Raw genomic sequence first — 57671 nt, 5'->3', positions numbered from 1 at the left:
CGAGGATTTCAACGAGACGCTGATCGACCTCGCCAAACCGCGCATCGATCCGCAAGGCGCGTTGGCCAAGGTCGATCCCGTGCTGCTGCGCGAACTGCTTCGCGTCGCGGCCGAAAGCTGTCGTCGCGCACTGAGCGAGGCCGAGGAAGCGCCGTTCACCGTCACGGCGCTGGGGCAGGATTTCACCACGACGATCACCAGCAGCGAGTTCGAGGCGCAGGCCGCACCGTTGCTCACCCGCTTGCGCGAGCCGGTGCTGCGCTCGCTGCGTGACAGCGACATCCGCGTCGATACGCTGAGCGAAGTGATCCTCGTCGGCGGATCCACGCGCATGCCGATCGTGCGGCGCACGATCACACGGATGTTCGGCCGGTTTCCCAATGCCGCGGTGCATCCCGATCACGCCGTTGCGCTGGGTGCCGCGGTGCAGGCGGGGCTGAAGTCGCGCGACGCCGCGCTGGATGAAATCCGCATGACCGATGTTTGCCCGTTCACGCTCGGCATCGATCACAGCGTGGCGGACGGGCGCGGCGGCTTCCGCCACGGCATCTTCTCGCCGATCATCGAACGAAACACCCCGATCCCTGCAAGCCGCGTGAGCTATTACCAGACGATCAGCGACAATCAGCGCTCGATCGATATCCACATCTATCAGGGGGAAGCCCGCGAGGTGCTGGGCAACGTGAAGCTGGGATCGCTGCGCGTGCCGCTGCCGTCGGGCAAAGCGGGCGATGTCGGGGTCGAGGTGCGGTTCAGCTATGACACCAGCGGCTTGCTGGAAGTCGACGTCAACGTGCCGCGCGCCGGCACACAGCGCAACCTGGTGATCGTCGACGACGATGACGCGCCCGACCAAGCCGATGTCGCGGCGCGGCGCGCCGTGCTTGCCGCGATCAAACGTCATCCGCGTGACGACAGCCACAATCAGGCGATCCTCGCGCGTGCCGCACGCTGCTACGAGGGGTTCATTGGTGACCGGCGCGACATGGTCGGCACCTGGATCGCGCAATTCGAAGCCGCGCTGGCGACCCAGGATCCGCGCATCATCGATCCCGCGCGGGCGCAGTTCGACGCTGCACTGAACGAACTCGAAGGCGATCGCTACCTGTGAGCGCGCTGCACGGCATCTGGCGTACGCTGGATCTGGCGCCGACCGGCGATACGGCGGCGATCCGCAAGGCCTATGCCCGTGCGCTGAAGACGTTCGACATGGACGAAGAGCCCGCGCGCTACATCGCGCTACGCGAGGCACGCGACGCGGCAATCGCTCAGGCGCCGTATTTCGATGCCGATACGCCCCTGGAGGAAGAGGAGGAGGAGGAGGAAGACTGGGTAACGGCCGATGCTCTTCCTGCCGCCGACGCGGTCGACCTTCCCGACTGGGAGGAGCGCTGGTCCGAAGAGGATCTGGCGGAGGATCCGCGTTGGCAACCTGAGACGCCCGGTACGCCGCCTGTCGACCCTGGCGAGGAGCATGACGCCGCGGCGCAGGATCATGTGGCGGCGATGCAGGAGCATTACGACGCGGTGCTCGCGATGCTGTTCCCAGGGGACGAGCGAGGGAACCAGTCGCTCGACCGGATCGCCGCTTCCGTGCTGGCCGAGCACGTCACCATATTGCTCACCGATCCCCGGCTGGAGGAACTGGTCTTCCATGCCGAGGCGGAGCGCTGGTTCGCGCATGTGATTGCCTCGTCGCCGCTCCGATCCGACCCGATCCTGACGCAGGTGATCGGCCATTTCGGCTGGCTGGCGAGCCGCGGGCGGATCGATCAGTCGCCCGCCGTCGCCGCCGTGGTCGCGCGCTATGATGCGTTGGTGTTCGTCACCGAGTTGCAGAACCGCAAACACCCGCTGCACAACGCTTGGCTGGAATTGCGCAAGCCCGCCTTCGAGAACAGCCGCAAGAGCTTCGGCGTCCGCGGATCGAAGGTGCGGGAGTTGCTCGGCCTGATCCGCACGCACCATCCGACACTGGAGCCTCAGCTAGACACCTGGCGCGTTGCCTTGTGGGAGAAACCATCCGGTATTTCGTTGGGTTGGGGCAATATCGGGATCGGACTCTGGTTGATCTTCATGGTCGTTCGGCTGATCAGCTACGGTGCCGACCCCGCACCGCCGGCCATTGCGCCGCCCCCCGTCGCCGCGCAATATCTCAGCCCCGAGATCATGCTCGATCCGATGCTCACCGATCTTGGCGGCAGCGCGCTGACGTTGGACACGATGCGCGACAAGAACCCCAAGCTGCACCAGCAACTCCGCACCAACTGGACGCTCGCCATCGAGAACGGCAAAGCACCCAGCGCGTTCGTCAACGACATGCGGGATCTGTTGATCGAGCGCTATTCGGCGGGCGTACGCCGCGCGCCGCACGATATACTGGTCGATTTGGCCCGCTTGCGGCTCGACAAGGCCCGATTGCTGCGCGTGCGCGGGTGGGAGGCATGCGACGATTTCTTCCAACGCGGGATCGAGCCGCCTGCCTGGCTGAACGCCGACATGCCCGGCCGCCGCAAGGCGCTGATCGCGCGTGTGCTGCTGGAGGTGGACGGCGATGCCTTTGCCGCGCCGCCAAGCAACACCTTCAAGGTCGATGGCGCGATCGTCGATGCAGCATCGAAGCGCGCCGGCATTCCACGCGCCGACTTCGTCAAGGCAATGGTGGCGAAAGGAACGGCGGAAAACCGCTGCAAGACCGCCACCGCGCTGCTGGAGACGGCGCTGATGCTGCCGGGTAAGCAAGGCGACCTGATTTTGCGGAACCTGTAGCCTGCTGAGGACGCTGACGGGATAGTTGCAAGGTATAGCAAAATCGCCGATCCTGCGGTTAAACCAGGGAGAGGCCGGACATGACGATCGAAGACCCGCGCGCGCTGATCGACCGCGCGCCGATGTCGCGCTTTCAATGGGGCGTGGTCGCGGTGATGGTCGGGCTGAACGCGCTCGACGGCTTCGATGTGCTGTCGATCAGCTTCGCGTCGCCCGGTATTGCCAAGGCATGGGGGATCGATCGCGCGGCCTTGGGGCTGGTGCTGTCGATGGAATTGATCGGCATGGCGATCGGCTCGCTGATCCTGGGCGGCGTGGCGGATCGGGTCGGGCGGCGTGCGACGATCCTCGGCTGCCTCGTGCTGATGGCGATCGGCATGCTGGGTGCGGCGAGCGCGCATGATGTCGTCACCCTGTCGGCATGGCGAGTGGTGACGGGCTTCGGCATCGGCGGCATGCTCGCGGCCACCAATGCCGCGGTCGCGGAGGCGGCGAACGGCAAGCAGCGTGCGCTGGCGGTGGTGCTGATGGCGGCCGGCTATCCGATCGGCACAGTGATCGGTGGCTCGATTTCGGCGGTGTTGCTGAACAGCTATGGTTGGCAATCGGTGTTCGTCTTCGGCGCGATCGCGACGTCATGCTTCGTGCCGCTGGTGCTACTGTTCGCGCCCGAATCGATCAGCTTCCTGATGCACAAGCGCCCGGACAATGCGCTGGCACGGACCAACGCGGTGCTCGCGCGCATGGGGCGTCCGGCGGTCGCCGCCCTGCCCGCGCCGGAAATCAAAGCGCGGCGCGCTTCGATGACCGAGTTGTTCGCGCCCGGCATGGCGACCGCGACGTTGCTGCTGACGCTTGCCTATCTGATGCACATCATGACCTTCTACTTCATCCTCAAATGGGTCCCGAAGATCGTCGTCGACATGGGCTTTGCGCCCGCGGCGGCGGCCGGTGTGCTGGTCTGGGCAAGCGTCGGCGGTGCGTCGGGATCGTTGCTGCTCGGGCTGCTCACCGCGCGCGTGCGGCTGTTGCCGCTGACCATCGGGGCGATGGTGGCCTCGGTCGCATTGGTGATCGCCTTCGGGCGTGGGCAAAGCGACCTGCAGGGTTTGTCGCTGGTCGCGGCAGCGGCCGGGTTCGTCACCAATGCCGGCGTTGTAGGGCTATATGCCTTGCTGGCGAAGACCTTCCCGACCCGGCTGCGGGCGACTGCGACCGGGTTCGTCATCGGTATCGGGCGCGGCGGATCCGCGCTGGCGCCGGCGCTGGCCGGATTGCTGTTCGCGGCCGGCTATATGCTGGATAGCGTGGCCGTGCTGATGAGCCTGGGCTCGGCGGTCGCGGCGGTGGCGCTGATCGGCTTACGCCGGCAGCCGTCGGCAACCGAATAGCGGCGACGGCCTAGATCTTAGACTCTCTGGCGCTGTCACGCCGGATCAGCTGCTTGCGGCAGAAGGACAGTTTGTCACGACGATCCTGATCGGCCTCGCCTAGAATGATGCTTGCGGGCACCTGCAGATTAAGTTATTCGTCATAGCAATAATTGGAGAGGTGTCATGGCTACTTTGGTTGGCGAAAGCCCCACGCGAACGTTTGATCGCCACAACCCCGTCACTGGCACAGTTGCCACCACGACCCCGGCCGCCACGGTCGCCGATGTCGACGCAGCCTGCGCTGCCGCCGCTGCCGCGTTTCCGGCCTGGTCGGTGGTCGGGCCTACCGCGCGGCGCGCGCTGCTCAACAAGGCGGCCGATGCGCTGGAGGCGCGCAAGGACGCCTTCATTACCGCGATGGTCGATGAAATCGGCGCGACGCCGCCCTGGGCCGGGTTCAACCTGATGTTCGCCGCGAATGTGATCCGCGAAGCCGCGGCGATGACCACGCAGATCGGCGGCGAAGTGATCCCCTCCGACAAGCCGGGCTGCATCGCCATGGGGCTGCGCGAGCCGGTCGGGGTGATGGTCGGCATCGCGCCGTGGAACGCACCGATCATCCTCGGCGTGCGCGCGATCGCCATGCCGCTGGCGTGCGGCAATGCGGTGATCCTCAAGGCCAGCGAACAATGCCCGAAGACGCATGCCCTGATTGTCGAGGCGTTCCAGGAAGTACTGCCCGAAGGCACGGTTCATCTGATCAGCAATGCGCCGCAGGACGCCGGCGAGATTGTCGGTGCGTTGATCGACAACCCGCATGTGCGCCGGATCAACTTCACCGGATCGACGCATGTCGGCAAGATCATCGCCAAGCGCGCGGCCGAGCATCTCAAGCCGGTGTTGCTCGAACTGGGCGGCAAGGCGCCGTTCCTGGTGCTCGACGACGCCGATCTCGACGAAGCGGTGAAGGCCGCCGCATTCGGCGCGTTCATGAATTCGGGCCAGATCTGCATGTCGACCGAGCGGATCATCGTCGTCGACAGCGTCGCTGATACGTTTGCCGAGAAGTTCGCTGCCAAGGCCAAGACGCTGGCCGTCGGCAACCCTGCCGAGGGCAAGACGCAGCTGGGCGCGGTGGTCGATCAGAAGACCGTCGATACCGTCAGCGGGCTGGTCGAGGATGCGCTGGCCAAGGGCGCCGAGCGCATCGCTGGCGGCGATAGCCAAGGCGTGCTGATGCCGGCGACGGTGATCGACAAGGTCACCACCGACATGCGGCTGTTCCGCGACGAGAGCTTCGGCCCGGTCGTCGGCATCATCCGCGCACGCGACGAAGCGCATGCAATCGAGCTTGCCAATGACACGGCCTATGGCCTGTCGGCGGCGGTGTTCACCAAGGATACCGCACGGGGCTTGCGCGTGGCCAAGCAAATCCAGTCCGGTATCTGCCACATCAACGGACCCACGGTGCACGACGAGGCGCAGATGCCGTTCGGCGGCACCAAAGCCTCCGGCTACGGCCGCTTTGGCGGCAAGGCCGGGATCGACAGCTTCACCGAGCTACGCTGGATCACGATCGAGACCCAGACGGGCCATTATCCGATCTGATCTTCCCCCTCCCGCTTGCGGGAGGGGAGCCAAGAGGAACGACATGACCAACACCAGCAGCAACGGCACTGTCGCGTACGATGTCGAGAACGGCATCGCCTGGGTGCGCTTCAACCGCCCCGACAAGCGCAATGCGATGAGCCCGACGCTCAACCGCGACATGATGGAAGTGCTCGACCTGCTCGAACATGACGAGAATGTCGGTGTGCTCGTACTCGGCGGCGAAGGGCCGGCCTGGACCGCGGGCATGGATCTCAAGGAATATTTCCGCGAGACCGAAGTCGACGGGCTGCGCGGCACGCGCAAGGCGCAGCGCGAAAGCTATGGCTGGTGGCGGCGCCTGCGCTGGTACCAGAAGCCGACCATCGCGATGGTCAACGGCTGGTGCTTCGGCGGCGGCTATGGCCCGCTGTTCGCGTGTGATCTCGCTTTCGCAGCGGAAGAAGCCAAGTTCGGCTTGTCCGAGATCAATTGGGGCATCCTGCCCGGCGGCGGCGCGACCAAGGTGGCGACCGAGCTCCTGCCGTTCCGCAAGGCCATGTACCATGCGATGATGGGCGAGAATATCGACGGCAAGACCGCCGCCGACTGGGGTCTGGTCAACGAGGCTTTGCCGCTCGCCTCGCTCAAGGACCGCGTCACCGAAGTTGCCAAGGTTCTGCTCGCCAAGAACCCGGTAGCGCTCAAGGCCACCAAGGACGCCGTGCGCCGCGTTGGCGTCCTGAGCTACGACGATGCCGAGGATTACCTGATCCGCGCGCAGGAAGCCGCCAATTCCTACGATAACGAAGGCCGCAAGGAAGGCATCCGCCAGTTCATCGACGAGAAGAGCTACAAGCCTGGGCTTGGCGCCTACGACAAGGACAAGAGGGGCTGAGCCATTCGATCCTCCCCGGCACGGGGAGGGGGACCATGCGAAGCATGGTGGAGGGGCTCGCCGCAAGTACCGTGTGGCACGCCCCCTCCGTCAGCGCTTCGCACTGCCACCTCCCCGTCCCGGGGAGGAACTTGGGACACGATTCATGCCCGATCTCACTCGCCTGCTCAGCCCACGTTCGGTTGCGATCGTCGGCGCCTCGCCTACGCCCGGTGCGCTCGGGAATTCGGTGTTGCGCAATCTCGAGCGGCATGGCTTCACCGGCGAAATCCACCTTATCAACCCCAAGCGCGACACGATCAACGGGCGTCCGTGCCTGAACTCGATCGCCGAACTACCCGAGGGCGTGGATGCAGCAGTACTGGCGATCCCCGGGCCGGCGGTCCTCGGCGCCGTGCGCGAACTGGCGGCGCGCGGCGTCGGGGCGGCGGTGATCTTCTCGGCCGGGTTTGCCGAGGGCGGTGACGAGGGGCGAGCGGCGCAGGCCGAGGTCGCCCGGATCGCTGCCGACCACGGCATGGTGATCGAGGGGCCGAACTGCCTCGGCCTGGTCAACTATATCGACGGCGTCGCGCTGACCTTCGTCGAAACCCCGGCGCTTCGCCTGGGCGATGCGCGCGGTGCCGGCATCGTCTCGCAGTCGGGCGCGATGGCAGTGGTGCTGGGCACCACGCTGATGGCCAAGGACCTCGGCATCTCGATGTCGATCTCCACCGGCAACGAAGCGGCGAGCGGCGTCGAGGATTATGTCGAATATCTGGTCGATACGCCGCACACGCAGGTGATCGGCATGATCGTCGAACAGTTCCGCCAGCCGCAGCGCTTCCTGGCGGTGGCGCGGCGCGTCCGCGCGGCGGGCAAGACGATCGTACTATTGCATCCGGGCAAGTCCGCTGCGGCGCGGGAATCCGCCGCCACCCATACCGGCGCGATGGCCGGCGACTGGCAGTTAATGAAGACCAAGGTCGAGCGCGCTGGCGTGGTGCTGGTCGACAGCCTTGAGGAATTGGGCGACGTGATCGAAATCGCGCTCCGCGCCAAGCCCGTCGGCAAGGGCGGCACCGCAGTGTTGACTGAGTCCGGCGCGTTCAAGGCGCTGACGCTGGATCTGGCCGAAGCGATCGGGCTGGACTTGCCGCCGGTCGCTGCGAACACCGAAGCCGCGCTGCGGGCGGCCATTCCCGATTTCATTCCGGTCTCCAACCCGATGGACCTGACTGCGCAGGCGCTGGTCGATCCCGATCTCTATCGCCGGACACTTGAGCCAATCCTGGCCGATCGCGGGTTCGCCGCGGTCGTGCTCGGCATCATCCAGACCGACGATGCGACGGCGGCACGCAAGTTCCCATACATCATCGAGGCGGTGCAGAAGATCGCCCCCGACAAGCCGGTAATCTTTGCCGGGCTGGATGACGGTGCGGTCTTCCAGCCGGAATTTATTGCCGGGCTGCGCGCGATCGGTGTGCCGTATTTTCCCTCGCCCGATCGCGCCTTTCGCGCGCTGCGCCAATTGTCGAAGCTGGCCGAATGGGATTTCGACGCGAGCGATGCCGAGCCAATGACGCTCGACGACCTGCCGGTCGGCGTGGTGCCCGAATATCGTGCCAAGCAGTTGCTGGGGCCAGCCGGCATCCCCTTCCCCGCCGGCGGCTTCGCGGCCGATGTCGCATCGGCCAAGGCGGTGGCAGCGCGGATCGGCTACCCCGTGGTGCTCAAGGCACAGGCCGCCGCGCTGAGCCACAAGAGCGATGCCGGTGGCGTGCTGCTCAACATCGCGGACGATGCGGCGCTGGAGGTGGCCTGGACCAAGCTCTATGCCAATGTGGCGTCCTATTCCCCCGGTCTAGCGCTGGATGGTGCGCTGATCGAGGGGATGGGCGCGCGCGGCACGGAACTGATCATCGGCGCCAAGAACGATCCCGAATGGGGGCCGGTGATCCTGATCGGTTTTGGCGGTGTGCAGGCGGAATTGCTGAAGGATGTCCGGCTGCTGCCGCATGATCTCAGCCGCGAGGCGATCACGACAGAGTTGCGCAGCCTCAAGAGCGCGGCAATCCTGAATGGCTTCCGCGGCTCCCCGGCGCTCGACGTGGATGCGGTAGTGGATATTGTCGTTGCGCTTGGCCGGGTGCTGTCGGGCACGCCAGCGATCCAAGAGATCGATCTCAATCCGGTGGCGGTCTATCCTAAGGGGCATGGCGCCGTCGCTTTGGACGCGCTGATTCTTGCGGACGGCTGACAGTTGATTCGACCAGTTGGCACGTCTTGTTCCCCGGCGAAGGCCGGGGTCCAGTCGCGAAGGTCTCCGCTTGAGCCCAGAAGCCATCCCAACTGGGCCCCGGCCTACGCCGGGGGACGGATTAGGGTAAGTGGCCTGAACCACCGTATATCTTGAACCAGCCGCAGCCTAAGCCTTACGCGCCTCGATCCGCGCCAGCAGTTCCAGAAATGTCTGCCGTTCGTCCGCGCTGAGATCCGCCAGCATCCGCGCTTCGTGCGCCTCGATGCGGACCGTGCAATCCTTGAGCCGTTCGTGCCCCATGTCCGTCAGCGTCAGTGAAAAAGCGCGGCGATCGTCGGGGGCGGTGACGCGCGCCAGCAACCCGGCATCGACCAGTTCGTTGATCAACGCGACCATGTTGGCGCGCTTGATACCGAGCGCGATGCCGACCGTCCCCTGATTGACGCCAGGATTGGCCTCAACGATCGCGAGAATGCCGAGCAGCACCTGCCGCATCCCCGTCCCGCTCATCGCATCACTGAAATCGAGCGCGAAGGCACCGGAGGCGCGGCGCAGGTGATAGCCGATCAAGTGCGACAAGGTGCCGATGGCGAGCGGTTTGCGTGACATATCCGGTATGTGGAAGCCACGTTTGACGCTTGACGTCAACCAAGCGCGGCAGAGCTCAGCCGAACACCCTGCCCTCCATCAGCTTCCGTGCAGTCCGCAGCAGGGCCGCCGTCACGACTTGCCCGTCCGCGTCGAGCCCGAGCACGCAACTCATCTCTCCGGTCGGATGCTCGACCGACAGGGTCTTGCGATCGCCGGCCGACACCACCGCCACCGCCGCGGCGGGGGAGCCTTGGATCAGGCAGGCGGTAGCCACGCTGACCGCGCCGAGCACGCCGATCGTGGCATGCGCGCGGTGCGGGATGAAGCTGCGCACCGTCACCGCGCCGCCATGCTGCGGCGGCGCGACGAGCATCATCTTGGGTACCGATTTCTCGCGCACGTCCCCCAGGTTCATCATCGGTCCGGCCTGCAGGCGGATCGCTTCGATCCTGGCCTTCAGCGTTTCATCGACGTCGAGCGTCTCACGGTCCTCATAGCCCGTGGCGCCGACATCCTCGGCCTTGAACACGACACAGGGCATGCCGTTGTCGATCAGCGTGCAGGCGACGCCGTTTATTTCGTCGGCCGCATTGCCGGTCGGAAGGAGCGCACCGCACGAACTGCCGGCGGTGTCGCGAAACTCCAGCGGGATCGGCGCGGCGGTGCCGGGCACGCCATCGATTGCAGCATCGCCATTATAGGTCGGGACACCCCCGGGGGTCTGGCAGGCGGCGACCGCGATCTGCCCAGTATTGACCATGAAGATAGCGACCCTCGTCTCGTCACCCGTCGCTGCGACCAGCCCGCGCTCGATCGCGAACGGGCCGACGGCGGCCAGCATGTTGCCGCAATTCTGGCTATCCGAGACGATTGGCTGATCGACGAACACCTGGAGGAAGAGGTAGTCGACATCGACGCCGTCGCGGGTCGAACGACTGACGACCGCGACCTTCGAGGTGAGCGGATCGGCGCCGCCCATGCCGTCGATCTGGCGCGGATCGGGCGAACCCATCACGCGCAGCAGGAAGGCGTCGCGCTCGGCCGTTTCCGTGGGCAGGTCGGAGGCCAGGAAGACGGCGCCCTTGGAGGTGCCGCCGCGCATCCACATGACGGGCGCACTATTCATAGGTCAGCCCCATCTCCGCCAGTTTGCCACGCATGTCATAGATATCCAGCCCGAGTTCGCCAGCGGCCAGCCGCACGCGCTTCGATTCCTCGTTCGCCTCGCGCGCCTGCGCCTTGGCGAGCACATCCGCCGCATCCGCGCGCTTGACCACGCACACGCCATCGTCGTCGGCAACGATCACGTCCCCCGGCTCGATCGCCGCATCGGCACAGACGATCGGCACGTTGACCGACCCCAGCGTCCCCTTGATCGTGCCTTGGGCGAACACCGCCTTGGACCAGACCGGGAAGTTCATCTGCGTGAGATCGCGCACGTCGCGCACGCCGGCGTCGATGATCAGCCCGCGACAGCCGCGTGCCTGCGCCGAGGTGGCGAGCAGATCGCCGAAATACCCGTCTTCGCTGGGGCTGGTCGGCGCAAGGACGAGGATATCGCCTTCCTTCAATTGCTCGACCGCGACATGGATCATCCAATTGTCACCCGGCGGTGCCGAGATCGTCACCGCCGAGCCGGCGATCCGCGCGCCGGGATAGATCGGACGCAACCGGCTGGAGAGGAGGCCGATCCGACCCTGCGCCTCGTGTACGGTGGCGACCCCGGCGGCGGCGAGCCCGTCGATCACCGCGGGATCCGCACGCTGGATGTTGGTGACGACCTTGCCCATGAAACTCTCCTTGGCGGCTATCCCGCCGGGGTGCGCGCCGACCCGTGATAGCCGCAATTCGGAACTGTGCGCAGCCGATAAGATTTCTCTATAGGTGCGTCGTGGACCCGTTCGATCTCAACCTGCGCCATCTGCGCGCGCTTGCCGCGATCGTCGCGCGCGGCAGCATGAGCGCCGCCGCCGAGGTGGTGAGCCTGTCACAACCAGCGCTGACGCAAGGCCTGGCCAAACTAGAACGCGAGATCGGCGCCGCCCTGTTCGACCGGCGGGCCGACGGGATGACGCCGACTGAGGCAGGCCTCGCGCTGGCCGCGCGCGCGGACACCGCCTTTGCGCGGTTGGGCGGGGCGATACCGGGCGGCGGGCGCGGCTTCGCTCGGCCCGAACGGTTGATGACCGCGACGCAATTGCGCGCGTTCCTGGCGCTGGCCGATGCCGGCAGCTTCGTCGGCGCCGGGGCCGCCACCGGATTGTCGCAGCCAGCGATCCACCGCGCGGTGCGCGATCTGGAACAAGTGTGCGGCATGGTGCTGGTCGAGCGACGTGGCCGGGGGATCGTGCTCAGCGATGCCGGACGGCGGCTGACGCGCGGCGTGCGGCTGGCGGCGGCGGAAATCGCCGCCGGGATCGTCGAGGCGGCGCCCGATCTGGGCGGCGGGCGGATCGCGATCGGGGCGATGCCGCTGTCCCGCGCGCTGCTGCTGCCGCGGGCGATCGCACGGATCGCTCAGGAGACGCCGGCGGCCCGGTTTGATATCTCGGAAGGATCGTGGCGCGAACTGGTCGAGCCGCTGCGCGACGGTGCGATCGACATGATGATCGGCGCACTGCGCGAGGCCGCGCCCGATCTGCACCAGGCACCACTGCTCGACGACCGCCTGGTGATCGTCGGCCGCGCGGGCCACCCGCTCGCTGGCGCCGCAATGCCGAGCCGCGAGGCGCTTGCCGCGTATCCATGGGTCGTCGCGCGCGTCGGGGCGCCGCTGCGCAGCCTATGGCAGCGGCTGTTTGCCGATGGCCGCGGCACGAGCGAACCCCATGCGCCGATCGAGTGCGGATCGGTGATGGTGATCCGCGGCATCCTGCGCGACGGCGATTTCCTGACGATGCTGTCTCCCGATCAGGTCGCGCTGGAGATCGACAGCGGGATGCTGGCGACGGTCGGGCCCGAACTGGCATCGAGCGGCCGGGTGATCGGGGTGACGACGCGCGCCGGCTGGAGCCCGACGCGTGTCCAGGCGCGCTTTCTGGAGGTGCTCGCCGGCTGTGCAGACGCGATCATGAATCAGGATTTCGAATAGCCGCCCGTACTTTCCGATTAGCCGCCCGAGCGGCGCTCCCCCTACGTCTTCGGCCATGGAGAGAAGGCTTGCGTTGATCGGCTATGGCGAGGCAGCCAATGCGTTCGCGCCGACGCTTGCGGCGACGATGCGCCATTTCGATCGTCTGACCGAACGCTCCGGAACGGCATCCGACGCCGAGGCGCTGGTCGATGCACACGCGGCGCTGTCGCTGGTGACCGCCGATCAGGCACTGGCGGCCGCCACGTCCGCCGCGCGGCATTTGTCCGCTGGCGCCTTCTTCTTCGACATGAACAGCGTGGCCCCCGATACCAAGCGCGCCGCCGCGCAGGCGATCGAGGCGGCAGGCGGGCGCTATGTCGACGTCGCGGTCATGGCACCTGTCCACCCTGCGGGTACCGACGTGCCGTTGCTCGTGTCCGGTCCGCATGCCACGTCGGGATCGGCATTCCTGACCGCGATCGGCTTCGGTAAAGTGCGGATCGTGGCGGGCGATATCGGGCGCGCGTCCTCGATCAAGATGATCCGATCGGTGATGGTCAAGGGCATCGAGGCACTAAGCGCGGAATGCGTGCTCGCCGCCGACGCCGCAGGGGTGCTGGACGAGGTACTGTCCTCATTGAACGCCAGCCCGGCGCCCCGCGACTGGGCCGCCCGGGCTGACTACAATCTCGACCGGATGATCGAACACGGCCTGCGCCGCGCCGCCGAGATGGAGGAAGTGGCCAAGACGCTCGACGCCCTTGGCACCGGCAGCGTGATGACGCGCGGCACGGTTATGCGCCAGCGAGCGATCGGCACGCTGGGGATCGAAGCGCCGGCAGGGCTCAGCGCCAAGCTCAACCTTCTTCGTCTTTCGGGAAGCACCGCATGATCATCGACTGCCATGGCCACTACACCGTCCTCCCCGCCGCGCACGACGCGTGGCGCGAGGCGCAGAAGGCGGCGTTCAAGGCCGGCACACCCTGCCCGCCCTACCCCGACATCCCCGACGCCGAGATCCGCGAGACGATCGAGGCAAATCAGTTGCGGCTGGTGAAGGAACGTGGCGCGGACATGACGATCTTCTCCCCGCGTGCCAGCGCCATGGCGCCGCACGTCGGCGATGCCGCAATGGCAGAGGAATGGGCGCGGCGCTGCAACGATCTGATCGCGCGCGTGGTGGCGATGTACCCCGAGACCTTCGCCGGGGTGTGCATGTTGCCGCAATCGCCAGGCACCGACCTGACGACCTCGATCGCCGAGTTGAAGCGCTGCGTGGTCGAGCATGGCTTTGTCGGCTGCAATCTCAACCTCGATCCTTCCGGCGGCCATTTCAACAGCTCCCCGCTCACCGACCGCTACTGGTATCCGTTCTACGAGAAGATGGTCGAACTCGACGTGCCGGCGATGATCCACGTCTCGGGCAGCTGCAACCCGGCGATGCACGCGACCGGAGCGTATTACATCGCCGCCGATACGATCGCGTTCATGCAATTGCTCGAGGGCGATCTGTTCGCCGACTTTCCTACCTTGCGCTTCATCATCCCGCACGGCGGCGGCGCGGTGCCCTATCATTGGGGGCGCTATCGTGGCCTCGCCGACATGCTCAAGAAGCCGTCGGTCGACGACTATCTGATGAACAACATCTTCTTCGATACCTGCGTGTATCACCAGCCGGGCATCAATCTACTGGCCGAGGTGATCGAGAACAAGAACATCCTGTTCGGCTCGGAAATGGTAGGCGCCGTTCGCGGCATCGATCCGCGGACCGGGCATTATTTCGACGATACCAAGCGCTATGTCGACGCGCTGAATATTTCGGACGAAGAGCGGGCGGCGATCTTCTCGGGCAATACGCGGAAGGTTTTTCCGCGCCTGGACGCGAAGCTGAAGGCACGCGGGCTGTGAGCGGCCTCCCCCAATCGTCATCCCGGGCTCGACCCGGGATCCAGGGTAACAGGACACAGCCTTCATGGCTCTGGATGCCGGATCAAGTCCGGCATGACGAACAGGAAAATCGCCGATGAGCGAGTTCCAGATGGACGCCAACTGGCTCTGCTTCGATCCCGCCCCCTCCAAGCCAAGCTTTACCCCGCCCCCCGGCGCCGTGGACGCGCATTGCCACGTCTTCGGCCCTGGCGACGAATTCCCCTATGCACCCGAACGCAAATACACGCCGTGCGACGCCGGCAAGGACAAGCTCTACGAACTGCGCGACTTCCTCGGCTTTTCGCGCAATGTCGTCGTCCAGGCGACGTGCCACGGCACCGACAATCGCGCGATGGTCGATGCGCTCGTCCATTCTGGCGGCAAGGCGCGCGGCGTCGCGACGGTGAGAGTCGACATTTCGTCGGACGAGCTGGCCGAGATGCACGCGGCCGGCGTGCGCGGGGTGCGCTTCAATTACGTCAAGCGGCTCGTCGATCCCAACCCAGACGAGTATTACCGCGGCATCATCGAGAAGATCGCCGCGTTCGGCTGGCACATCGTGGTCTATTTCGAAGCCGCCGATCTCGCCGAGAAATGGGACTTCTTCACCTCGCTGCCGACGACGGTGGTGGTCGACCATATGGGTCGACCCGACGTGACCAAGTCGCCCGACGGCCCCGAATTCGCGCGCTTCCTCGACTTCATGGACCGCGACAACGTCTGGTCCAAGGTCACCTGCCCCGAGCGGCTCTCCAAATCCGGGCCGCCGACCTATGACGATTTCGTGCCCTTCGCCCGCAAAGTGGTCGAAACCTATCCCGACCGCGTGCTGTGGGGAACCGATTGGCCGCATCCCAACCTCAACATGGTCGGCCACATGCCCGACGACGGCGCGCTGGTGAACATCATCCCGCGCATCGCACGCACCGCCGAGCTGCAGCGCAAGCTGCTGATCGACAACCCGATGCGCCTCTACTGGGGAGATTCCGCATGACGAGCCCACGCGATATCCACGCTTATCTCGCCGAGTTCGACGATATTCCCGGCACCCGCGTTTATACCGCCAAGCGTGCACGGCAGGGCTATCAGCTCAACCAGTTCGCGATGAGCCTGATGAAGCCGGAAAATCGCGAGCGCTGGAAGGCGGACGAAGCCGCCTATCTCGATGATTGGAAGATCACGCCGGAGCAGAAGCAGGCGGTGCTCGATCGCGATTACAACCGGCTGCTCGATCTGGGCGGCAATATCTATTTCCTGGCAAAGGTGTTCTCGACCGACGGGCTGTCGTTCCTGCAGGCGGTGAGCACGATGTCGGGCATGAGCGTGGAAGACTATTCGGCGATGATGGTCGCCGGGGGCCGATCGCCCGAGGGCGTGCGCTCGATCAAGGCCAACGCAGCCGGTGCTAATGCAGCAGCATCGCCTGCCGATACCAAAGACGTGGGAGACTCCTGATGGCGCGTATCACAGCCGGTGTCGCGACCAGCCACATCCCGGCGCTCGGCGTCGCGGTCGATCTCGGCAAGACCGAGGAAGCGTACTGGACGCCGGCCTTTGCCGGCTACGACTGGACCAAGGCGTGGGAGGCCGAACAGAAGCCGGACGTCGTGATCCTGGTCTATAACGACCATGCTTCCGCCTTCGACATGAAGATCATCCCGACCTTTGCGATCGGCTGCGCGGAGGAATATGAGCCCGCCGACGAAGGCTGGGGGCCGCGGCAAGTGCCCAACGTCGTCGGTCATCCCGATCTCGCCTGGCATATCGCGCAGAGCCTGATCCTCGACGAATTCGACATGACCATCATCAACGAGATGACGGTCGATCATGGCCTGACCGTACCGCTGTCGATGATGTTCGGTCAGCCTGCGGCATGGCCGTGCAAGGTGATCCCGATCGCGGTCAACGTGGTCACCTATCCGCCGCCTTCGGGCAATCGTTGCTGGGCGCTGGGCGAGGCAATCGCGCGCGCCGTGGAGAGCTTCCCCGACGACCTCAACGTACAGGTCTGGGGCACCGGCGGCATGAGCCATCAGCTGCAAGGGCCTCGCGCCGGGCTGATCAATGCGCCGTGGGACAATGACTTCCTCGACGGTCTGGTCGGCGACAGCGATCGGCTGCGCCACATGCCGCACATCGACTATCTGCGTGAGGCTGGCAGCGAAGGGATAGAACTCGTCATGTGGCTGATCATGCGTGGCAGCCTTGGGACGAGCACCCGGCTGCTGCACCGCCACTATCACGTACCCGCGAGCAACACCGCGGTCGGGCATATCGTGCTGGAGCCGACTTGATCTCCCTCTCCCCGCTGGCGGGGAGAGGGTCGGGGAGAGGGGCAGTCTCGCAAAACATAGCTAAGGGCCGACGGAGAGACAGCCCCTCTCCCCGGCCCTCTCCCCAAAGGGGAGAGGGAGAAGAAAAATGAAAATCGCCCTCGCCGGTGCCGGCGCGTTCGGAGAAAAGCATCTCGACGGCCTCAAGCTGATCGACGGCGTTGAGGTCACCAGCCTGGTTGGTCGTCGGCTGGAACCGACCCAGGCAATTGCCGCGAAGCACGGCATCGGCCACGCCACCACCGACCTCGCCGAGACACTCGCGCGCGACGATGTCGACGCGGTGATACTGTGCACGCCGACGCAGATGCATGCTGCTCAGGCGATCCAGTGCATGGAGGCCGGCAAGCACGTCCAGGTCGAGATCCCGCTCGCCGACAGCCTCGCCGATGCCGAGGCGGTGCTCGCCAAGCAGCAGGAGGCCGGCCTGACGTGCATGGTCGGCCACACGCGGCGCTTCAATCCGAGCCATCAATATATCCACCAGCGGATCGCGCGCGGCGATTTCGACATCCAGCAGATGGACGTGCAGACCTATTTCTTCCGTCGCAAGAACATGAATGCCAAGGGCGAAGCGCGCTCCTGGACGGATCACCTGCTGTGGCATCACGCCGCGCACACGGTCGATCTGTTCGCCTATCAGGCCGGCCCGATCGTCAAGGCCAACGCAATCGAAGGTCCGATCCACCCCGAGCTCGGCATCGCGATGGACATGTCGATCCAGTTGAAGGCGGAAAGCGGCGCGATCTGCACGCTGAGCCTGTCGTTCAACAACGATGGCCCGCTCGGCACCTTCTTCCGCTACATCGGCGACACCGCGACCTATCTCGCGCGCTACGACGATCTGTTTACCGGCAAGGACGAGCAGATCGACGTCTCAGACGTCGCCGTATCAATGAACGGCATCGAGTTACAGGACCGCGAGTTCATCGCGGCGATCCGCGAGGGCCGTGAGCCAAACAGCTCAGTAGCGCAGGTGCTCCCATGCTACCGCGTGCTCGACGCGCTCGAAAAGCAGCTCCAGGCATGAAGCTGCCCACCACCGTCTTGCCAACGAAAGCTAGGATCTCCTGCGGCTCTTTTCCTGCCCCTTCCCACGGGACCCCGGCTTTCCGTTGGGCAACGATCGGAGCGGGCGCGTGAAGACCCAGGTTGCGATCATCGGCTCGGGCCCGTCCGGGCTTCTGCTCGGACATCTGTTACGGGCGGCGGGGATCGAGTGTGTCGTCATCGAGCGCCAATCGCCCGATTACGTGCTCGGGCGGATACGCGCCGGTGTGCTGGAAACGACCACCACCGATCTGATGCACCGGCTTGGTGTCGACGCTCGGATGAACGCCGAGGGGCTGGTCGAGGAAGGCTTCAACCTCGCCGATGGCGAGCACCTGATACGCATCGACATCCGCAGGCTGACCGGCAAGCACGTCACCGTCTACGGCCAGACCGAAGTGACGCGCGACCTGATGGCCGCAGCACCCGAGCGTGGGCTGGAGATCGTGTACGAGGCCAAGGACGTCGCGCTGCATGATCTCGAAAGCGAGTCGCCGTCAGTCACCTATACCAAAAACGGCGTCGAGCACCGGCTGCACGCCGACTTCATTGCCGGCTGCGATGGTTTTCACGGCCCCTCGCGCAAGGCCATTCCGACGGCGAAAGTGCGTGAGTTCGAGCGGGTATATCCGTTCGGCTGGCTCGGCATCCTGGCCGACGTGCCGCCGTGCCATGGCGAGTTGATCTACTCAAACAGCGACCGCGGCTTTGCGCTGGCCTCGATGCGGTCGAACACGCGCAGTCGCTACTACATCCAGGTACCGCTGACAGAGCAGATCGAGAACTGGCCGGAAGAACGGCTGTGGGACGAACTTGCCGAGCGCTTCGATCCGATTTCGCAGCACAAGGTCACGCGCGGCCCGGCGCTCGAGATGTCGATCGCTCCGTTACGCTCCTACGTGTTCGAGACGATGCGCCACGGGCGGCTGTTCCTGGCCGGAGACGCCGCACACATCGTGCCGCCGACCGGCGCCAAGGGCCTCAACCTCGCCGCGTCTGACGTGCTGTATCTCTCCGAGGCGCTGATCGCGCATTTCGCCTCGGGTGAGGAACAGGCATTGCTCGACTATGAGGCACGCGCGCTGGCGCGGATCTGGAAGGCGGAGCGGTTCAGTTGGTCGCTGACCAAGCTGATGCATCGCTTCCCCGAAGACGGGCCGTTCGAACGCCGCATGCAGATCGCCGAGCTCGACTATCTGGCAGGTTCCACCGCGATGCAGACGGCGATCGCGGAAAACTATGTCGGCCTGCCGCTATAGCAACGCATTCAACGACGAAGATGGAGAGGCAAATGAAGAAGGCGATCCTGCTGGCCACGATGGTGGCGTTCGGCGCGACCGGCATCGCGCACGGCCAGCGCGAGATGACCCCCCAGGCGCGCCAGGCGATGGAGGCCGCCAACGCGGTTTATAACGCGATGCCCGACACTGCCGGCACTGGGCCGTATGCCGCGGTCAAGCTGACCGATCCGGGGCTGCCGGAGCACCTGATCTATCGGCCGGCCGATCTAAACGGCCTCGGCGCGCGCAAGCTCGGCGTGCTGGTGTGGGGCAATGGCGGCTGCAGCGATGATGCCGCAAGCGCCCGCCTCCACCTCGGCGAGATCGCCTCGCATGGCTATGTCGTGATCGCTCCCGGCAGTGCACTGACGGGCCCCGGCGCACCACGGCGCCCGAGTCCGCCGCCGCCCCCCGGGCCGCTCGGCATCAAGACGACGTCCGCACAAGTGTCGGCAGGCATCGACTGGGCGCTCACGGAGAACAACCGCCGGGGCAGTACGCTCTACCACCGGATCGACCCGAAGATGGTTGCCGTCTCAGGCCATAGCTGCGGAGGCCTGCAGGCGATAGAGATCGGTGCCGATGCTCGAGTGCACGCGGTGGTCGTGCACAATAGTGGCGTGTTCAAGGACGGCAGCAACCCGATCAAGGGCATCACCATCGGTAAATCCGCGCTGACGAGGCTGCACACCCCGGTCCTCTACGTCATGGGCGGGCCGACCGATGTCGCTTGGCCGAACGGGAACGACGATTTCGACAAGATCGATCATGTGCCGGCGGCGATCGCCAGCCTGGATGTCGGGCATGGCGGCACGTTCCATGACGCCAACGGCGGCAAGGTGACGCAGGTCGATGTCGCGTGGCTGGAGTGGCAGCTGCGCGGCGACAAGACGGCAGCGCGCTGGTTCAAGGGTGCGGATTGCGGCTTGTGCACCGATCCGAGCTGGACGTTCCGCAAGAAGCGTATCGACTGATCGCGCGTGCGGGAGCCGTACGGCGTCTCCCGCACGCAGCCGAGCATGGTGGCGCAGCGCACCGATCTGAAACGATCGGTCGTGATCGAAACGAACTCGCTTTGTTTGCGGGCCGCTATTGATTACAGCCGATTCATGGCTGTCTCGATCTTACCTGAAAGTTCCGTGAACGACGAGCATCTGGCGCTTGGCCGTCTCGGCGATTTCATCGGCTTCCGCCTGCGGCGGATCCAGAACCAATTGTCCAACGCCTTCACCGAGCAGAGCGTCGCGCTCGGCCTGCGGCCCGGTGAATTCTCGGCGTTGGCGATCATCTCGGCCAATCCTGGCCTGTCGCAGGGCAAGGTCGCGCGCGAGGTCGGGCTCGACAAATCCGCTGCCGTGGCAGTGATCGACGACCTCGAACGGCTTGGCCTAGCCGAGCGCCGGCGCTCGACCGAAGACCGGCGTCGGCACGCGCTCTACACCACCAAGGCCGGCGAAGCGGCGCTGAAGAAGCTGTTCGCCAAGCTGGAAGCGGTCGAAAAGGACGTCCTGAACGTGCTCGGCCCCCACGATGTGCAGGTGCTCAGCAACATGCTCGATCGCGTTTACGATTCGTGTTTCCGAAACTGACCTGACGCGGAGCGGGGAAGGAGGCAGCCCCCGTCCCCGCTATACCTATTTACAGCGCGAACGTTGCCGACAGCGACACGATGCGGCCGATCGGGTTCGATACGGTCGGATCGAAACCGCCGCCCCCATTCGGGCTCTGCGGAATGTTGACGAAGGGCGGATCGACGTTGAACGCGTTCGATACGTCCAGCGCCAGCGTCAGCTTGCTCGCCGCTGTCAGACCTTGGTCGAAGCGATGCGCCAGGTGCAGATCGAAGGTCGAATAGCTATCGACCTTCTGGATCGGGGCAATGCGGTCGTTCTTGTACTTGTTGGTGAAATTCCAGAACAAGATCGCGCTGTTGTCGCCATTGTCGTAGCCGACCGAACTGCGCGACCGGAAGCGCGGTGGGTTGAAGATCGTGTTCACGCTGTCGAGCAAGGGCGCGCTGGCGGATACGGCGGTACGATATTTGGTGAAGTAGGTGCCGTTGGTTGCCAGGTTGAAGTCGCCGAGGCGGTAGAAGACCTGGAAGTCCAGCCCTTGGGCAAGCGTCTTGCCGGCATTCACGTTTTGCCCATAGACGAACAATGTCGGGTTGGCCGGCACCGGTCCGAATGCCGGATAGCCCGCCGCCAGGAACGACTGGATCAGCGCCGCCGCCGCTGCACCCTGAACGATGCGGTCGCTATATTGCGCGGCCGAGGCCCCGCTTTGCAGGATCGAAAGGTCAGACAGGATCGAATTGACCTGCCCCGTATAGCGGATGTCGAAATAGTTCACGCTGGCACGCAGATTAGGCAAGGAGGGCGGCGCTATGTCGGCACCGAACGAATAAGTCCGCGCCTTCTCTGGTGTCAGAGGATTGCCGCCGGCGAAACCCGACAAGGTCGCGCCGGTGACGACGCCGTTCGGGGTGGAATAGTTCTGGATGAACAGCGCGCTGACCGCCCCGTTGATCTGAGTCAGGATCGGCGCGCGGAACGACGTGCCATAGCTGCCGTGCAGCTTGAGCCCGCGTACCGGCGACCAGTTGATGCCGATCTTCGGATTGCGCGACGTGCCGACATCCGAATAGTCGCTGATACGGCCGGCAAGCGACAGATCGAGCGAATGGAAGCCAGGAATGGCATTGTCGTCGCCGAAGATCGGCACGCGCAGTTCTCCGAACACCGACTTGATCGTGCGTGCTGAGGAAGAGCGCGACGACATGACTGCGCCGATGATGCCATTGTCGAGCCCGGTATAGATGCTCTCGCGGATGATCTCACCGCCGAGCGCTGCGCGCACCGCACCGCCGGGCAGCTGAAACAGCGAGCCGGAGACGTTGACTTCCCCTTCTTGCATCTTGTTCGTGCCGGGCGCGCCGAATACCGAGTTGAAGACGTTGTCGAGCACGGCCTGGCTGTTGTTGCCGAACGGATTAAGCGCCGTCGCGGGGTTGTTGCTGGCCAGCGCCTGCGCGAGCGCGGCATTGTTTACGCCACGCGTCGACAGGCTGTAGCTCTCGTCGCGGCCATAGGTGTAGCTGGCATCGAGCTGGAAATCGCCGAACAGCTTCCAATTCAGCGCCGCCGTGCCCTGCAGCACCTTGGCATAGCCCGACGTGGTGTTGATCGGCGCATTGTCGCCAAACGCGGTCTGCACCGTCTCGGATGTCGCGACCACGCCTGCCGGCAGGATGAAATAGGGATTGGTGTTCGGCAGCGTGACGGTCGCGGTGGTACCGGCCGGATTGAAGGCGAACTTGCGATGCGTGTAGAGCAGATCACCTGTAAGAGTGATGCGCGACCCGAGCTCCTGCGTCAGCGAGCCCATGATGCTGTCACGTTGCTGCGAGGGGATCAGATCCTGGTTCTTCAGCGTATCGCATCGGTTGACTGTGCCGGCGACCAGCCCCGGCAAGGCATAATCGACGCCGTTGACGTTGAGGTTGGCGGGGTTGCACTGCGTGCCACGGAAGTCCCCGCCGCCGCGCGAGCGCAGGTCTGCTGCATAGAAATCGCGATCACGACCGTTGAGCGCACGATGGCCGCTATGTTCGTAGGACAAGGTGACGTTGCCGGTCGCCCAATTATGCCCGCCGATCACGCCGACATTGTATTGGTTGTACGCATTGTCGTCCGCCAGCCCGTATTGCGCACGCGCCTCCAACCCGTTGAAGCGGCGGCGCGTGATCAGGTTGACGACACCCGCGACCGCATCCGAACCGTAGATCGCCGACGCACCGTCCGCAACAACCTCGACGCGCTGGATCGCGATCGTCGGAATGGCGCTGGGATCGGGCAGGCCGCCCGAGGAACCCGACTGCACGATCCGGTGGCCGTTGAGCAGGGTCAGCGTCGCGAACGGCCCGATGCCGCGGATGTTGAAGCCAGAGCTGTAGGTGATGTTGCCGGCGCCGCCCGACGTGCTGCGGCTGCTCTCGCTCACGCCCTGGTTGATAACCTGCGGCAGGTTCTGCACGAGCTGGGTGGTGTTGGTAGCGCCAGAGGCGAGCAGATCGGAGCGGCTCTGTTCGATCAGGGCGGAGCCGACCGGGGCGACGCCGCGGATGCGGCTGCCGGTGACGACCACGTCAGCTGCTGGAGTCTCCGGAGCGGCCTGTTCGGGGCTCGGCTGCGCAGCGCCCGTGTCGGAGGGTGCAGCGGTGCCGCTGGTGCTGGTGTCGCCGCGCGTCACGTCGGTGCTGTCGGGTACTTGCGTGGCCGGAGCGTTCTGCCCCGCCTCTGCGGGCACCGTTTGAGCCTGTACCGCGCCGGCCCAGATCAGGGCGGCGAGCGCTACGCCTGAGCGCAGGCCGCGTCCGAAGCCCTTGTTGGTGTCGAGCATCATTCTCTCCTGTAGATGAAACATCATTGTGGCGTGGTCTCGAACTGGACCGGCGTGGTGAACGGGATATCGATGCGGGAGCCGCCCGCGCCGCCGTAGAAGGTCCAGCGTTGCGCCAGGCCGCCGCGGATCGCCGCGAGGTTGCGCTGACGCGGATCGGCGCCCGCCAGCGCGACGCGCAGCCGGTGATGCGGCTGCACGACATAGGATCGCGGCGACAGTTCGAAGGTCAGGGTCGTCGGCCGGCCGGGGATCAGCGGCGTATCGTCACGCTTCAGACCCGACCGATAAGGCAGATCAAGGTTCGCATACGGCGCCTTGGCGAGCGTGCGATGGCTGCCCGCCAGCCGCCCCTGCGCCAACACCACCGCCTTGCCGTCGGGAGCGACATCCTCGAGATAGGCGAAAATGTTGGCCGCAGGACCGTTGGCGGCCGCGCGCACCGATACAATCGTAAAGCCCTCGATAGTCGCCGACCTGGCCAGCGGCGCGGTGGTGAAGGTTGCTGCGTGCCCGTCCGGAGAGGCCGGCCAGAATGGGAAATAGCCTTCGGTCGGGATATCATAATCGATGCGGTAGTCGAAGGTGCCGGGTGCCGGGACACGTGAGCCCAGCGTACCGTCGACGCGGCGGCTGGCCATGCCGAGGAACAAGGGCGTGCGCTTGATACCGACGCCGGGCAGCCGGTCCGAACGGATCAGCGCGCCGCCGGCTCCGTCTTCCCGCCACCAGCTATATTTGGGCTCCGTATCGATGCCGTTGCGAATGCCCTTCAAATAACGATCAAAGAAGCGCTTCTGGATCGCATTGATGTCGAACTGCTTGGGCACGTCGCAATGGCTGCCCGGCCCGACGATCAGCTTGGCGGGCAAATTGGCGGCCGAACGAATGACCTGCTCGGTCGGTTCGTCGTTCCAATTGCCCCACAAATACCAGGCGACGCCCGGCGCGGTCATCGCCGCCTTGTGGGTGTAGGGTCCGACCTCTTCCCAGAAACGTGTGCCGGTCAGAGGTGAAACGCTATCGCGGTAAGGAATACCGTACCACAAGGGCGCCATTGGCGTGTTGCCGGCATGCTGCGCCACCGCTTGTTTCAACAGCACGCCGCCCGTGTCGGCATCGACCGGTACGCTGTCCAGATCGGGCGTGATCGGATCTTCGGGACGCGTGTTGAATTGACCGGTAATGCCGCCGCGGCGGACGAAATCGTATTTGTCCCAGTCGGTCGCTGCCGAGAACACCGCCTTCACCGCCGGTGGGCGGGCACCGGCGACGAGCATTGCCGTGCCGCCGAGATAGGAACAGCCGATCAGGCCGACATCGCCGCTGGCATAAGGCTGGGCCGCCAGCCAGGCAACGATCTCCGCGCCGTCCTTGGCCTCGGTCTGATCGAGAAAGCCGCGTCGCGCGCCGAACGAGGCGCCCTTGCCGCGGATGTCCGCCGTGGCGACGACGTAGCCGCTATGCACCAGATCGCGCAGCCCGAACTGCGGCGAATCGACAAGCTCGACCAGCTTGCCCTTGTCGTAATAGCGCGCGCGATAGGGCGTGAAGGCGAACACCACCGGCGCCTTGGTCGCGACCGGCTTGCCGCCTGCCGCCGGACGATAGATGTTGACGGCCAGGCGGGTGCCGTCGCGCATGGGTAGGTAAATGGACTGTCGCGCCACCAGCGGGTCGGCCTGCTGCGCCAGCGCGCTCAGCGGCATCAAGGACAACATCGTTGCGGCACACGCTACTACGTGAGTCCGCCTACCAAGCCGCTCGGTCACGACCACCTCTCCCAGGAACGATCTGCGCGTCCTACAGTCAGGTGTTATATAGTACTGTTGTACTTATCAACCGATACAGAGCGGTTTATTGCTGGAATGTTTCGGGCGCGCGATCGATGCCGATCACGCGCCCGGTCGCCGCTCAGAACTTGGTACGCAGCGAAGCAGAAATGAGCCGGCCGGTCGGGTTCGACGCGGTCGCGTCATACCCGCCGCTGCCGTTTCCGGACGGCGCCAAGTTGACGTAGGGCGGATCGATATCGAACACGTTGCGCACTTCGGCACCCAGCACGGTGTTGTCGAGCACGTTGTTGCCACCCTGATTGCCGAGCGTCCAGGCGATGCTGAAGTCGATCGGCGTGTAGCTCTTCACGCTTTCGAACGGTGTCACCGCGTTGTTGCGATACCCGCCGACATGCGTGGCGGTCAGCTGCGCCCGGAACGGCGCCAGATCCCAGGTTACGCTGCCACGCGCCTTGAACTTCAGCGGGAAGAAGATCGTGTTGCGGCGGTCGATCGCGGGTGCCGCTTCGGTGATCGAGACTTCGTAACGTGTCAGGTACGTGCCGCTGAGGTTCATGCCGAACGTGCCGACATTGTCGGTCGGCAACGTATAATTCGCGACGAGGTCGATACCCTCCGTCTTCGATTTCCCCAGATTGTTGTTCCGCCCGTCGACGAACAAGGTGACGTTCGCCGCACTCCCGCCCGGCAAGGCACCAACCACGTTGATCCCCTGCGCCTGCAATTCCGCAACACGCGCCGCTGCCGCCGCGCCGCGCAGGATGATGCCGGTGCCGGCAAACTGGTCTTCGCGTGCGACGATCGCGAGATCCGAAAGGTAGGAATCGACCTGATTGGTATATTCGACGTTGAAATAGGTGGCGTTCAGGCGCAGCCGGCCGAGTTCGAGATCGGCACCGGCCGACCACGTAGTCGCCTCTTCCGGCTTGAGACCGAGATTGGCACCCGACAGCGCCACGCCGGTGATCGGTGCTCCTGCCGGGTTCTGATAGGTCTGCACGAACAAATTGTTCGAATTGCCGTAGATCTGCGAGATGAGCGGCGCGCGGAATGAGGTGCCGTAGCTGCCGCGGAACGTCAGGCCACGCACAGGCGACCAGTTGATGCCGAACTTGGGATTGGTCGTGCTGCCGACGTCACTGTATTTGTCGTAACGAACCGCGGCGTCGAGATCGAGCCGGCGGATGCCGGGGATGGCATTCTCAGCGCTGAACAGCGGCACGAGCAATTCGGCATAAGCGGAGTCGACGCGCCGCGAGAAGGTGCGATAAACCACCTTGGACCCACGCACGCCGCGGACATTGCCGAGGATCGTCTCGATCTCCTGCCCCTCATAGCCGGCCGCCAGTTTCACGTCGCCGCCACCCAGGTGGAACAGCGAGCCATTCAGCCGCGCTTCGTAGCCGGTGAAGTGGTTGAGCGTAGGGGCCAGGAACACCTGGTCGTAGATCGCATCCAGGGTGGCCTGCGAGGTACGGCCCTGGCCGTAGGGATCGAAGGCGGTCGCCGGATTGCTGCTCGCCAGAGCCGTGGCAAGTGCGGCATTGTTCAGACCGTAATAGGAATCGGACTGGTCGTCCCCGCGGCCATAGCTGTAGACGCCTTCCGCCTGCCAGTCGCCGAACAGCTTGACGCGGACGCCGGGGGAAATCTGGTAGTTTTCGGCGCTGCCCGGATTGGGCGCGCGGAACAGGTCGTTCTGGAAGTTGTAGCCGAGCGTGTAGTTGGTGCCGGTGAAGCCGGCCGGTCGCACGAAGAAGGCATTGCTCTGCGGCACCGTCAACGACGCGCTCGGGTAAGCCGGCAGACGCAGGAACTTGCGGTAGGAATAGAAGCCGTCGGCAAACAAGGTGACCCGGTCGCCGATCTCCTGCGTGAAGGTCATGTTCGCGGAATCATATTGCTGCTGCGGGAACAGATCCTGCCCGACGATGTCGTCGCAGCGGTTGCTCGTGCCGGGCACCAAAGCGCCGGCATTCGCCTGGGTCACGCCGCCGACGGGAATGGCATAGCTGATGCCGCCGGCCGTGATCGTGCCGGGATTGCAGCGGTTGACGCGGTAATCGCCGCCGCCAAATGCGGTCTGGTCGGAGCGGAAGAAACTGCGGTCGTTGCCGTTCAGGTTCGATCGGAACGTATGTTCCAGCGCGACCATGATCTGGCCCTGGCTCCATTTGTGGCCGAAGGCGGCACCGACCTGCCACTCGTGGAAATCGTCCGCAAAGCCATAGCGCGCGGAAGCTTCGATACCGTCGAGCGAGCGGCGCGGGATGAGGTTGACCACGCCGGCGACGGCATCCGAACCGTAAATCGCCGACGCACCGTCGGCGACGACCTCGACCCGTTCGAGACCAATGGTCGGGATGACAGAGGGGTCGAATGCGCGGCTGTTGTTCACCGCGCGGTGCCCGTCGACCAGAATCAGCGTCGCATAGGGCCCTATGCCTCGGAGGTTGACGCTGTTGCCGTAGGAGATGTTGCCGTTGCCGCCCGACTGGCCGCGCGAATTCTGGCTGACGCCTAGATCGAAGACCTGCGGGATTTGCTTGATCAGCTGGTCGGTGGTGGCGGCGCCGGAGGCGACGACATCTTCGCGTCCGAGCGAGATCACGGTCGATCCAACCGGTGCGGCGCCGCGCACCCGGCTGCCGGTGACGATGATGTCGGCCGTCGGTTCCTGGTTGACGGTCGGGCCGGCATCCGGCGCTTGCGTGGTCTCGGACGGAGTCGTCTGCTGCGCGGCGGCGGCACCGGCCCATAGCATTGCCGTCATCGCAACGCCCGTGGCGATCCTGGTCTTGGTCTTCATGGTCTGTCCTCCCCTTGCGCCCGCTGATCAGCGGAACGTCGGTTTCGTTGTAAATGGAATGTCGATGCGCGAGGCCACCGCGCCGCCGGTCGCCACGGTGAACACCGGCGGCGGCGTCTGCTTGATCTCGGCCAGGTTGCGCTGGCGCGGATCGGCGCCGGTCAACGTCACGCGGATGCGGTGCCCGGCGGCAAAGGTATAGGCACGCGGCACCATCGAGAAGGCGAGTTCGGCCGCTTTGCCGGGCACCATCGGCAGCGCGTCTGCGCGCAAGCCGGAATGATAGGGCAGATCGAGCCGATCATAGGGTGCGCGCCCGAGCTTGCGGTGCGATGCCGCCAGCCGTCCGAACGACACGATATAAGCCTTACCCGCTGGATCGACGTCCTCGAGATAAGCGAACAGGTTGGCGTCCGGCCGATCGAGTGCCGTGACGATGTGGGCAATGGGATAGCCGGTCATGGCGGCATCGCCGGCAAGCGCTGGGCTGGTGAAGGTCAGCCCCTTGCCGTCCTGCGAAGGTGGCCAGAAGGCGAAATACTCGCCCTGCCCGACATTGTAGTCGACGATGAACGGTACCTTCGCCGATTTGCCCGGCGCCAGTGTGACCGCCTCGGCACCGGACAGATAAAGCGGCGATCGCTTGATGCCGACGCCCGGCAGCGTTGCCGACTGCACCATCGTACCGGCGCCGACGCCCTTGCCTGGAGTCTCGCTGTACCAGGACGCGCGCGGACCCCGCTCGAAGCCGTTGTCGATGCCCTTCAGATAATGGTCGAAGAACGATTTCTGCTCCCCGGCAATGTCGAACGCCGCAGGCGGCACGCAATGACTACCCGGACCTATGAGGATGCGCGACTTGAGGTTGGCCGCGTTCAGGATCATCTGCTCGGTCGGCTCATCCTCCCAATTGCTCCACAGCAGCCAGGCGAGTTGCGGGCTCTGCAGCGCCTTGAGATGGGTGTAGGGGCCGACCTCTTCCCAGAAGCGGTTCTTCGTCAGCGGGGACGCATCGTCGCGGTACGGCATGCCGTACCACAAAGCGGCCATTGGCGTGTTGCCGGCATGTTCGGCCACTGCTGCCTTCAGCATGGTACCGTCGCGATCTGCATCGACCGGCACGCTGGCGAGATCGACGGCCAGCGGCTCGTCCGGGCGCGTGTTGAACTGCCCGGTAATGCCGCCGTTGCGCACGAAGCTGTATTTGTCGAGGTCGGTCGCCGCGGCGAACACCGCGCGTAAGGATGGTGGTAGTGTGCCCGCCACCAGCATTGCCGAACCGCCGAGATAAGAGCAGCCGGTAAGCCCGACCTTGCCGCTCGACCACGGCTTCTTCGCCAGCCATTCGATCAAATCGTAACCGTCATGCGCTTCGGTCTGGTCGAGAAAGCCGCGACGCGCTCCGAACGAAGCACCCTTGCCGCGCACATCGGCGGTGGCGACGACATAGCCGGATTTAACCAGCGCACGCAGGCCGAATACGGGTGAATCCACCAGTTCGACAATCTTGCCGTCCTTGTCGACATAGCGCGCGCGATAGGGCGTGAAGGCGAAAACGATCGGCAGCGGCGTCTCTACCGCGCGTCCGTTTCGGACCGGGCGGTAGATGTTGAGCGCCAGCCGCGTGCCATCGCGCACGGGCACATAGATCGATTCGCGAATGAAGTGCGGATCAGCCCGGGCAGCGGCCGCACTGGGGGCGGCGATGGCGGGCAGCACGGCGTTTGCCGACAGGGCCAATGCGGCAATCGCCAAGGCCATTTGCCGATGAACATCCTGCGCCGACATCGTGCCTACATCCTCTCACATCACGCCGGTCTGTGCCGGAATTGCCATGATGTAGAACACATTTAGTTATAGGTGACAACTATCGTTTCTACAGAAGTTCTTGATTTTGGCAGAGGCGCCGAAGGCGGATAAAGCCCAGGATCAAGTCGCGTACCCTCCCGCTGGTGACAAGCTTGCGAGGACGCGCAGCTGCGGTCATGGCTACATCAATCAGACGTCACCGCGGGCTTGTCCGGTGGCTGCACCGTTTGGACATGTACCACCCGTCATCCCCCGCGCAGGCGGGGATCCATACCGGCTGGCTTCGCACCCAAAGTCCTGATGTCCAAGTTTATGGATCCCCGCCTGCGCTGGGATGACGACTATGCTCGAGCGAGATGGCCGTCGACCGGGGTCCACCTCGCGGCTTGCGCCACAATATCGGCTGACCTAGAGGGTGCGGCACGGTGAACCCCGGAACAAATCCGGGTGACGAGCGGCACGCTCTGCTAAACCCTACGCATCGCCCCAAACGTCACGTGCCACGTCGATCACCAACTGCATCTTTGCACGCTGCTGCTCGACCGCGATGTCGTTGCCGTGGACGGTGGAGGAGAAGCCGCACTGCGGCGAGAGCGCCATCTGGTCGAGCGGCATGTGCTTGGCCGCTTCGTCGATGCGACGCTTGATGTCGTCGGCATTCTCCAACTCGCCGAGCTTGGTCGTGACCAGGCCGAGCACCACGGTCTTGTCCTTGGGCACGTGCCGCAACGGTGCGAAATCGCCCGAACGGGGATCGTCATATTCGAGGAAATAGCCGTCGATCGCCAGTTCGTTGAACAGCACTTCCGCGACCGGCTCGTAGCCGCCCTCCGCCGCCCAGGACGAGCGGAAATTGCCCCGGCACAGGTGGACGCAGACGACCATGTCGGCCGGCCGATCGCGGATCGAGTCGTTGATGATCCGTGCGTAGAGACGCGGCAACTCGTCCGGATCCATGCCCCGCGCACGGGCATTGGCCCGCTGCGTGTCGTCGCACAGATACGCAAGGTTGGTATCGTCGAGCTGCAGGTATCGGCAACCGGCATCGGCCAGGCTGGCGATCTCGGCGCGATAGGCGGCGGACAGATCGGTGTAGAATTGATCGAGATCGGGATAGGCCTGCGCGTCGATTGCATCGCGCCCGCCGCGGAAGTGCAGCATGGTCGGCGACGGAATCGTCACCTTGGGCGTAGCCGATGTGACGCTCGCCAGGAATTCGAAATCGCGGCGCTGGATGTCGCGAGCATGCTCGATCTTGCCGGTGATCTTCATCACGGGTGGTGCGTAGGACAGTTCCTCGCCACCATGACGATGGAAATGCACTTGCGTGCCGCCGGCTTCCTCGACGCCGTCGAGCTGCAGCAGGAAATCGGTGTGGAAATAGGTGCGGCGAAACTCGCCATCGGTGATGCCCTTCAGGCCGAGCCCTTCCTGGAACCCAACGATACCTCGGATCGATTCGTCCTCGACACGGCGCAGCGCGGCGGCATCGATGGTGCCGGCCTGGAACTGCGTACGTGCCTCGATCAGCGCTGCCGGCCGCAGGAAACTGCCGACATGATCGGCGCGAAACGGGGATGTAGCCATCGCATTCTCTCCACTTGACTTACGATTATCCGTACGTGCTACTTACAATCGACGCGGTTATCAAGCCGACGCGAAGAGGAGATGGAGATGACCTGGATCACCAATCGCTGGTATGTCGCGGCATGGGATAGCGAGGTGGATCGCGCGCCGATCGCCCGCACGATCTGCGGCGAGCCGGTCATGCTGTACCGCAAGCTCGATCGATCGATCGTCGCGATGCGCGACGCGTGCCCGCACCGGCTGCTGCCGCTGTCGATGGGGATCAAGGAAGGCGATTCGATCCGGTGCCGCTATCACGGCCTGCTGATCGGCCCGGACGGGGTGGCCACGGAAATGCCGGTGAAATCGGAAAAGGTGCCCAAGGCCGTTTGCGCGACCCTGTACCCGGTGGTCGAGAAACACCGCTTCGTCTGGGTGTGGATTGGCGAGGCGGCGAAGGCCGATCCGGCGACGATCCCGGATTTCTGGCCATGCAGCGCCCCCGGCTGGACGTTCGACGGGGGCTATAACCACATCGCCTGCGATTACCGTTTGGTGATCGACAACCTGATGGACCTGAGCCACGAAACCTATGTCCATCAAGGATCGATCGGGCAGCACGAGATCAACGAGACGCCGATCGATACGATCGTCGAGGGCAGCGCGGTACGCGTACAGCGCTGGATGCCGGGGATCGAGCCCCCACCCTTCTGGCGCGATGCGCTGCGGCTGGATGGCCCGGTCGACCGCTGGCAGATCTGCCATTTCGTCGAGCCATCGAACGTGCTGATCGACGTCGGCGTGGCACCGGTTGCGGCCGGAGCGACCCCCGAGCATCACGATCAGGGCGTGCGCGGCATGGTCATCGATGCGATGACTCCGGAAAGCGACGGCACGACGCATTATTTCTGGGGCATGGCGCGCAATTTCGATATCGACGATGCCGGCTTCACCGCGCGGTTCAAGGCGCAGCAGGGCCGCGTGTTCGACGAGGATGTCGAGGTTCTGGAGGCGCAGCAGAAATCCATGGCAGCAAACCCCGACATGAAGCTGCGCGGCTATTCGATCGACCAAGGGAGCGTCCGCGCCCGGGCGATGATCACGCGGCTAGCGACGATGGAGTTGGTGGATGGATGATGCCGGGCGCGGCGCACTGGACGACATTCTCGGCCTGCGCATCCGCCTGGCGCACGGCACGGTGCAACGGCACTTTGCCGAGCATTGCGCGCATCTCGGGCTGACGCAGAAGCAGGTATCGGTCTTGTGGCTGGTACACGATGCGCCGGGCACGACCCAGACCGATGTCGCGCGCACGCTGCAGATGGATCGCGCGACGACGATGGCGATCGTGCATGCGCTCGAGAAGCGTGGGTTGCTCGTGCGTGCGCGTGCGGGGTCGGATGCTCGGCGTATCGGGTTCAGGCTGACGCAGGGTGGCGAGCGGATGCTGGAGGAGGCGCGCGTCGCCATTGGCGAGCACGAGGCATGGCTTAAGGAGCGCTTCACCGCGCGCGAACTGACGACGCTGTCGCGCCTGCTCGAACGGATTTACCAGTAGGGTCGCGACGGGGCCCGGCCTTTGCCGGGGGACAGCCTTGTCTTGCCCTCCACTCCGGCCCGCCCGAAATCGCAAATCGGTGGATTGACAAACTATCTGTAAACCTCACTATATGATGCAAGGCCAGGCGGTCACGACCGCACGCATGGCCAAGGGAGAGTGATGGATATCAACGCCGACACTGGCAGCACGCCCGTCGCCGACCCAGCCCGACGGACATCCTTGGCCACGCGACTTGCTGTCATGGTGGGCAGCATCGGCTTGCTGGGTGCGATGGCAACCGATGCGCTTGCGGTACTTGGCCGGCATACCGGCTTCTCGGTGCTCGGCTCGATCGAGATCGTCCAGACGATGATCGTCCTGCTTGCTTCCTCGGCGATCGTATTGGCCACGTTGGAACGCAATCATGCCGCGGTGCACATCCTGACCGAACGGTTGGCACCACCGACCGCCGCCCGACTGGCACGCGCGGCGAACGTGGCATCGGCGGTGATCGTCGCCGTCCTGCTGATCGGCGCGCTGTGGCTGATGTTCGATTTGTGGGGCGCGCACGAGCGGTCCGAATTGCTCCATATTCCGTTCCGCGTGCTGCGCGCGATCTTCGCCGCCGCCCTGTTGATCGTCGCGCTCGTCTTCGCGCGCCAGGCCATAGGGGCGCGCACGCGATGACGCCCGAACTGATCGGCTTTATCGGCATCGCCGCATTGCTCATCCTGCTGACACTCGGCGTGCCGATCGGCATCGGGCTAGGCGCCGTCGGTCTGGCCGGCATCGCCATCCTCATCTCGCCCGAAGCGGCGGTGATCAAGGGCGGCGTCGTGGCGTTCGAAGTCGTCACCAAATACGAACTGGGCGTGTTGCCGCTGTTCCTGCTGATGGCGCATCTGTGCTTCGCCGCGGGTGCGAGCCGCGATTTCTTCGACGTGGCGGCGCGCTTCGTCGGGCACCGCCGCGGCGGCTTGGCGCTCGCCTCGATCGCCGGCTGTGCCGGGTTCGGCGCGATCAGTGGATCGAGCCTTGCCACGGTTGCCACGGTCGGCTCGGCCGCGCTGCCCGAGATGCGCCGCGCCGGCTACCAGCCCGGCTTCGCCGCCGGCGCGCTCGCCGCTGGCGGCACGCTGGGCGCGTTGATCCCGCCGTCGGGCGCGCTGATCGTGTTTGGCATCATCGCCGAACAATCGATCGGCAAGCTGTTCGCTGCGGCGATCATTCCGGGCCTCACCCAGGCTTTGTTCTACATGGCAGCGATCACCATCCTGTGCCATTTTCGCCCGGCACTGGGGCCGCGCTCCGTGCGCGTCGGCTGGGCCGAGCGGCTGCGCAGCCTGGGCAAGATCGCGGACATCGCCGTGCTGATCACGTTCGTCATCGGCGGGTTGATGATCGGCTGGTTTACTCCGACCGAGGCCGCCTCGGTAGGCGTCGTCGCAGCATTCGGACTGTGCGCGCTGCGCGGCGCGTTCAACCGCCGGCTGATCGGTGAGGCGGTGACCAGCACGCTGCGCACCACCGGCATGATCTACGTCATCATCATCGGCGCGATCCTGTTCGCGACGTTCGTCAGCGTCACCGGTATCGCCGATCTGATGGCGACGACGGTGCGCGACATGCATGCCAGCCCGGTGCTCGCAATCTGCGCGATGGCGTTGCTGCTGCTCATACTCGGCTCGTTCCTCGACGGGCTGGCGCTGATGCTGCTGGCGACGCCCATCTTCCTGCCGATCGCACTCGAACTGCACTACAGCCCGATCTGGTTCGGCATCTTCCTAGTGCGGACGATGGAGATCGGCTTCGTCCATCCGCCGCTCGGGCTCAACGTCTATGTCATTCAGGGCATCGGCAAGGACATTCCCTTGGGCGCGATCTTCCGGGGCATCGTGCCGTTCCTGATCGCCGACTTCCTGCATCTCGCCCTGATCATCGCGGTTCCCGCGCTGACCCTGTGGCTGCCCAGCATTGCGGGAGTCTGAGATGAAGATACGTGCCTTGATCGCCGCCAGCGCCATGCTGCTGCTCACCGCCTGCGGTGCCCGGACACCTACTACCGCCCCTGCCCCCTATGTCCTGACCTTCGCCAGCCCCTACCCCCCGACGCATCCATTCAGCCGCGCCGATACCGAGTGGATGGCCCTGGTAACGAAGCAGAGCGGCGGCAAGATCGCCTTCCGGCCCTATTGGTCGGGCGCGTTGTTGTCGGCCGATATGAGCATGGAGGAAATCCGCCACGGCGTCGCCGATATCGGGCTGATCACGCCGATCTATGCCCGTGGCGGGGCGCATCTGCTGCGCGTGCAATCCGGCTTCTACGGCGGCGTGCGCGATATCAACGAGCAGGTCGCGGTGTATGACTGCCTCGCCGCGCGCTTCCCCGGCTTCGGCAAGGAACTCGAGGGGCTGCAGGTGCTCGCCGTCCAGGGCGGCAATTTCCCCGGCGTGCTGACGCGGTACAAGCCGATCCGCACGCTTGCCGATTTCAAGGGACTGCGACTGCGCGCGCAGAGCGACGCGATCGACGTGCTCAAGCAATTGGGCGCCGATCCGGTCAACATGCCGATGGGCGAAGTCTATTCGGCGCTGGCCAAGAACGTGATCGACGGCGTCGTCGCGCCGGCCGACACGATCAAGAGCCTGCATTTCTCCGAAGTCGCCAAGCATTTCACCACGATCCGCTTCAGCCGTGGTGCCTATCCCGCGCGCGCCATCTCGGATCGCTCTTGGCGTCGGCTGCCGGCGGACATGCAGGCGCTACTGATGCGCTCGAAGCCGCGGTGGGAGGAGGCGCTGAACCGCCAGCTCCAGGCCGCCGAGATCGCCGGAATCACCTTCGGCAAGAGCAACGGCATCAGTTTCCAGCCACTGCCCGCGGCCGAACAGGCGCGCTTCGACGCGCTGTATTACCAGGACGCCATCAACCAGGCCCGCCGCATGAAGACGATTGGCATCGATGCCGAGCCGGTCCTCGCGGCGGCGCAGGCCATGATCAACGGCGGCGCATCGCGCCGCTGCGCCACCACCGGCGCGCAGGAGAGCAATTCGTGACGTCACCCACTCCAACTTCCACCCGCCCGCTCGAAGGATTGCGCGTCATCGATCTGACGCGCGCACTTGCCGGGCCGTACGGAACGCTGCTGCTCGCCGGGCTCGGCGCGCATGTCATCAAGGTCGAGGATCCGCGTGGCGGCGATCTAGCACGCGACAACAGCCCCTATGTCGGGCGGGACGGCGTCGTCGTCGAGAAGCGTCACGATGATGACATCTCGATCTCGCACATGACGCGCGCCCGGGGCAAATACGGCGTAACGCTCAACCTGAAGGACAAGGGCGCCGCGGATGTCTTTGCCGATCTGGTGCGCAATGCCGATATCGTGGTGGAGAATTTCACTGCCGGCACCGCGGATCGGCTGGGTGTCGGTTACTCCGCCGCCCGCGCGGTCAATCCCGGTATCGTCTATTGCTCGCTCAGCGGTTTCGGGGCCGATGCGCCGGAGGGCGGCAAGGCGATGGACGTCATCATCCAAGCGCTGTCGGGCGCGATGTACACCAGCGGTGAGCCCGGTCATCCGCCGGTGCGCATCGGCGTGCCGATCGCCGACATGCTGGCGCCGGTCTTCGCGGTGATCGGCATCTTGGCGGCGATCGAGCAACGCCATCGCACGGGGGAAGGCCAGCATGTCGACGTGTCGATGCTCGGCGCGCTCACCTCGTTCGTCGCGATCGAGAATTGGGCCGCGATGGCCTCGGCCGGCATGGCGGCGCGCACCGGACTGACCGTGCAGCGCCTATCGCCGTTCGGCGTGTTCGAATGCGCCGACGGCTACGTCGCGATCGTCGCGGTGCACGAAAAGCTCGCGCAAGGCCTGTTCCGTGCGATGGGCCAGCCCGAGCTGAGCGACGATCCGCGTTTCGCCACGCGCGACGTGCGTGTCGCCAATGCCGAACTGCTGGAAGCGACGATCAACGCGTGGTCGCGCACGCTCCCTACCGCCGAGGTTGTCGCTTTGCTGGAGGCGCAAGGCGTGCCGGTCGCGCCGGTGCGCCACCCCGAAGACGCACTGGTTGATCCGCGCGTCGTGGCACGCAAGGAAACGCTGGCAGTGGCGCATCCATCCTACCCATCCGAGGTTGAGCTGCGTTCGGTGGGCGTGCCGATCCAGTTCTCGGCGGCGCATACCGGCTTCGACGATGTCATGCCGGTGGCGATCGGCGAGCATAACGACTCGATCTACCGCGATATCCTGGGCTATTCCGAAGACCAGATCGCCGCCTTGCGCCAGGCCGGCACGATCTGATGTCCGCCGATCCGTTCGCGCCGTTGCTCGCTGCTTATGACGATCCCGACGCCGTCGCGCGTGCCGCGCTGGCGGCCGGGCGGCGGGTGATCCGGACGATCGGTGCCGATGCACCGCGCGAGCTGCTGCTGGCCGCCGGTTACCAGCCGGTGCGATTGGCGCCAGCCACCGGCGAAACGCCACGCGCCGATGCGGTGATGGGGCAGAAGGGTCTCGGCGCGCGCGGCCGCGCCGTGCTCGAGGCATTGCTCGATCCTGCGCAGCCTGGCGTGCCGGTGCTGTTCACCAGCGCCGATGCCGAGCTCGTCCAGGTGTTCGCCACGATCCGCGATCTCGCGCGGCTAGGCGACGCCACCCCGCCGCCGATTGCGCTGATCGATCTCGGGCATCTGCCGCGCGAAACGACGCGAGCGTACAATGTGGTGCGGCTCGCCGAATTGGATGCCTGGCTGCGCGACCTCGGCACCGGACCCGCGCTGCCGGACGCCGATGTCGGCAAACTGCTCGCACTCGACGGACGGCGGCGCGCGATGCCCGCCCGTCTGTCCGGCACGACGATGCTGAAGCTGATCGGCAGCCTCTCCGTGGTGGATGCGGCCACCGCCGACGCTGCGCTATCTCCCGACGCGGACGTTCCGGCGCGCGATGGACCGCGCGTCTATATCGTCGGCAGCCCGCACGAGACGGCGCGAAGCTATGAGGCGATCGAGGCGCTCGGCGCGACGATCGTCGGCGAGGATCACGATTGGGGCAGGCGCGCGCTCGTCGGCGGCGACCCAGCCGATCCGGCCATCCGCCGCCCGAGCGCCGTCACGCCACCAGCTGAGATCGCGGCCCGCGTGATTGCCGATGCAGCCGCCTGCCAGGCGACGCACATTGTGCACTTGACGATCGGTGCAGACGAAGCAGCCCCTTGGACCGCCGCCGCGGTCCGCCGCGCGATCGGTGGCGCTCTTCCGTTCCTGGCAACGACCGACACCGCCATCGAAGATATCGCCGCCTTCCTTGCTGGCCAGTTGCGCGCTGCCCCACCCCCGAAGCTGTCCCGCCCTGCCCCGCCCCGCACGCCGGGCGCTGCCGACAAGACGCGCAGCCGCAAATCGCTGACTTCGCTCGAAGGGTTCGGCACCTACCAGCGCGAATGGTTCGCCGGCGTCCGCGCGCGGGCCGCTGAGGGCGAGCCGTTCGCCGTAGTCAACGCCAATGCGCCGCAGGAAATCCTCCGCGCGCTGGATATCCCGTTCGTCGTCAACCAGTGGTGGGCGTCGATCGTCGCCGCCAAGCAGCAATCGCGCCGCTATCTCGGCCTGCTGAGCGCACACGATTATCCTGCCAAGGTCGAGCCCTATAGCGCGCAAGGACTGGCGGCATCGTTCGACGACGATCCCGATCAGGCGCCATGGGGCGGGCTGCCCAAGCCTAATTTCGTCCATGCGGTGCTGTCGAGCGATGCCACCGCCGGCATCTTCAGCAACTGGGCCGACGAGACCGGCGCAGCGCCGTATCTCTACGAGCGCACGGTCGATCCCAACTGGACGATCGCGACCAACTGGTGGGATGATCTGCCCGACGGCTGGGAGGAGGCGCTCGAACCCGCGCGCCTCGACCTGCTCACCGCGGAACTCCGCGACGTGATCGCCCAGCTGGAAGCGGCAACCGACCGCGTGTTCGAACCCGCGCGGTTCGAGGCGGTGATGCACCTCGTCAACGAGCAGGAGGAATATTACCGCCGCACCCGCGATCTGATCGCGCGGACCGTGCCCGCACCGATCGGCATCGTCGATTCGATGCCGGCAACCATGGTGCCGCAATGGCACCGCGGCACGCAATGGGCGCGCGATGCGGCCAAGGCTTTCTACGAGGAAGTCGCACAGCGCGTGGCTGATGGCGCCTCGGTTGTGCCGGAGGAACGCGTAAGGCTGATGTTCGTCGGGCGCGGCATGTGGAGCGACATGGGGTTCTACCAGCGCTGGGAGGAAAGCCACGGCGCGGTGTTCGTCTGGTCGATGTATCTGGGGCTCGCCGCCGATGGCTATATCCGCCATTTCGATCGCGGTCGCGATCCGCTGCGCGCGCTCGCCGCCCGCTTCCTGACGATGGGCGACGAACTGCGCATGCCGAGCTGGGCGGCGCCATGGCACGTGCACGAGGCACAGACGCATCAGGTGGATGGCGCGATGGCGCTCGACGATGCCGATCCGTTCGTCATCCGCGCATTGGTGGCCGCCGGCATTCCGGTGCTGGAACTCGGCGTCGACAATTTTGCGCTCGCCGGCGACGACGCCGCTGCGCTGCACGACCGCATCACGGCCTTCATCGAGGGACCGGCTGGCGCGCGTGCCGAAGCGCGGCGCACGGTCGCACCATGACGGCCCTCGCCGGGCTGAAGATCGTCGATTTCTCGCGCTTCCTGCCCGGCGCCTATGTCAGCTGGATCGCCGGCGATCTCGGCGCCGATGTGATCCGCATCGAACATCCGCGCGAACTGGCCAAGCAGGGGCAGATGTTCGGCGCGACCGCCGATCCGACCGCCGCCGCGCAGGCGCGCGCTCGCCCGACCTATCATCGCAACAAGCGCAGCCTGCTGATCAATCCCGGCAGCGACGCGGCACGCGTCGTGCTCCACCGCCTGATCGCCGAGGCCGACATCCTGATCGAGGATTACCGCCCCGGCGTGCTCGCGGCGATGGGCTTTGGCTATGCCGAGATGGCGACGCTCAACCCGCGGTTGATCTATTGCTCGGTGTCCTTCGCCGGGCAAAGCGGCCCACTCGCCGACCGCGCCGGGCATGATCCAGCCGCGCTGGCGCTGGCCGGCGCGCTGTCGCGGCTGAACGGCCTGCCCGATCCGGCGATGCCGGGGCTACAGGTGGCGGATGTGCTCGCCGGCACGCACGCCACGATCGCGACGCTGGCGGCGCTGCAGGCACGCGAACGCACCGGCCTTGGCCAGCATGTCGATGTCGCCATGTCGGACGCGGCAATGCCGCTGCTGATGGTCACGCTCGGCCGCACCGACGATCCTGCCGCGCTGCCCCCGCCGACCGGCGCGTGGCACCCGAAGGGCGGCGTCTGGCAATGCGCCGATGGCGGCTGGATCTGCACCACGGATATGGAACCGGCCTATTGGGCGCGCTTCTGCACGGCAATCGGCCGGCCCGATTTCGAGCCGCGGCGGATGGATGTCGCGGCGCATCCCGGGATGGAGCAAGAGCTCAAGGCTATCTTCCGCACCCGGACGCGGGACGATTGGGTCGATCTGCTCGCCGCCGCCGACACGCAGGCGATGCCGGTGCTGTCGCCGGCCGAAGCGCTCGATCATCCGCACAACCGCGCCCGCGGCATGGCAGTCGATCTCGACGGCCCCGGCGGCATCGTGCGCCAGATCGGCACGCCGTTCCACTTGAGCGACACGCCCCCGGTCCCGCCCCGCCCGGCCGGACTGCCCGGTGCCGATAACGAGGCTATCTTCGCCGAACTCGGCCTTGATGCCGATGAAGTCGCCGCGCTGCACAGCAGCGGCGCATTTTCCGGAGAGCGCAGATGATCCCGCCCCTCGCCGGCATCAAGGTCGTCGATCTCAGCCACGCCATTTCGGGCCCGACCTGCACGCAGATGCTGGTCCATCTTGGCGCGGAGGTGACCAAGGTCGAGCCACCAGTGAAGGGCGACGACTTCCGCCATTATACCGAACATGCCGGCCCGCCGCTGATGAGCGTGCCCTTCGCCGCGATCAACGCCGGCAAACGTTCGGTGACGATCGATCTCAAGAGCGACGATGGCCGCGAGATCCTCTCGCGGCTGATCGAGCGCGCCGACATCCTGGTCGAGAATTTCCGTCCCGGCGTACTCGCGCGCTTGGGCTTCCCACGTGATCGGCTCGATGCGCTCAACCCACGCCTCGTCTCCGTATCGATCAGCGGCTTCGGGCAGGACGGGCCGCTCCGCGATTGGGGCGCCTATGACCATATCGCCCAGGCCATGTCCGGCATCGCGGCGATGAACGCCACGCCGCAGGGGCCGGTCAAGATCGGCATGCCGGTCGTCGATTCGTTCAGTGGCTATCTCGCCGTGATCGCGCTGCTCGCCGCGCTGCGCACGCGCGACGCGACCGGCAAGGGGGAGCATCTCGACGTGGCGATGCTCGATGCCGCGCTCAAGCTGATCGCCCCCAGCGTGTCGGTCCACTCCTACACCGGCGAGGCGCCCGCCAGCATCGGCAATCGCGGCTACCGCATGGTCGCGACCGCCGAATTCTATCCCACCGGCAACGGCTGGATCGCGCTTGGCGCCAATCACCAGCATCAGGTCGCCAAGCTGCTCGACGTGCTCGGCGCCGCGGACATGGTCGACGATCCGCGCTTTCGTGATCACGCTGCGCGGGTCGCGCATTACGACGGCGTGCGCGGCTGGCTAATCGAGCGCCTGTCGCAAGAAGACGCCGCCGATCTCGAACTGCGGCTGACCGCCGCCGGCGTACCCGCGGCCATGATCCGCGATGTAGGTCAGGCAGTCGAGCATCCACATCTCGTCGATCGCGGTCTGCTCGAGGAGGTCGAGTTGCCCGGCTTCGATCGGCCGCTCGCCACGGTCGGCTCCGGCTTTGCCGTCGATCGCCCCACCACGCCGCATCGCGTTCCAACCTTGGGCGCCGATACCGATGCGGTGCTGGACGGGCTCGGCTACGATCCTGCGTCGATCGCCGTGCTGCGTGCGAGCAGGGCGATCTGATGGCCGCGCTCGACCTCGCCTTTCTCGGCGACATCATCCTCGACGTACCCGATCCGAATCACTGGCTCTCCGGCATCGCCGACATTACCCGCGCCGCCGACGTGACGATCGGCCATCTCGAAGTGCCGCACACAAGGCGCGGGACGGAACTGGTCGGTGACGTCCCCGCCCCCGGCGCCGATCCCGATCATCTCGCCGCCCTCGCTCGCGCCGGCATCGACGCCGTATCGATGGCCGGCAACCACATCGCCGATTGCGGCGCCGAAGGGATCGCCGACACCAACGCCGAACTCGACCGGCTCGGCATCGCGCACGCCGGCGCCGGCGCAACGCTGGCCGCAGCCAAGGTGCCGGCAGTGATCGAGCGTGACGGGCGCCGCATCGTCCTGCTCAGCTACAATTGCGTCGGCCCGGAAATCTCCTGGGCGTCCGAGGATCGCGCCGGCAGCGCCTATGTCGCAGTGCACGCCGCGGATGGCGGCCCCAGCCGCCCCCAGGCCGATCTGGTCGAGATCGACCCCGCCTCCGCCGCCGCGATGGCCGCCGATATCGCCGCGGTGCGTGCACCTGACAATTTGATCGTCGTCGCATTGCACAAGGGCATCACCCACCGCCCCGCCGAGCTCGCCCCCTACGAACGCCCCCTTGCGCATGCCGCGATCGAAGCCGGCGCGGACGTGGTCGTCGGGCACCACGCTCATATCGTGCGCGGGATCGAGATCTACCGCGACCGCCCGATCTATCACGGTCTCGGCAACGGCGTCGTCGTCACCAACGCGCTCAGCCCCGGCCAGGATCATGCCGCGCGCGCCGAATGGGTCGAACGCCGCAAGCGCATGTTCGGCTTCGAACCCGATCCCGCCTACACGCTCGCGCCGTTCCATCCGGAAGCGGTAAACGGCATGATCGGCACCGTCCGCTGGCATGCGGATGGCAGGCTGGAGGTCGGTTACATCCCCATCTTCAGCGAGGCACCCGGGCGGCCGGTCTTGCCGACGGCGACCCAGCGCAAGGAAATCTCCGAGTACATTGAGGACATCGGTATACGCGCCGGACTGCCGCGCCTAAGAATGGTTGAAGACGGCCCTAGGATGATGCACCGCCCGACATCATAGCCTATCATGCGGCTGCCCCGGGCAGCTAGCCCGGCTGCAGACAGGGGAGTCATGATGCGCACGGTATCCAGCGACGTTGCCGTCAGGCTCTACCATTTGGGTGAAGACGGCACCGCGACGACGCTCGCCTATGGAACGCTGGCCGAGGCGCTCGCACTGGCAGCGCGTCAGGACGAGGACACGCAGGACGGTCTGTTCCTGCAGACCAGCAACGATGTCGTCAGCTATCTCGATTACATCGACGGTTGAGATAACGCCTGCGACGCGTTGACCGCGGCGCGCGGCTTCCGCTAACGCAGGCGCGGGGTGGGCCTGTAGCTCAACTGGTTAGAGCTGGCCGCTCATAACGGCTAGGTTGCGGGTTCAAGTCCTGCCGGGCCCACCAAAGCTCACGACGATGCGGTGATCAGGTCGTCGAGCGATGCCGGACGCACGCCCCGCCGATCGAGATCGTGGAGCACGACATCCCACCAATGATAGAAGGCGGCCAGATCGGCGGCATCGCGCACATAGGGCGTATGCCCGGGCACGAGCGACGGCGAGTGGAACGCGAAGTTGAGCACGCGTACGCCCTCCCCGATGGCGACCGCGATCGCTTCCAACGCATCGGCCAGCGGCATGTCCTCGGGTGTGAGTGCAACGCGCGAGAGCAGCCCTAGCCGCGAGAAGACACCGCGGGCGCGGGGGAGCCGGCCGAGCGCACGGTATAGCCTAGCTCCGCCCCTCCGCGCACAGCCGGTGAATACGGTACTCAGCGGCAGTTCGACGATGCTCGCCGCAGGGCCGCAGCGAAATGCATGGCTGCCGATCGCGGAAAAGTCCGGGCCTTCCTCCGCGCTATAATCATAGACCGAACGCATCGAGCTATCGATACGGTAGCCGCGATCGGCGAGCAGCTGCAGCGTTGCCGGTCCGATGCCATACCGCCCGGCGCGAAAGATACGGGGCGGCATGCCGACCGCAGCGGTGATCGCATCGGTCAGCACGTCCAGCTTTGCTGCCTGCAACGCATCGGGGAGATTGCCGACGAACGTGTTGCGCGGCACCATCTGCTCGTCCAGCGGCGGATTGACCCAGGGGTGAAGCTGGCTGCCGATCGCGGAACGTCCATCGGCAATCACCCCACGCAGGATATCCGCGCTGGCGGGATCGGTCGCCACTGGATGATCGACCAGATAGGTCATCGGCACGCCCCGGGCGGCAAACCATTGATGTGCCGCGGGCAGAGCGGCGATCGCGGTGACCGAGCGATTGAGGCTGTCCAACGGCGCGTTCCAGTCGAACTCCTCCTCGGTGTCGACCATCACCGTAAATCGCGTACCGAAGCTGGCTGGCCACACGACGAAGTCGCTCGCAGCCGGGGCTGGCACCCGATAGCCGGCCGAGGACGACACCCCCGACACGTTCAGTTGGACGATGCCTGCTCCGCCGCAGCGGCAACCGCCGGCAGCCGCAGCATCAGGCTATGCTCGTCGATCGCCAGCGTCCCGCCGAGTTCGAGCGCAAGATTGCGCGCGAGCCGCAACGCAAAGCCGGTGCCGAGCAACGGTGCGCCATCCGCCTGCGCCACCTCTTCCGCATCGATCGTCAACAACGCCTGGTCGTCATACGCCGCAAGCGCACGAGGGCGATCGAAGGACAAGGCGATGTGCGCGTCGATGGCGCGCGCCGACATGCGGAGCGTCTCGCCCGCGCTGCCCGACGAGACGAGCGTGGCGATCACCCGGCCGATCAACCGCTCGACCGCGCGGTCGTCGCCGGCAATCGCCATGCCGCCCTGCCCACCGTCGATCACGACGTTGGTGCCCCTTAGGATGGCCAACGGGCGAAGATCGTCGACGATGCGGGCGAGCAATGCCGCCAGCGGCACGGATCCGGCGCGCAGATCAAGCGCGTGCGTCTCGATCCGGGCGGCCATGTCGATATCGTCGATCGCCTCGAGCAGGCCCGCGACTTGCGCACGGATCGTGCCCGCTTGCTCACGGTACACCTGCGGTACCGGTCCCAGCAATTGCGTCTCGATCATTTCCGCAAAGCCCGCGATTGCATTGGTCGGCGTGCGCAATTCATGCACCAGCTGACGCAGCGAATCCGCCGGTAAGTTCGGCCGTGTCTGTAGCGGTGCCGCGCTCTCGTCGATCCGCGGCCGCCGGGCAGTGCCGCGATAGCCGGTGAAACGCCCGCTGTCGTGATCGAACGCCGGGATGCCGCTGATCCGCCATTCCCCCGCGGCATCCGACAGCCCGCCGACAACGAGCCGTGCATCGGCGAAGCGGGCGCGGCGCCGGAACGCACCGCCCGCCACGCCGTCTACGCCGGCGCGGCCCGGCATGGCGGCGAAATCGAGCGTCAGGCCGATCAGTGCCGCTCGCGCCGCGCCCTCTACCCACCGAACCACGCCGGCGGCGTCGGTTTCGAAGCGGAAGGTGGTGGCGATGATCGGCTCGAGATCGAACAATGCGGGTTGATCCGCATCGTGCGAACGCAACAGCGGCACGCCCGGCGCGTCGCCGCGCTGGCGCTGATAGGCGTCGATGCGCGCGACGAGTTCCGCGATCGGAAAGGTCCCCGCGCCGGCCTCCGCTGATGGTTCAGCGGACGAACCCGTCGGCGTCTCGGCGCGCCGCAAGGCCTCGGCGACGAACGGCAGATTGCGCGTGATCGACCCGACGGAGACGAAAGGCGATGGTGTCAAGGCTTGCGGCTTCGTCACCGGGGCTACGGCGCGCTCTTCCGTTTTCCAGGGCTGCGCCGCCGTCGGCACGGCCGATACAGCCGGTGATGCTTCGGGCTGAGCCGCAGCAGGCGCCGTGCCCGCGTCATCATTCTGGGTCAGCCGGAAATCGAGCGGCCCAAAGCTTTCCAGCGCGCGCAACACTTCCGGCGCCAGGTCGCGACGATGCCGCAGAACCGATCGCGCAGTGGGCGACATGCCGGGCAGCAGATCGATCCATTCCTTGGGCTGCAGCCTGGCCGTGCGCAGCACCGGGGCCGAGATCGACAATTCGTCATCGAAGAACAAGCGGACCACGGCGGCCGGCGGATTGGCGAACGCCAATGCCCGCGCGCTTGCCGCGCGTACCGGCGAGGGCACTTCGGGCCGCAGCGTCTTCAGCGTCTCGATCGCCTCGACATTGGCCGGCACGCGCCGGCGACCGACCAGATCGACCAGCTGCCGCCACGCCGACTGCGCGCCGAACGGCGTCGACATGTCTGCCGACAGAACCGTCTCAAGGCTGTCGTCGAAGCGCAAGCGGACCCTCCCGTAACGACTGCGAAACTGCTTGCCGTGGTGATTCCGTAACGGTGGTCGCGTCCAAGCGGAAGCGCTAGTTTTCGGGACGTCGCAATGTGGGACAATTGCGTTGCCGCGCAACATTATTATTCGTAATAGCCAAACAGCTTTTGGAAATCGCGCCGACGTGGAGAAATGCGTGTCCTTCGACCATATCGACCGTCAAATCCTATCCCTGTTGCAGGAAGACGGCAGGATGACCAATGTCGATCTTGCCGACAAAGTAGGATTGACCGCGCCCCCGTGTCTGCGCCGGGTACGCGCACTCGAAGAAGGCGGTGCGATCCGCGGCTATCATGCCGAGCTGGATCCCGCCACCCTGGGCTTTCCGATCACGGTTTTCGCCATGGTCTCGCTCCGCAGCCAGGCCGAGCACGATCTCGCCGCGTTCGAGGATCATGTCGCCAAGATCCCGGAAATCCGCGAATGCCACATGCTTAACGGCGAAATCGACTTCATCCTGAAGATCGTCGCGGCCGACCTCAAAAGCTTTCAGGACATCCTGACCACGCACCTGACCCCGGCACCCAATGTCGCCAGCGTGAAGACATCGTTGACGATCCGTACCGCCAAGTCGCTGCCCGGTATCCCGGTTCGCGTGGCTTAGAGTTCTTTGACTGCAGGTAACCCCCGCCCCGTTCGTCCTGACTAGCCTCTTCGACTGCCTGCAAGGGCAGGCGCTCAGGACAGGCATCGAGTAGCGCGAAGCGCGTATCGAGAAGGCGTATCGGAGGACACGCACCCGCGCGCCCCAAGGTGCTTCGATACGAGCCCTAGAAACGGCCTGCGGCCTACTCGGTCTCTACTCAGCACGAACGGGCTGAGGTGTGGAGATCATGCTTTGATTGCGTCAGTACAGCGCGCGCTACCCCCGCGCATGTAGGCAACGACCGGAATCCATGAAAAAGGGCGGCATCGCTGCCGCCCTTCTCACATCCGGATCAGGCCGCCGTCGGCTTGCCCGGAGCATCGGCCCAATAGGACCACAGCAGAGCGATCTGCCCGCGCAGGCCATTGGTGACCTGGCCAAACGCCTGCTTGGCCTGGGCCTTGTCGCCCGAACCCAGATAGGCGATGCCAAGGCGCGTGTTGACCTCGTCCTTGTCGACCTTTGCGCCGCCCTTGGTGAGGGCCATCTTATAAAGCTCGATCGCCTTGGCATAATTGCCCTGACCGAGGCTGAAATCGCCCGCGCCCGTGGCATTGAGGCCATCCGACGAAGCCGCGGCGCTCTTTTCCTGCGCGGCGATCGAGCCTTCCTTGGCGACCTGGCCGTTCGCTTCTGCCAGGATCAACTTCGCATTGGCACTGGCGGCCGGGATCTTGCCGCTTGCCTTGCCGGCGGCGATCACCGTCTGGGCTTCGCTCGCCACGCCGACATCGACCGCAAGCTGCGCATATTCCAGATATTCGTTCTCGCCCGTCAGCGAGTCCGTGGCGCGCAGCAGGCGGAAGAGATCCAGCCGCTGCTTCTTGGTGATGGTGCGGGCATTCGCGCCTTGGAAGCCGAAGACATAGACCGCAGTGTGCCAGTTCTTCTGCGTCGGATAGGCATACAGCCAGTCACGTGTCCAACGCAGCGTCGCCGCGGTATCCGGGGTCTTTTGCAGCGACGAGATCGTGTACTTGTACAGATCCTCGTCGACCGGCTTGCCGGCCGCCTTGGCAGCAGCGATCTGCGCCTCGATCTCGCTCGCGCCGCCAGCGGAGTCGCCGGTGATGATCTTGGTGCGGGCAATCTGCAGCGGCAGGTTCTCCGACGTGTAGCCGAGGTCACGTGCCTTGACGTAGCCGGCCAGCGCCTGCGGATATTGCTTGGCGTTATACGCCATGTTGGCACGCAAATAGGTGAATCGGCCGAGTTCTGCCTTGGGCGTCGCCGGGTTGGCGAGCAAGGCGTCGAGCATCGGCGCCATCGCCGCCTCGTTGCCGTTCGGACCGGCCTGGTTCGCGGTCAGCTGCAGCCGCAGGACCTGCGCGAGATAGCGCTCGTCATCGGTCTTGGCAGCGGCCTCGACCGCGGAGACCTGCGGGCCGGCCGCGGCATAATCCTTGGCGGCAAGAGCGGTCTGCGCGGCGATCGCCGGGGTGCGCACTTCGTTGCTGAGTTTCGGGCCGGTGGGCTTCTCATCCTTCTTGGCGAAGGCGGGCGTGGTGATGGCCATGCTGCTCGTGCCGGCGATGAGAATCGCCGCGAGCGCGGCCGAGGACAATTTCTTCACGTGCGAACTCTCCATCTGGCGGTGCATCGCACCTTGGTTCCGATGCCGCTGTAACCTGCAGCAGAGCCGGGTCAACACGCGACGGTCGATCGCGCTCCTGCGGCGGGGCGACTGAACGACGATTGAACGCGTTTTTTTGACCGGCGGGCCGCGGCTCGCTAACCGCGGCAGCATGATCGCCATCCTCTCCCCCGCCAAGACACTCGACTATGAAAGCCCGCTGCCGGACGTGACGCCGACCGTGCCACGCTTCGCCGATGATGCGGTGAAGCTTGCCGCGTCGGCGGCCAACCTCAGCCAGAAGCGGCTGAGCGAGCTGATGGGCATCTCCAAGCCACTCGCCAAACTGAACGCCGATCGCTTTGACGGCTTCGTCGATCAGCCCGAACGTCCGGCACTCTATGCCTTTGCCGGCGATGTCTATACCGGGTTCGAGGCGAAGACGCTGGACGAACCGGGCGTCGCCTTCGCCCAGGATCATGTACGTATGCTCTCCGGCCTGTACGGCCTGCTCCGCCCGCTGGATGCGATGCGCCCCTACCGGCTGGAGATGGGCACCCGCTGGGCGCCGCGGCGCAAGACGCTGTACGATTATTGGGACAAGCGCATCGCCGACCTGCTTGCCGCCGATGTCGCGGACGAGGGGTCGGGCGTGATCCTGAACCTCGCCAGCCAGGAATATTGGCATTCGGTCGACGGCAAGCTGCCGGGCGCCGTGCGGGTGATCGAGGTCGATTTTCGCGAACCCGGCCCCAAGGGCCCACGCTTCGTCAGCTTCAACGCCAAGCGCGCGCGCGGCATGATGGCACGCTATCTGTGCGAACATCGCATCACCGACATCGATGGCATGAAAGGCTTCGACACGCACGGATATCGCTTCGATCCGGCCGAGAGCGATGACGTCCGTTGGCGGTTCACGCGCTCATGAGCGGCACCGCGGTCGTCATCGGCGCATCGGGCGGGATCGGCGCGGCGCTGGAAGAGGCACTGCGCGACGAAGGCGCGTTCGATACGGTATACGGCTTTGCCCGGTCGCGCAGCGGGGACCGGCATATTGATCTGGAGGACGAAGCCAGCATCGCCGCCGCCGCGGCGATCGTTGCCAAAGGCGCCGCGCCGACACTGGTGATCGTCGCCACCGGTGTGCTGCACGCCGATGGCCAAGGCCCCGAAAAGACGATGCGCGAGCTGGATGCCGCCTGGCTCGCCCGCACCTATGCGATCAACACGATCGGGCCGGCATTGGTCGCCAAGCACTTCCTGCCGCTGATGACCAAGGGTCAGCGCGGCGTGTTCGCGGCCTTGTCTGCCCGTGTCGGCAGCATCGCCGACAACAAGCTCGGCGGCTGGTACGGCTATCGCGCCTCCAAGGCCGCGCTCAACATGATGATCCGCACGCTGGCGATCGAGGAACGCCGCCGCAACGAGCGCAGCATCGTGGTCGGGTTGCATCCGGGGACGGTGGATACGGCGTTGTCGAAGCCGTTTCAGGGCAATGTACAGGCCGGGCATCTGTTCGATGCCGGGCGTGCGGCGGTCCAGCTTTTGGATGTGATCGACGGGCTGAAGGTGCCGGACAGCGGCAAGGTGTTCGCCTGGGACGGGGCGGAAGTGCCCGCTTAACCCACACCGTCACCCCGGACTTGTTCCGGGGTCCACCGTGCCGCAAAATTCACAGGCGTTGTGTTTGCATAACAGTGGCCCCCGGAACAAGTCCGGGGTGACGGATGGTATACCGCGTATAGCCCCAACCCTTGGCATCCCCCCCCGCCTCGGCTAAAGCCGTCACACGACTGAAACGAACCCGAAAGCACCAGAAATTTGACCGACGAGACCATCCTCGCCGACCCTTCCGATATCTCGCCGATCTCGATCGTGGACGAAATGCGGTCGAGCTATCTCGACTATGCGATGAGCGTGATCGTCTCGCGCGCCCTGCCCGACGTGCGCGACGGTCTGAAGCCCGTCCACCGGCGCATCCTGTTCGCGTCCCAAGAAGGTGGCTTCGTTCCCGGCCGCCCGTATCGCAAATGCGCCAAGATCGTCGGCGACGTGATGGGCAACTATCACCCGCACGGCGACAGCTCGATCTACATGGCGCTCGCGCGCCTCGCCCAGGATTGGGCGATGCGCGTGATGCTGATGGACGGCCAGGGCAATTTCGGCTCGATGGATCCGGATATGCCGGCCTCGATGCGCTATACCGAGGCGCGGCTTACCAAGGCTGCGATGGCGCTGCTCAGCGACATCGACAAGGATACGGTCGATTTCGCGCCCAACTATGACGGTTCGCGCGAAGAGCCGACCGTGCTGCCGGCGCGCTTCCCCAACATCCTGGTCAACGGCGCAGGCGGTATCGCCGTCGGCATGGCGACCAACATCCCGCCGCACAATCTCGGCGAAGTCGTCGATGCCTGCCTCGCTTATATCGAGAATGGCGGGATCACCATCGACGAGCTGATGGAGATCGTCCCCGGCCCCGACTTCCCGACCGGCGGCATCATCCTCGGCCGCGCCGGCTGCAAGGCGGCGTACAATGAGGGCCGCGGCTCGATCATCGTCCGATCGCGCCACATCGTCGAGGAAGGCCGCGGCGATCGGCGCTCGATCGTGCTGACCGAAATCCCGTACCAGACCGGCAAGAACAACCTGGTCGAGAAGATCGCCGAGGCCGCCAAGGACAAGCGCATCGAAGGCGTCAGCGACATTCGCGACGAATCGAACCGCCATGGCGTGCGCATCGTCATCGATCTCAAGCGCGACGCGACCGCCGACGTGGTGCTCAACCAGCTCTGGCGCCACACCCCGGCTCAAGGCTCGTTCCCCGCCAACATGCTCGCGATCCGCGGCGGCCGCCCCGAGACGCTCAACCTGCGCGATATCATCGAGGCGTTCGTCAAGTTCCGCGAGGAAGTGATCACGCGGCGCTCGAAGTTCGAGCTCGCCAAGGCGCGTGAGCGCGCGCATCTGTTGCTCGGCCTCGTCATCGCCGTCACCAATCTCGACGAAGTCGTGCGCATGATCCGCGGCTCGTCCAGCCCGGCCGTCGCCCGCGCTGCCCTGCTTGAGAAGAGCTGGCCGATCGCCGAGATCGCGCCGTACATCCGTCTGGTCGAAGCGGTCGAGGACAAGCAGGAAGGCGATGTCTATCGCCTGTCCGAAGCGCAGGTCCGCGCGATCCTCGATCTGCGCCTGCATCGCCTGACCGCTCTGGGTCGCGACGAGATTGGCAACGAGTTGCAGGGCCTGGCGGACTCGATCACCGAACTGCTCGAGATCCTCGCCAACCGCGCCAAGCTCTATGAGGTGATGAAGGAAGAGCTCGCCGCCGTGCGCGTTGAATTCGCCACCCCACGCAAGACCGAGATCGCCGCCGCTGCCGATGGCATCGACGACGAGGATCTGATCGAGCGCGAGGACATGGTCGTCACCGTGACGATGCAGGGCTATATCAAGCGAACCACGCTCGACACGTTCCGGGCGCAAGCGCGCGGCGGCAAGGGCCGCAGCGGCATGACCACGAAGGACGAAGACGTCGTCACCGAATTGTTCGTGACGTCGACGCATACGCCCGTCCTGTTCTTCTCCACCCACGGCAAAGTCTATCGCAAGAAGGTCTGGCGCCTGCCCGAGGGTGGCGCCGCCACCCGCGGCCGGCCGATGATCAACCTGCTGCCGCTGGCCGAGGGCGAGACGATCTCCACCGTGCTGGCGCTGCCCGAGGACGAGGCGGAATGGGGCAATCTCCACGTCATGTTCGCCACCGCCAAGGGCAATGTCCGCCGCAACTCGATGGATGCCTTCACCAGCGTGCCGACCAACGGCAAGATCGCGATGAAGTTCGAAGGCGAGGACGAGGATGATCGCCTGATCGGCGTGGCCTTGCTCAGCGAAGGCGACGACGTGCTGCTCGCCACCCGCGCGGGCAAGGCGATCCGCTTCGCCAGCACCGACGTACGCGAGTTCCAGAGCCGCAACTCCACCGGCGTGCGCGGCGTGGCGCTGAAGGGCGACGACAAGGTTATCTCGCTGTCGATCCTGCACCGGGTAGATGCGAGCCCGCAGGAACGCGAGAATTACCTCAAATTTGCGCCATGGAAGGCCGAACGCGAAGGCGCACCGGACGATCAGGACTTGTTCGATCAGATGGTCAAGGCCGAGCAGTTCATTCTCACCGTCTGCGCCAACGGCTATGGCAAATTGTCGAGCGCCTATGATTACCGCCGCACCAATCGCGGCGGCCAGGGCATCACCAATATCGACAATATTGCGCGCAACGGACCCGTCGTGGCGAGCTTCGCCGCGGCCAAGGGCCATCAGCTGATGCTGGTCACCGACCAGGCCAAGCTGATCCGCACGACGCTTGGCTCCTTGCGCGTGATCAGCCGCAATTCGGCCGGCGTGAAATTGTTCGATGTCGGCAAGAACGAGCATGTCGTCTCCGCCGCGCGGATCGAGGAGACGGTAGAAGAGGCCGAAGCCGACGTCCGCGGCCCCGCCGACGCGCCCGAAATTGCACCGAACGACGATGGCGACACGCGCGACGACCTCGCCGCCGGCCCGGAGAATGGCGAATGAGCGAGTTGGCAACCATCGCCTACAAGGTGCTGACCGCCGAGCAGATGGCGGCGCTGGAGGCGGACGGCACGTTCGCCGGTGCGCCGGTCGATCTGGCCGACGGCTATATCCACCTCTCGACCTGCGAGCAGTTGACCGAGACGGTCGACAAGCATTTCGCCGGGCAGGATGACCTGCATGTCGCAGCAGTCGATCTCGGCAGTTTCGGCAGCTCGCTGAAATGGGAAGAGTCACGCGGCGGCCAGCTCTTCCCGCACCTCTACGGGCCGCTATTGCTGGAGACGGTAATCGCTTACGGCCCGCTCGAGCGGCTGCCTGACGGCAAGGTCAAGCTGCCCGTCGCCGGCTGAATCCCGATCTACTTTCCCCGGCGAAGGCCGGGGCCCAGTGGTGGAACAGCAGTTGGCGAGCGCCGCGCTCCGTTATTCCACCGTCGCGACTGGGCCCGGCCTTCGCCGGGGAAAGTGGGGGTCACCGCCCCGCCGCATCCACCTCCGCCGCGCTGAACGCCACCGGCCCCTTGCCCGCCGCCTCGGCGACGATCTTGCGTGCGATCAACGTCGTCACGGGAGCCAGCACGTCGAAATGCCCGCGCCCCGCAACGCGCAGGAAGTGCAATTGCGGGTTGGCCGTCTTGGCCCGCATCGCATCGAGCGACTCGATATTGCCCTGCCCCGTGCCTTCGATCACCCAGGTCGGCCGCTTGACCGACTCAAGCCAGTAGACCGGCGAGCGCAATCTCATCTCCTTCTCGTCCTTGGGGTCGGCATAATTGTAATCGCTGCCATACGATCGCACGTCGTCCGCCGCGCCAAACGCGAACACGCCGCGAAAGCGATCGCTTGCTTCTGCCGCCAGCAACACGGTCGTCCCGCCCGTGCTTTGCCCGCCGAGATAGATCCGCGTCGGATCGACATAATCGAGCTTGGCGAGATAGGCCGCCGCCGCAAGGATATCGTCGATCTCGCCGTAAAAGCCCTCGCGATAGCCGGGATTGTCGTTCCCGCCGCGCAGCGAGGGATATATGGTGACGATGCCCGCCTCGCGGAAGGCTGACGCCGTCTGATCGTTGGCGGGATCCTGCTTGCTCCAGAAGTCGCCGATCGAATTGCTGTCGCCGCCCGAAATCCAGATGATCGCCGGGTGACGCCCGCCCGCGGCAGGCTTCGGTGTGACATAGGCGGCGAGTTGACCCGCCGGTGACGTGTAATGGATCAGGTCGAGAACGCCTTTGGGCGGTTGCGGCGCCGGGCCGTCACCCTTGGTCTTGTCCAAGATGGCCGTAACATGGCCGGCCCGGGCGGTGGCCAGCGTTTCCGTGGCCTCAGTCCCGCCGCTTGGGCTGTTGCAGGCGCTCAGCGTGATCGCCATGCTTGTCGCCAGCCACAGTCCCTTCCTGGTCCACGCCATCGCTTGCTTTCCCCGCAATGTTGATTGACGGGGTAGTTACGTGGCCAATGAATGCCAAGCGCCGATCAAGTATAGAGATCGACCACCTCGGCCCCCTGCCCGACCGCCTGCAGCAACAAGGTCCGGTGGCAATGACACGGATCGCGCTCGAAGCACAACAAGGCAGACGGCATCTCCGCTGCCAGCTCCAGCATCTGCGCCGCCTGAACCTGCGCCTCCGGCAATTCCAACTGCTCGGCATAGACCGCCTCGAGCGTGGCCACATCACCCTTCTTGGCCGCATCGCGCCCCGGCTTGGGCGTGCCCAGCGCCTTCAGATGCACATAGCCGATCCCCGCCTCGAACAACGACGCCGCCAGCGACGTCTTCGAAAAGCCCGGCCGGCGCGACAGTGGGAGTGCCCGCACATCGATGACGCGCTTCACGCCCGCCTTGCTGAGCGCGGCGAGGAAATCGGCCATCGTCGTGGCCTCGTATCCGATGGTGAATATTTTCATCATACACAGATGGTAGTGCGCCGAGCCGCCCGCAATAAAGCCATTTGCGACTTGCACTGCGGGCTTGGCCGATACCCCGGATAGGCGCTAACGCACGCGCATGACACATGACATCCACATCATCGGCGGCGGGCTTGCCGGATCGGAAGCGGCGTGGCAGCTCGCCGAGGCCGGGTTCAAGGTCCGCCTGTCCGAAATGCGCGGCAGCGGCGAGAAGACGCCCGCGCATCACACGGACGGGCTCGCCGAACTGGTCTGCTCGAACAGCTTCCGCTCGGATGATGCAACGAGCAACGCCGTCGGCCTGATCCACCAGGAAATGCGCACAATGGGCTCGCTCATCATGCGCGAGGGCGATATCCACAAGGTCCCTGCCGGCTCGGCGCTGGCGGTCGATCGCGACGGCTTTTCCGAAGGTGTGACCAAGGCGATCGAGGGCCACGCCAACATCAGCGTGATACGCGAGCGCATCGACACGATCCCCGACGGCCCCGTGATCATCGCCACCGGTCCGCTCACCGCCGCACCGCTCGCCGCTAGCATTGGCGCGGCGACCGGCGCCGATGCGCTCGCTTTCTTCGATGCCATCGCGCCGATCGTTCATTTCGACAGCATCGACATGGACACCGCCTGGTTCCAGTCGCGCTGGAACAAGGGCGAGGGCAAGGATTACATCAACTGCGCGATGGATCAGGAGCAGTATCTCGCTTTCCATCAGGGCCTGATCGAGGGCGAGAAGACCGAGTTCAGGGAATGGGAAAAGGATACGCCCTATTTCGAAGGCTGCATGCCGATCGAGGTCGCCGCGTCGCGCGGTGTCGATACGCTGCGCTATGGCCCGATGAAGCCGGTCGGGCTCGATCACCCGGTCACCGGGCGCTGGCCCTATGCCGTGGTGCAGTTACGCCAGGATAATGCGAGCGGCACGCTGTGGAACATCGTCGGCTTCCAGACCAAGCTCAAGCATGCCGAGCAGGTGCGCCTGTTCCGCACCATTCCTGGCCTCGAAAACGCCGAGTTCGCGCGCTTGGGCGGGCTCCATCGCAACACCTTCATCCGCTCGCCGGAACTGCTCGATCCGACGCTAAGGCTTAAATCCATGCCTAACGTGCGTTTCGCTGGCCAGATCACCGGCTGCGAAGGCTATATCGAGAGTGCGGCGATCGGCCTGATCGCCGGGCGCTTTGCCGCCGCCGAGCTCAAGGGCGAGATGCTGGCCCCGCCGCCAGTGGCAACGGCGCTCGGGGCGCTGCTACATCATATTACCGGCGCGGCGGAGGCGGAGACGTATCAGCCGATGAACGTCAATTTCGGGCTGTTCCCACCGATCCCCGGCCGAACCAAGAAGGCGGATCGCAAGAAGATGTACACCGATCGCGCAAGGGAAGCGCTGGGGGTCTGGCTGGCGGCTTGAACGATCCCCGGTGAAGGCTGGGGCCAGGCTGGCAATGGTCCCTCATCTTGGCCCGGCCGGGGTCTTCGTCGGGGAACGATTACCCCTCATCTTCCTCCCGCGTCGGCGATGCGGCGCCGGCCGGCGGACACTTCACCTGCGCCCGCACCTTGCGCTTCGGTGCCGTGGCCACGAATTCCTTAGGCGTCATCGTCCCCGATTTGTCCGTATCCGCCGCGGCGAACTTGCCCGTCGTCTTCACCGCCCATTCGTCGAACGACAGCCGCCCGTCTTTGTCCGTGTCGAGCTTGGCGAACGCCTTGCGCCGCGAGGCCAGATATTCTTCGCGCGTGATCAGCGCGTTGCGATCCTTGTCGTAGCGATTGAAGCGTTTCTCTTCGCGCGTCTTGGGGCTGGCCTCCGGCACGCTATCGGGCAGCGCCTCCTGCGCCTCGCCGGTTGCCGCCTCGATCTTCATGGGCGCTGCCGGCAACATCGTATCCGACCGCGCCGGACTCTTGAACACCAGCACGCCCGCCGCCACTAGCAGCAATGCCGCCACGCCACCCGCCAGATATCGCCACATCCGCCGTCCCCCTCGCCTGTCGCGGGCAGCAACCTATCGGCTTTCTCTACCCTGCGAAAGCCTAGCGACCGGTCATCCGGTGCAGCAGTACCCGCGCCACCCGCGCCGGCGATCCACGCCGCACCGGGACGTCCAAAGCCACCGCCAGATCCATCCGCGCGAGATGTGCCAGCGCGCCCAGGCTCCGCGCATCCCGGCTCCATTTCCGCTCCGTTGCCGCGGACAAAGCGGCATCGGCGAGTGCTGCGGCACGGGCGGCGATCGCCGGTTCGCCGATATGCCGCGACAGATCGGCCAGCGCCCAGCCACGCCCCGCAGGCGCCACGGGATCGCCCTGCGCCGCCCCCAGCACCGTGGCCGCCGCGCCGAACAGGATCACCCCGCGCGCGGCATATGCCTCCAGCGTCGCATCATCCGGCAGTTCGGGATCGAGCAGCACTTCCCAGGCATCGATCATCAAGGCGAGGCGCGTGCCTGTAACCCCACGTGGC

At 65.5% G+C, this 57671-nt stretch carries 48 protein-coding genes and 1 tRNA gene (2 of these 49 cut by a window edge); 34 read left to right on the top strand and 15 right to left on the bottom strand.

Features of this window, described 5'->3' with window-relative positions; genetic code table 11:
* From NV382_RS02765 to NV382_RS02740, 6 genes are all read left to right on the top strand, one after another.
* Positions 1-1111: the 3' portion of an Hsp70 family protein gene (locus NV382_RS02765; RefSeq protein WP_260599023.1), read on the top strand. It extends 596 nt beyond the left edge of the window; the window shows 1111 of its 1707 coding nt (coding positions 597-1707); the start codon falls outside the window, past its left edge; it ends in the stop codon at positions 1109-1111.
* Positions 1108-2769: a hypothetical protein gene (locus NV382_RS02760; RefSeq protein WP_260599022.1), complete on the top strand. Its 1662-nt coding sequence runs from the start codon at positions 1108-1110 to the stop codon at positions 2767-2769. Before NV382_RS02765 ends, NV382_RS02760 begins: the two co-directional genes overlap by 4 nt.
* An 80-nt stretch (positions 2770-2849) precedes the next feature.
* Entirely contained in the window at positions 2850-4160 is a 1311-nt protein-coding gene (locus NV382_RS02755) for an MFS transporter (protein ID WP_260599021.1), read from the top strand.
* A 165-nt stretch (positions 4161-4325) separates the two neighbouring features.
* Positions 4326-5750, top strand: a complete 1425-nt coding sequence (locus NV382_RS02750; protein WP_260599020.1) for an aldehyde dehydrogenase — start codon at positions 4326-4328, stop codon at positions 5748-5750.
* Between the two features lie 43 nt (positions 5751-5793).
* On the top strand, positions 5794-6627 hold the full coding sequence (locus tag NV382_RS02745) for a p-hydroxycinnamoyl CoA hydratase/lyase (protein ID WP_260599019.1): 834 nt from the start codon (positions 5794-5796) through the stop codon (positions 6625-6627).
* Between the two features lie 145 nt (positions 6628-6772).
* Positions 6773-8866, top strand: a complete 2094-nt coding sequence (locus tag NV382_RS02740) for an acetate--CoA ligase family protein (RefSeq protein ID WP_260599018.1) — start codon at positions 6773-6775, stop codon at positions 8864-8866.
* Between the two features lie 168 nt (positions 8867-9034).
* On the opposite strand, the gene NV382_RS02735 is transcribed toward NV382_RS02740, so the two are convergent.
* Genes NV382_RS02735 through ligK form a run of 3 tightly spaced genes read right to left on the bottom strand, consistent with a single transcriptional unit; the run spans position 9035 to position 11250 of the window.
* Entirely contained in the window at positions 9035-9478 is a 444-nt protein-coding gene (locus tag NV382_RS02735) for a MarR family winged helix-turn-helix transcriptional regulator (RefSeq protein ID WP_260599017.1), read from the bottom strand.
* Between the two features lie 55 nt (positions 9479-9533).
* Positions 9534-10586 carry a 4-oxalomesaconate tautomerase gene (locus tag NV382_RS02730; protein WP_260599016.1) on the bottom strand — a complete coding sequence of 351 codons (1053 nt, stop codon included), beginning with the start codon at positions 10584-10586 and terminating at the stop codon, positions 9534-9536.
* Positions 10579-11250 carry a 4-carboxy-4-hydroxy-2-oxoadipate aldolase/oxaloacetate decarboxylase gene (ligK, locus tag NV382_RS02725; RefSeq protein WP_260599015.1) on the bottom strand — a complete coding sequence of 224 codons (672 nt, stop codon included), beginning with the start codon at positions 11248-11250 and terminating at the stop codon, positions 10579-10581. The genes NV382_RS02730 and ligK overlap by 8 nt, the downstream gene beginning before the upstream one ends.
* A 101-nt stretch (positions 11251-11351) precedes the next feature.
* Between ligK and NV382_RS02720 the strand changes: the two genes are divergently transcribed.
* The 10 genes from NV382_RS02720 (at position 11352) to NV382_RS02675 (ending at position 20714) form a co-directional block, all read left to right on the top strand.
* A complete protein-coding gene (locus NV382_RS02720; RefSeq protein WP_260599014.1) occupies positions 11352-12551 on the top strand; it encodes a LysR family transcriptional regulator in 1200 nt (399 codons plus the stop codon).
* Between the two features lie 55 nt (positions 12552-12606).
* Positions 12607-13425, top strand: coding sequence for an NAD(P)-dependent oxidoreductase (locus NV382_RS02715; RefSeq protein WP_260599013.1), 819 nt, complete (start codon positions 12607-12609; stop codon positions 13423-13425).
* On the top strand, positions 13422-14441 hold the full coding sequence (locus NV382_RS02710; protein ID WP_260599012.1) for an amidohydrolase family protein: 1020 nt from the start codon (positions 13422-13424) through the stop codon (positions 14439-14441). The genes NV382_RS02715 and NV382_RS02710 overlap by 4 nt, the downstream gene beginning before the upstream one ends.
* Before the next feature lie 115 nt (positions 14442-14556).
* Entirely contained in the window at positions 14557-15456 is a 900-nt protein-coding gene (locus NV382_RS02705) for an amidohydrolase family protein (protein ID WP_260599011.1), read from the top strand.
* Entirely contained in the window at positions 15453-15917 is a 465-nt protein-coding gene (gene ligA, locus NV382_RS02700) for a protocatechuate 4,5-dioxygenase subunit alpha (RefSeq protein ID WP_260599010.1), read from the top strand. The genes NV382_RS02705 and ligA overlap by 4 nt, the downstream gene beginning before the upstream one ends.
* Positions 15917-16756, top strand: a complete 840-nt coding sequence (locus tag NV382_RS02695; protein WP_260599009.1) for a class III extradiol dioxygenase subunit beta — start codon at positions 15917-15919, stop codon at positions 16754-16756. The genes ligA and NV382_RS02695 overlap by 1 nt, the downstream gene beginning before the upstream one ends.
* A gap of 127 nt (positions 16757-16883) precedes the next feature.
* Positions 16884-17825 carry a Gfo/Idh/MocA family oxidoreductase gene (locus NV382_RS02690; protein WP_260599008.1) on the top strand — a complete coding sequence of 314 codons (942 nt, stop codon included), beginning with the start codon at positions 16884-16886 and terminating at the stop codon, positions 17823-17825.
* 109 nt (positions 17826-17934) lie between these two features.
* Positions 17935-19104, top strand: coding sequence for a 4-hydroxybenzoate 3-monooxygenase (pobA, locus tag NV382_RS02685; RefSeq protein ID WP_260599007.1), 1170 nt, complete (start codon positions 17935-17937; stop codon positions 19102-19104).
* Between the two features lie 32 nt (positions 19105-19136).
* On the top strand, positions 19137-20099 hold the full coding sequence (locus NV382_RS02680; RefSeq protein WP_260599006.1) for an alpha/beta hydrolase: 963 nt from the start codon (positions 19137-19139) through the stop codon (positions 20097-20099).
* 165 nt (positions 20100-20264) lie between these two features.
* Positions 20265-20714, top strand: coding sequence for a MarR family winged helix-turn-helix transcriptional regulator (locus tag NV382_RS02675; protein WP_260599005.1), 450 nt, complete (start codon positions 20265-20267; stop codon positions 20712-20714).
* Positions 20715-20763: 49 nt separating this feature from the next.
* On the opposite strand, the gene NV382_RS02670 is transcribed toward NV382_RS02675, so the two are convergent.
* The 5 genes from NV382_RS02670 to NV382_RS02650 all read right to left on the bottom strand — a co-directional run bounded on the left by NV382_RS02670 (position 20764) and on the right by NV382_RS02650 (position 31527).
* Complete coding sequence (locus NV382_RS02670; protein WP_260599004.1) at positions 20764-23526, bottom strand: TonB-dependent receptor plug domain-containing protein; 2763 nt, start codon at positions 23524-23526, stop codon at positions 20764-20766.
* Positions 23527-23549: 23 nt separating this feature from the next.
* Positions 23550-25235, bottom strand: a complete 1686-nt coding sequence (locus tag NV382_RS02665) for a CocE/NonD family hydrolase (RefSeq protein ID WP_260600282.1) — start codon at positions 25233-25235, stop codon at positions 23550-23552.
* Positions 25236-25440: 205 nt separating this feature from the next.
* The gene (locus NV382_RS02660; RefSeq protein WP_260599003.1) at positions 25441-28131 is read right to left on the bottom strand and encodes a TonB-dependent receptor domain-containing protein; all 2691 of its coding nucleotides are present in this window, start codon (positions 28129-28131) and stop codon (positions 25441-25443) included.
* A gap of 27 nt (positions 28132-28158) precedes the next feature.
* Complete coding sequence (locus NV382_RS02655; protein ID WP_260599002.1) at positions 28159-29919, bottom strand: CocE/NonD family hydrolase; 1761 nt, start codon at positions 29917-29919, stop codon at positions 28159-28161.
* Between the two features lie 495 nt (positions 29920-30414).
* Positions 30415-31527, bottom strand: a complete 1113-nt coding sequence (locus tag NV382_RS02650; protein WP_260599001.1) for a 5-methyltetrahydropteroyltriglutamate--homocysteine S-methyltransferase — start codon at positions 31525-31527, stop codon at positions 30415-30417.
* 87 nt (positions 31528-31614) lie between these two features.
* On the opposite strand from NV382_RS02650, the gene NV382_RS02645 reads away from it, so the two are divergent.
* The 12 genes from NV382_RS02645 (at position 31615) to NV382_RS02590 (ending at position 43584) form a co-directional block, all read left to right on the top strand.
* On the top strand, positions 31615-32643 hold the full coding sequence (locus tag NV382_RS02645; RefSeq protein ID WP_260599000.1) for an aromatic ring-hydroxylating dioxygenase subunit alpha: 1029 nt from the start codon (positions 31615-31617) through the stop codon (positions 32641-32643).
* Positions 32636-33064 carry a MarR family winged helix-turn-helix transcriptional regulator gene (locus NV382_RS02640; protein ID WP_260598999.1) on the top strand — a complete coding sequence of 143 codons (429 nt, stop codon included), beginning with the start codon at positions 32636-32638 and terminating at the stop codon, positions 33062-33064. The genes NV382_RS02645 and NV382_RS02640 overlap by 8 nt, the downstream gene beginning before the upstream one ends.
* A gap of 162 nt (positions 33065-33226) precedes the next feature.
* Positions 33227-33733, top strand: a complete 507-nt coding sequence (locus NV382_RS02635) for a TRAP transporter small permease (protein ID WP_260598998.1) — start codon at positions 33227-33229, stop codon at positions 33731-33733.
* Positions 33730-35034 (top strand): TRAP transporter large permease, encoded by a 1305-nt coding sequence (locus tag NV382_RS02630; protein ID WP_260598997.1) that lies wholly within the window; start codon positions 33730-33732, stop codon positions 35032-35034. Before NV382_RS02635 ends, NV382_RS02630 begins: the two co-directional genes overlap by 4 nt.
* 1 nt (position 35035) lies before the next feature.
* Entirely contained in the window at positions 35036-36103 is a 1068-nt protein-coding gene (locus NV382_RS02625; protein WP_260598996.1) for a TRAP transporter substrate-binding protein, read from the top strand.
* Positions 36100-37353, top strand: coding sequence for a CaiB/BaiF CoA transferase family protein (locus NV382_RS02620; RefSeq protein WP_260598995.1), 1254 nt, complete (start codon positions 36100-36102; stop codon positions 37351-37353). Before NV382_RS02625 ends, NV382_RS02620 begins: the two co-directional genes overlap by 4 nt.
* A complete protein-coding gene (locus NV382_RS02615; RefSeq protein ID WP_260598994.1) occupies positions 37353-39722 on the top strand; it encodes a 2-hydroxyacyl-CoA dehydratase family protein in 2370 nt (789 codons plus the stop codon). The genes NV382_RS02620 and NV382_RS02615 overlap by 1 nt, the downstream gene beginning before the upstream one ends.
* Positions 39719-40900 carry a CaiB/BaiF CoA transferase family protein gene (locus NV382_RS02610; RefSeq protein ID WP_260598993.1) on the top strand — a complete coding sequence of 394 codons (1182 nt, stop codon included), beginning with the start codon at positions 39719-39721 and terminating at the stop codon, positions 40898-40900. Before NV382_RS02615 ends, NV382_RS02610 begins: the two co-directional genes overlap by 4 nt.
* Complete coding sequence (locus NV382_RS02605) at positions 40897-42084, top strand: CaiB/BaiF CoA transferase family protein (protein ID WP_260598992.1); 1188 nt, start codon at positions 40897-40899, stop codon at positions 42082-42084. The genes NV382_RS02610 and NV382_RS02605 overlap by 4 nt, the downstream gene beginning before the upstream one ends.
* Positions 42084-43199 (top strand): CapA family protein, encoded by a 1116-nt coding sequence (locus NV382_RS02600; RefSeq protein WP_260598991.1) that lies wholly within the window; start codon positions 42084-42086, stop codon positions 43197-43199. The genes NV382_RS02605 and NV382_RS02600 overlap by 1 nt, the downstream gene beginning before the upstream one ends.
* A gap of 54 nt (positions 43200-43253) precedes the next feature.
* On the top strand, positions 43254-43448 hold the full coding sequence (locus tag NV382_RS02595) for a hypothetical protein (protein ID WP_260598990.1): 195 nt from the start codon (positions 43254-43256) through the stop codon (positions 43446-43448).
* 59 nt (positions 43449-43507) lie between these two features.
* A tRNA-Ile gene (locus NV382_RS02590) sits at positions 43508-43584 on the top strand.
* Positions 43585-43588: 4 nt separating this feature from the next.
* Here NV382_RS02590 and NV382_RS02585 read toward each other — a convergent pair.
* Both NV382_RS02585 and NV382_RS02580 read right to left on the bottom strand, forming a co-directional pair.
* Positions 43589-44503, bottom strand: coding sequence for a polysaccharide deacetylase family protein (locus NV382_RS02585; protein WP_260600281.1), 915 nt, complete (start codon positions 44501-44503; stop codon positions 43589-43591).
* A gap of 101 nt (positions 44504-44604) precedes the next feature.
* Positions 44605-46452 carry a histidine kinase dimerization/phospho-acceptor domain-containing protein gene (locus NV382_RS02580; protein ID WP_260598989.1) on the bottom strand — a complete coding sequence of 616 codons (1848 nt, stop codon included), beginning with the start codon at positions 46450-46452 and terminating at the stop codon, positions 44605-44607.
* Positions 46453-46633: 181 nt separating this feature from the next.
* Between NV382_RS02580 and NV382_RS02575 the strand changes: the two genes are divergently transcribed.
* Entirely contained in the window at positions 46634-47101 is a 468-nt protein-coding gene (locus tag NV382_RS02575; RefSeq protein ID WP_260598988.1) for an Lrp/AsnC family transcriptional regulator, read from the top strand.
* A 334-nt stretch (positions 47102-47435) separates the two neighbouring features.
* Here NV382_RS02575 and NV382_RS02570 read toward each other — a convergent pair whose 3' ends face one another.
* Positions 47436-48716: a tetratricopeptide repeat protein gene (locus NV382_RS02570; RefSeq protein WP_260598987.1), complete on the bottom strand. Its 1281-nt coding sequence runs from the start codon at positions 48714-48716 to the stop codon at positions 47436-47438.
* Positions 48717-48888: 172 nt separating this feature from the next.
* On the opposite strand from NV382_RS02570, the gene yaaA reads away from it, so the two are divergent.
* The 4 genes from yaaA to NV382_RS02550 all read left to right on the top strand — a co-directional run bounded on the left by yaaA (position 48889) and on the right by NV382_RS02550 (position 53644).
* On the top strand, positions 48889-49644 hold the full coding sequence (gene yaaA / locus NV382_RS02565) for a peroxide stress protein YaaA (protein WP_260598986.1): 756 nt from the start codon (positions 48889-48891) through the stop codon (positions 49642-49644).
* Entirely contained in the window at positions 49641-50339 is a 699-nt protein-coding gene (locus NV382_RS02560; protein WP_260598985.1) for an SDR family NAD(P)-dependent oxidoreductase, read from the top strand. The genes yaaA and NV382_RS02560 overlap by 4 nt, the downstream gene beginning before the upstream one ends.
* Before the next feature lie 198 nt (positions 50340-50537).
* Positions 50538-53294, top strand: a complete 2757-nt coding sequence (gyrA, locus tag NV382_RS02555) for a DNA gyrase subunit A (RefSeq protein WP_260598984.1) — start codon at positions 50538-50540, stop codon at positions 53292-53294.
* Positions 53291-53644 carry a DUF952 domain-containing protein gene (locus tag NV382_RS02550; RefSeq protein ID WP_260598983.1) on the top strand — a complete coding sequence of 118 codons (354 nt, stop codon included), beginning with the start codon at positions 53291-53293 and terminating at the stop codon, positions 53642-53644. Before gyrA ends, NV382_RS02550 begins: the two co-directional genes overlap by 4 nt.
* 121 nt (positions 53645-53765) lie before the next feature.
* Here the strand turns inward: NV382_RS02550 and NV382_RS02545 are convergent, their stop codons facing one another.
* Together NV382_RS02545 and NV382_RS02540 are read right to left on the bottom strand one after the other, a co-directional pair.
* Entirely contained in the window at positions 53766-54665 is a 900-nt protein-coding gene (locus NV382_RS02545; RefSeq protein ID WP_260598982.1) for an alpha/beta hydrolase family protein, read from the bottom strand.
* Between the two features lie 104 nt (positions 54666-54769).
* Complete coding sequence (locus NV382_RS02540) at positions 54770-55201, bottom strand: DUF488 domain-containing protein (RefSeq protein WP_260598981.1); 432 nt, start codon at positions 55199-55201, stop codon at positions 54770-54772.
* A gap of 100 nt (positions 55202-55301) precedes the next feature.
* On the opposite strand from NV382_RS02540, the gene trmFO reads away from it, so the two are divergent.
* Complete coding sequence (gene trmFO / locus NV382_RS02535) at positions 55302-56615, top strand: methylenetetrahydrofolate--tRNA-(uracil(54)-C(5))-methyltransferase (FADH(2)-oxidizing) TrmFO (RefSeq protein WP_260598980.1); 1314 nt, start codon at positions 55302-55304, stop codon at positions 56613-56615.
* Positions 56616-56694: 79 nt separating this feature from the next.
* Here the strand turns inward: trmFO and NV382_RS02530 are convergent, their stop codons facing one another.
* Together NV382_RS02530 and NV382_RS02525 are read right to left on the bottom strand one after the other, a co-directional pair.
* Complete coding sequence (locus NV382_RS02530; RefSeq protein ID WP_260598979.1) at positions 56695-57180, bottom strand: EF-hand domain-containing protein; 486 nt, start codon at positions 57178-57180, stop codon at positions 56695-56697.
* Between the two features lie 61 nt (positions 57181-57241).
* Positions 57242-57671, bottom strand: the 3' portion of a protein-coding gene (locus NV382_RS02525; protein WP_260598978.1) for a squalene/phytoene synthase family protein. 263 nt of this gene lie beyond the right edge of the window; 430 of the gene's 693 nt are visible here — the last part of the coding sequence; its start codon lies off the right edge, out of view; it ends in the stop codon at positions 57242-57244.

The sequence above is a fragment of the Sphingomonas endolithica genome (assembly GCF_025231525.1).
Lineage (GTDB): Bacteria > Pseudomonadota > Alphaproteobacteria > Sphingomonadales > Sphingomonadaceae > Sphingomonas > Sphingomonas endolithica.
The sequence above is the reverse complement of the archived record's forward strand: the minus strand, read 5'-3'. Positions and strand labels throughout refer to the sequence as shown.

What these genes read in the sequence shown, in the direction of transcription:
- NV382_RS02755 (WP_260599021.1), top strand. Translation starts at nt 2,850, where the DNA reads ATGACGATCGAAGACCCGCGCGCGCTGATCGACCGCGCGCCGATGTCG.
- NV382_RS02750 (WP_260599020.1), top strand. Translation starts at nt 4,326, where the DNA reads ATGGCTACTTTGGTTGGCGAAAGCCCCACGCGAACGTTTGATCGCCAC.
- NV382_RS02745 (WP_260599019.1), top strand. Translation starts at nt 5,794, where the DNA reads ATGACCAACACCAGCAGCAACGGCACTGTCGCGTACGATGTCGAGAAC.
- NV382_RS02740 (WP_260599018.1), top strand. Translation starts at nt 6,773, where the DNA reads ATGCCCGATCTCACTCGCCTGCTCAGCCCACGTTCGGTTGCGATCGTC.
- NV382_RS02735 (WP_260599017.1), bottom strand. Translation starts at nt 9,478, where the DNA reads ATGTCACGCAAACCGCTCGCCATCGGCACCTTGTCGCACTTGATCGGC.
- NV382_RS02730 (WP_260599016.1), bottom strand. Translation starts at nt 10,586, where the DNA reads ATGAATAGTGCGCCCGTCATGTGGATGCGCGGCGGCACCTCCAAGGGC.
- ligK (WP_260599015.1), bottom strand. Translation starts at nt 11,250, where the DNA reads ATGGGCAAGGTCGTCACCAACATCCAGCGTGCGGATCCCGCGGTGATC.
- NV382_RS02715 (WP_260599013.1), top strand. Translation starts at nt 12,607, where the DNA reads ATGGAGAGAAGGCTTGCGTTGATCGGCTATGGCGAGGCAGCCAATGCG.
- NV382_RS02710 (WP_260599012.1), top strand. Translation starts at nt 13,422, where the DNA reads ATGATCATCGACTGCCATGGCCACTACACCGTCCTCCCCGCCGCGCAC.
- NV382_RS02705 (WP_260599011.1), top strand. Translation starts at nt 14,557, where the DNA reads ATGAGCGAGTTCCAGATGGACGCCAACTGGCTCTGCTTCGATCCCGCC.
- ligA (WP_260599010.1), top strand. Translation starts at nt 15,453, where the DNA reads ATGACGAGCCCACGCGATATCCACGCTTATCTCGCCGAGTTCGACGAT.
- NV382_RS02695 (WP_260599009.1), top strand. Translation starts at nt 15,917, where the DNA reads ATGGCGCGTATCACAGCCGGTGTCGCGACCAGCCACATCCCGGCGCTC.
- NV382_RS02690 (WP_260599008.1), top strand. Translation starts at nt 16,884, where the DNA reads ATGAAAATCGCCCTCGCCGGTGCCGGCGCGTTCGGAGAAAAGCATCTC.
- NV382_RS02680 (WP_260599006.1), top strand. Translation starts at nt 19,137, where the DNA reads ATGAAGAAGGCGATCCTGCTGGCCACGATGGTGGCGTTCGGCGCGACC.
- NV382_RS02670 (WP_260599004.1), bottom strand. Translation starts at nt 23,526, where the DNA reads ATGCTCGACACCAACAAGGGCTTCGGACGCGGCCTGCGCTCAGGCGTA.
- NV382_RS02665 (WP_260600282.1), bottom strand. Translation starts at nt 25,235, where the DNA reads ATGCCGCTGAGCGCGCTGGCGCAGCAGGCCGACCCGCTGGTGGCGCGA.
- NV382_RS02660 (WP_260599003.1), bottom strand. Translation starts at nt 28,131, where the DNA reads ATGAAGACCAAGACCAGGATCGCCACGGGCGTTGCGATGACGGCAATG.
- NV382_RS02655 (WP_260599002.1), bottom strand. Translation starts at nt 29,919, where the DNA reads ATGTCGGCGCAGGATGTTCATCGGCAAATGGCCTTGGCGATTGCCGCA.
- NV382_RS02650 (WP_260599001.1), bottom strand. Translation starts at nt 31,527, where the DNA reads ATGGCTACATCCCCGTTTCGCGCCGATCATGTCGGCAGTTTCCTGCGG.
- NV382_RS02645 (WP_260599000.1), top strand. Translation starts at nt 31,615, where the DNA reads ATGACCTGGATCACCAATCGCTGGTATGTCGCGGCATGGGATAGCGAG.
- NV382_RS02640 (WP_260598999.1), top strand. Translation starts at nt 32,636, where the DNA reads ATGGATGATGCCGGGCGCGGCGCACTGGACGACATTCTCGGCCTGCGC.
- NV382_RS02635 (WP_260598998.1), top strand. Translation starts at nt 33,227, where the DNA reads ATGGATATCAACGCCGACACTGGCAGCACGCCCGTCGCCGACCCAGCC.
- NV382_RS02630 (WP_260598997.1), top strand. Translation starts at nt 33,730, where the DNA reads ATGACGCCCGAACTGATCGGCTTTATCGGCATCGCCGCATTGCTCATC.
- NV382_RS02625 (WP_260598996.1), top strand. Translation starts at nt 35,036, where the DNA reads ATGAAGATACGTGCCTTGATCGCCGCCAGCGCCATGCTGCTGCTCACC.
- NV382_RS02615 (WP_260598994.1), top strand. Translation starts at nt 37,353, where the DNA reads ATGTCCGCCGATCCGTTCGCGCCGTTGCTCGCTGCTTATGACGATCCC.
- NV382_RS02610 (WP_260598993.1), top strand. Translation starts at nt 39,719, where the DNA reads ATGACGGCCCTCGCCGGGCTGAAGATCGTCGATTTCTCGCGCTTCCTG.
- NV382_RS02605 (WP_260598992.1), top strand. Translation starts at nt 40,897, where the DNA reads ATGATCCCGCCCCTCGCCGGCATCAAGGTCGTCGATCTCAGCCACGCC.
- NV382_RS02600 (WP_260598991.1), top strand. Translation starts at nt 42,084, where the DNA reads ATGGCCGCGCTCGACCTCGCCTTTCTCGGCGACATCATCCTCGACGTA.
- NV382_RS02595 (WP_260598990.1), top strand. Translation starts at nt 43,254, where the DNA reads ATGCGCACGGTATCCAGCGACGTTGCCGTCAGGCTCTACCATTTGGGT.
- NV382_RS02585 (WP_260600281.1), bottom strand. Translation starts at nt 44,503, where the DNA reads ATGGTCGACACCGAGGAGGAGTTCGACTGGAACGCGCCGTTGGACAGC.
- yaaA (WP_260598986.1), top strand. Translation starts at nt 48,889, where the DNA reads ATGATCGCCATCCTCTCCCCCGCCAAGACACTCGACTATGAAAGCCCG.
- NV382_RS02560 (WP_260598985.1), top strand. Translation starts at nt 49,641, where the DNA reads ATGAGCGGCACCGCGGTCGTCATCGGCGCATCGGGCGGGATCGGCGCG.
- NV382_RS02550 (WP_260598983.1), top strand. Translation starts at nt 53,291, where the DNA reads ATGAGCGAGTTGGCAACCATCGCCTACAAGGTGCTGACCGCCGAGCAG.
- NV382_RS02545 (WP_260598982.1), bottom strand. Translation starts at nt 54,665, where the DNA reads ATGGCGATCACGCTGAGCGCCTGCAACAGCCCAAGCGGCGGGACTGAG.
- NV382_RS02540 (WP_260598981.1), bottom strand. Translation starts at nt 55,201, where the DNA reads ATGAAAATATTCACCATCGGATACGAGGCCACGACGATGGCCGATTTC.
- trmFO (WP_260598980.1), top strand. Translation starts at nt 55,302, where the DNA reads ATGACACATGACATCCACATCATCGGCGGCGGGCTTGCCGGATCGGAA.
- NV382_RS02530 (WP_260598979.1), bottom strand. Translation starts at nt 57,180, where the DNA reads ATGTGGCGATATCTGGCGGGTGGCGTGGCGGCATTGCTGCTAGTGGCG.